A 54,637-nucleotide genomic window follows, 5' to 3' on the forward strand; every position below is an offset into this window, starting at 1 on the left:
CGCGTTGGGAATCGGCTCGCACTGGCCCTTTGACCAGTGGGGACGCTTCCTGCCCGAGCACACCACCGCGGTCAGTCTGCTGGACCGGCTCCTGCACCACAGCATCGTGGTGGTCACCGAAGGTGAGTCCTTCCGGATGAAACAGGCACGAACCAGGACACCAGCACGCTTGATCAAGAAGTAGTCAACTACGAAGAGGTGGGGACTTCTACATGGCCACCAGCGGCGACACGCACTTGGCCGTTGACACACAGGCCCGCGACTTCCTCGAAGCGGTGATGCTGTCAATGTCCCGACGACACGCCCGCGAACTCCGAACTCTGATCAACGCCCTCGACGACCACTATTGATGTCATCCGGGTCGCCGAATCTCGCCCGGATTCTGGCGGCGCCGTACTGCCCTCTCGGGTTGCAGACCGGGCACGCGCACGGCGGCCTTCCGTGGGCGTCAGGCATGTAACGCCAGCCGGTCAACCGGTTCACCCGGCGGATTCGATGAATTTCACCCGCTCCAATGGGACGCGAGATGAAGACCTCGTATCCGCGCGGGTCCGGCTGCGCCGCGATCAGCGCAGCGGCCTCGGCACTGCCCAGTTCGGCGGGGAAGCTGTTGTAGTGCCCGGCCCGCACCGGCTCGTCGTCGGGAACCCTGAAGTACACGGCGATGAGCGCCCGCCGACCACCCCGCCGCAGCTCGCGTACCCACTGATGGGTGATCTGGTACGACGGCAGCACCGGCAGACAATAGACACCCGCTCCGCCGTACCCACCGCTGACCGCCCGAATGCCACCACGCCGTATCGAGCGGACGTTCTTGGCCGCGGTGATGTGCACCAGCATCGTCATCGCGGCGACTCCCATGTGCCACGCGGGGGACGCGCCCAAAGCCACCTCAATCGGTGGGCCATGCGTCCGAAATATGGAAAACCGAGAGGTCCACACCCCAAGCGATCAATGCTGATCTGAAGGAGTCCTCCCACCCTACCGTGAGGAGCCCCCCGTGAAGATCCGTCACTTACCCGCCGCGGCCCTGCTCGCGACCGCCCTGGGCGCCACCGCCCTGGCCGGCGCAGCACCCGCCTCCGCCTCCATCACCCACCAGACCAGCGCCACCTCCGCCCTCGCCCCGCTGCCGCCGGACTGGTACTACTCTGGCCGCTACGAGACCATGGCCGACTGCAGAATAGGCTTCCAGGACGCCGCCGAAAACGGCGAGTTCACCGGCCTCGCCGGCTGCCGCTACTACGCAGGCGACCGCTACCGCCGCGCGGGCTACTACTTCCTGATGTACATCCCCTGACCCTCGGCGAGCGCGGCGTCCACGGCCCAGTCCCTGGACGCCTTCCGCATTCACTTCCACACAGTGCGGGCCGGGCACGCCCCGCCCCAACACGGACGCACCCAAAGCCACCTCATTCGGTGGACCATGCGTCCGAAATATGGAAAACCGGGAGGTCCACACCCCAAGCGATCAGTGCTGATCTGAAGGTGTCCTCCCACCGTACCGTGAGGAGTCCCCATGAAGATCCGTTACTTATCCGCCGCGGCCCTGCTCGCGACCACCCTGGGCACCGCCGCCCTGGCCACCGCCGCACCCGCCTCCGCCACCATCACCCACCAGACCAGCGCCACAACCGCCCTCGCCCCGATACCGCCGAACTATTACTACTCCAGGCGCTACGAAACCCTGGCCGCCTGCTACGCAGGTCTCCGGGACGCCGCCGAAAACGGCGACTTCACCGGCCTCGCCCCCTGCCGCTACTACCCAGGCGACCAATACCGCCAGGCGGGCTGGTACTACCTGATGTACATCCCCTGATCCTCGGCGAGTGTGGCGTCCACGGCCCAGTCCTTGGACGCCTTCCGCACTCCTTCAGCGCCCAGGCACAGCCCGCTCCAACTCCACCAAAGCCAGCAGCGGCCCTTCCCCGAAATCATGATCGTGGGTCCTGCCGGTCTCGGCAAAGCCGTTCTTCGCATAGAACCGGCGCGCTTGAGCAGAGTCCCGAAGCGTCCACAGATGCACTTCGCCGTACCCCGCGTCCCGCGCCCGCTCCAACACGGCCATCAACAGGACCCTCGCAACCCCCTTACCCCAGACGTCCGGGTGCGCAAAGAACGTATGAATCTCCGCCACGCCGGCCCGAGAAGTAGAGCCCCCGAACCGAGCGAACGCCCCCACCCGCCCATTCAGGCACGCCAGCAAGATCCCTTCCCCGCCCTCCGCCACCACCCCATGCCACTTCCCCCGCCGCTCCTCCACCCCGGCCGCAGCCACCCCCGGCGCACAGAACGGCCCATGCGAGACCCCCCACGACACAGCATGGATCTCCCCGAGGACATCCCCATCCCCGGGCCCCGCGGGGCGGACGGTTATCACATCTGGCATGCAACAGACACTAATGAACCACAGCCCACCCCAACGCTGGGTGCAGGTGACTCCGCCGTCGTCAACCGGCGTCTTCGGCTAACGCCACGGCGCGGCACCCGAGGGAGACATCACGATCGACGCCCGCAGGGTCCCGTACGACCCGTACCGAGACCCGGCGATGCGCGAGCTGACCGGCCCGGACTACACGGTGCGGCGGCGCGTCCCGGCTCACGGCCGGCTCTCGGCGAAGGATGCGGAGGCGCTGGCGGAGTAGCTCACCGAATGGGCCCGGCGCGGGCAAGCCTCCCGGCGAGAACGCGGAATGCCCCTGGCGACGTAACCTCGTACCATGATCAACCTCATGAATGCGAAACGCGGCCTCGCCCTCGCAGGGACGGTGCTCGCCCTCGCCGCCGGTCCCGCCCTGCTGGCCTCAACACCCGCCGCCGCAGCCGCGCCGGTCGCCGCCCCGTCGAGCATCGCCGCCGGGCACTGGTCTTACGACGGGTACTACTACGGCGACGCCGCAGGCTACGACGCCTGCCACAGGGACGGCCGCCTGTCCTCCCACCCCTACGAGTGCCGGTACTACCCCAAGGGCTGGGACGGAAAGCCGAAGTACGAGCTGTGGATATGGGTCAACTACTGACCCACACGCGTGTACACCCCTCTGGCCGATACCGGAGGGGTGTTCATGTTTCTCGGCGAGAATGGATCAGTGCCCCTTATGCAGCAGCCACCGGTCGTGCTGTTGCCATGTCCGAACGGCAGGGGGCTGTGGCCGATCCCGAATCGCAGGATCGAGACATCTGAAGAGGCCGAGGAGCCGGCGATGCTACTCGCCGTGTGGGCCCAAGGGCAGCGGGCGCATCGCTGAGAACGAGGACGACCCCGCCCTCCGAGGACGGGGCCGTGCGACATCTGCCAGGCATGGGAGTGGAGCCGCGGCTACCACCCCGGGCCCCACTCCCGGGTCTCAGTAGCTCAACCAAGGAGAGCCTGCCCCGGCGACTATACATGCGGTGACATGCCGTTTCCTCTGGGTGGCAGAAACGAGAACCATTTCTCGGGATCCGACGTTTCCTCAACTTGGCCCTCCATCTCCTCTTTCTCCAGCTAGAGAGCCCCCGTCAGGCACGCTCCATAGGCGGACAACTACCAGACGTCGCAATGCGGGCCGCATGCGGACACGGCTCAACCAACGACAACAAGAAGGAACTGCATGGATCCAAACGGTCTGGTCCTCCGGGTCGGTGTGCGGCTCGGGCGGGGTGGTGCGTCCTGCCAGGGGCTCGGCCATGGTGGCGGGCGCGGATGGTTGTGGCGGGGCGTTTCAGCCATGCGGCGAGGTCGTCACGGTCCATGAGCGAAGTCTCGGTGTCGGCGACGCGATGAGATGAGGGTCAGGCCGTACTCCGTTAACGCCCCTTGGCCGATCACCCAGGATTTCGGTCTCATCGATTATTGTGACACCTGAACATCCATGAACAGTCGATTACCGGTTGTTCTCGCAGGGAACCGAACCGCTGTGCCTTCCGGACAGGCCGATTTATTTATTGGGCCGGATATCGGAAATGCGGATGATGGACCGGCATTGAATGGCGAGGTAAAACGAGGGTGCTCCGGTTCGACACCGGACGGTCTCAGCCCGGCGTGTGTGAGAACAGCACACCCGGCACCCCCCAAGGAGGACCAGTGAAACGCAGCCGATGGGCGGCATGCCTGCTCGCCCTTCTCATGTCGCTGCTGTCAGCACAGGGAGTGCAGGGCACCTCTGCCTCTGCCTCTGCCGAAGGCTTCAGGGACTGCAACCCGATCACCTGGCGGGAGATCGAGCTGGACTGCCTCAAGGCCGCGGTCCTCGTGCACAGTTGGTGCATATGCCCGCCGCCACCGTGCCGGTGCCCATTGGAGTGGGCGGTCAGTTTCCGTACGAGGCCGGTACTACCGGTGAACCTGGAGTTCCAGTACCTCGGAGATGTGTACCGGGGCCTCGCCACGCTGCATGTGGCGGCGAAGTCCAGCGACCCCGCAACTCGCGGCCCGCTTCGCCAAGAAGCGCTGGGGTACTTCAAATCCGCCGCACGGACGCTGGGCAGCAGCGTAATAGCAGTGGATCAGGTCGGGCTGTTCGATCGGGAGAACACCGTCCTCCATCCCCAGCGCGTTCCGTGGCTGTCGGCCGCCGCCGGCGAGGTCGCGGCAGGTATGTACGACCTGCACGTAGGTGGCGGCGGGGGATCGTCCGGACCGAGGGGGCCGGTCGCGGCGATGCGGCATTTCGATGAGGCGTACAAGAGTTTCACCACCGCGACTCTCGCGGGTCGCTGAGCCGCGCGGCGGGCTCCGGTGCCTCGATGCCGCTACGCCGAGCGGGCATCGCGCCGCCGGAGCCCACCGTCATCCAGGCGGTCGAAGGGTGCGGGAACGGCGAGCGGCCACGACGGCTTGGGGAACCCGGGCGCCAGGGTCCGGCTGGCAACGGCGGACGGCGAAAAGGGGGCGCAAGCCGTACGCCGGGCGAAGCCCGGCCCTAGAAAGACAGGCCGAGCGTCAGCGAGGTCCAATGCGCGCGAAGCGCGACGCCCTCGGGCGAAGCCCGTCCTCCTGTGCGCGGTAGCGCGGCGCCGGGAAGTACAGGCCGAGCGGAGCGAGGTCCAATGAGCGCGCGAAGCGCGTCTGCTTGGCAACCGGGCCGAGCGTCAGCGAGGGCGATTGGGCGCTCGGGGCGCGGCTTGCCCTGGGAATGGGGCGAGCGCCAAGAGGGTTGGGTGGGGCGGCTTGGCGCCTTGGGGTTGGAGGATGAGGGTGGAGCCTAGGAGATTCGAACTCCTGACTTCCTGCTTGCAAATCGGTCTGATCTTCGACCACAGGGGGCCTGAGCTGGGTGGCGGGCTCCCCGCGAGTGACCGTGACTGACCGGCGTTGACCGCCCTTAGTGGCCCGCTAATGGCCCGGCGGCCAGGACTCTTAGCTCTCCTTCTCGACAGCTTCGGCGATCGTGCGGAGTCTTCGGATCTCGTCGAAAATCTCCCGGTCGGAGAGGACGGACATGACCGTCAATCCTTGTGGGCCCGGTTCTCTGTGATACTTCCCGAGGGTGTAGCAGAGCGCTGCGCGTAGTTCGCCAAGCTCTCGCTGGAGGGCATCTTGTAGAACCTTGCGCGTCGCAAGCTGGACGCCCGTCGGCGTACGGTCGCCTCCCTCAGCATCCTCACCCGTGGTGACGGTGATGTCTTCAACCCGTACGTACTCATCGCCCGGGCGGACGTCGATGACCACGGGAGTGTCGTCGGGTAGACCTTCGAGGTAGTCGAGGAGCTGCCGCACGGTGAGCATGATCACAGGATTCCCTGGCCGGGTGCACCTGCACAAGCCTTCGCCCGCCTGATCATCCCGTCTGCCGTCGACCCGCCCGAAGGGGGAAGCGAGCCGGGGGCATGGGGCCAAGGTGGAGCGCCCCACCGGACGAACGACCTTGGCCCCATGCCCCCGGTCTGCTCGGCTCGTCCCAGGTTGATGGCGGACGGGACGCCCTGGCCAGGGCATCCCCGTCGATCCGGCCGCCTACGACTACGCCCGCGCGGCCCGCGACGCCCTCCACTTCTCCAAGCCGGTGGACCGGTTCGTGCAGAACCTGCGCCGAGTCGCCGGATACGACGTGCAGTACTTCGCCACCGTCGAACCCCAGAAGAGGTTCGCGCCGCATCTGCACATGGCGATCCGCGGGACCTTGCCGCGTGCGGAGATCAAGCAGATCGCCGCCGCCACCTATCACCAGGTGTGGTGGCCGTCTGTGGATGAAGTCCGATTCGAGGGCGAGCACCTGCCGGTCTGGGCCGAGCGGGATGAGCAGGGCGAGCCGTAGCCGGACGGACAGGCCGACGACTACCGACCCAGCCACGGGGGAACTGCTGCCGCCGGGCGAAGATCAGATAGGGGACGTTTGCGCTGGTGGAGCCTAGGAGATTCGAACTCCTGACTTCCTGCTTGCAAAGCAGGCGCTCTGCCAACTGAGCTAAGGCCCCTTTAGAGGTGGGTGTGACCAACTGTGGTCATCGTGCACCGCGAGCACAGCATATAACGCCGACGCGGGCGGTGGTCGCCGTGTTGGGGGTCAGCAGGGGGTGGGGGCGGGTTCGGTGAGGAGGAGGGTGGGGAGGTCGGTGAGGGAGTCGAGGATGTGGGTGGCGCCGCCGGAGAGGAGGCGTTGTTTGCTGTGGGCGCCGGTGAGGAGGCCGATGGCGGCGGAGGCGCCGGCGCGGCGGGCGGCGAGCATGTCGGACTCGGCGTCGCCGGCCACGGCGACGTGGCGGACGTCTTCGATGCCGAGGCGGAGGACGGCGGTGAGGATCATGTCCGGGTACGGGCGGCCGCGGCCGGCGTCTTCCGGGCTGAGGGCGAGGTCGAGTTTGTCGGACCAGTCGAGGGCGGACAGCACGCGGCCGAGGGTGGCGCGGCTGAAGCCGGTGATGAGGGCGACCTTGATGCCCGCGGCCTGGATCTTGTCGAGGGCCTCGACGGCGCCAGGGACGGGGATGAGGCCGGAGCGTTCGATGGCGCCGGAGTAGGCGCGTTCGAAGGTGAGGTTGGCGGCCTGGGCCTGGGCCTCGTTGTCCGGGAAGATGCCGTGGAAGACGTCGATCTTCGGACGGCCCCGGGACCGGTGTACGTGCACCATGGCGCGAGCGTACGCGCCGGTCCCGGGGACTATGCCCTGGGTCGCGATCGCTTCCGCGAACGCGCGCTCCACCGTCGTGATGTCACCGACGGTGGTGCCCGCCAGGTCCAGGCAGGCCAGCTTTATGGGCGTGGCGATCGACACGCCTGCACCTCCGCTGTGCTCATGGACGTCGGCGGACCCGCATTGCCTGCTGCGGCGGTCAGTTCTCGCTGCCGGTCGCCTCAGTCCACAGATCCAGCTCGGCACGGTCAGCCTGTACCTTGCGCCAGATCAGCAGCCCCCCGAGAGCGACCAGCGCCAGAACGAGCAGCTTCTTCACGGTGTGACCCCACTTCTTGACGGTCTCACCTGCCGGGGTGAGACAACGCCCGGTTCCATCGGTTCTTTGCAGCCTAGCAAGGGATCGGGCCAGAGCCCGGATTGCAGCCCGGTTTGCCACGATACGCCGTTACGACGATTCATGCGCTCGCCCTGTGACACGAGCCGATGAGCGATGGGTACGGTTGGTGGGTGGTAACGGCCTCTCCGGTCACGACGACCGCATCGGTGTCCGCGTCGCACCGCCTCGCCTGGCTGGACTGCCTGCGGGGGGTGGGCGCGCTCGCCGTGGTGGCCGAACACATGTTGCCCTATGTGGCGCCGGCGCTGCGGCCGTATACGTTCAACCTCGGAATGTACGGCGTGCTGGTGTTCTTCCTGGTCAGCGGCTATATCATTCCGGCATCGCTGGAACGTAAAGGCGATATCCGGGCGTTTTGGATAAGCCGGATATTTCGCCTCTATCCCCTCTACTTGCTCACCATCGCCGTCGTTCTCGCGCTGTCGTGGTGGGTCCCGGTCCGGGCGCACGTACCACGCGACCCCTCGTCCGCCGCCGCGCACGCGACCATGCTGCTCGACGTGGTCCACCAGGCGGGCATGGTGGACACGATGTGGACGCTCTCCTACGAGATGGTGTTCTATCTGCTGGTCACGGCGTTGTTCGTGGCCGGTGTGCACCGTGCCAGCGGGCCGATCTCGATCGTGTTCGGGGTGGTGGCCATCGTGGCGGGGCTGCTGCTCAACGCGCCGCTGCTGAAGGGCACCTGGCCCGCGTACGCGTCGTTCGCGCTGTTCGCCGTGGGCATGTTCTGCCTGATCACCGGACATCTCCGTACCATCGCCGCCTACACCCTGGGCGCGGTCGCCGTCGTCCTGCTCATGACCGGCAGCTACGTGCCGTGGCTGGCGGCGGCGATCCTGGCCTCGATGTTCGCGGGCACCGCGATCTACCGCTGGGAGCGCGGCGAGGCGTCGCTGTGGCCGGTACTGGCCACGGGCGTGCTGATCACGTTGAGTCCGTTCTGGTCGATTCACGCGGGCTGGTGGTGGGTGCAGCCGGCCGCCTGGACCATCACGATCCTCCTGGCGACGGGGACGTTCGCGGTGGGGATGGCGTTGCGCCGGCGGCGAATGCCGAAGGTGCTGGCCTGGCTGGGGCTGATCAGCTACTCGCTCTACCTGGTCCATCACCCGCTGCTGAAGTACATGCTCACGATCACCGGCAGCCTGCGCGACTCGGCGTGGCACGTGCAGGCGGCGGGGGCGATCGGGTTCGTGGCGATGCTGCTGGGGGTGAGCTGGCTGACGTACCGGCTGGTGGAGGCCCCGATGCAGCGCCTGGGACGCCGGATCGCCAAGCGTTACGCCTGACCTCTGACGGACCGCAGCCAGGCCCGGGGATGAGAAGCCCCGAACAGCGCGGTGCCGCTGACGATCCAGTCGGCTCTGGCGGCGACCGCGCGTCCGGCCGCTTCACCGGTGACGCCGCCGCCCATACCGACCATCCGGGCCTGGCCCACGACGCCCAGCGCCGAGACATCGAACGCGGCGCCGGCGTGCCCAGGAGTGACGGACATCACAAGGACGTCCAGCTCGGCGGGCGCGTCGAAAGGCGAAGTACCCGGGGAGAGGGCCAGTCCCGGACGCGCGCCCCGGGCCTCGGCGCGGGCCGCGGCCTCCCGCCAGCCGTACGCCTCGGCGTGGGCGACGGCCAGCCCGCAGAAATCGGTCCAGGCGTCCACATGGTCCAGCGGCCGGGTGACCATCAGGTGCGCCTCGGCGGCCAGGCACGGAGTTCCTGCGCGGCCTGGTCGGGCTGGACAGTCCGCCGGAGGTCGATCCGGGCGAGGTGATCGCGATGGGGTCCACGCCGGCGGTGGCGGTCTGGGGGACGCCCTGGCCTACGTGCTGGTGCGGCCGCGTGGTTACGGTTGGGACCGAGTACTGCACAGCCACCCCTCCGGCGCGGTGGGGCGGATCGAGCACGTCCCCGACCCGCTGCCCGCGCTGACGTTCGACGCCACGGAGAAGAAGACCTGAACATGCCGATCGTCGCCGGGATCGACGGCTCCACTCGGTCCTGCACGGTGGAGCTGCGCGACGCCGACACCGGGGCCCTGCTCGGCGGGGGCCGCGGGGGGCGGGGCGCGTTCGGCCGCCTACCGGCAGGTGCCGGCCGACGCCCTGGACCGGCCGATGATCATCCGGGACGCGCCGGAGGCGACCGCGCGGGGCGCGGCGGTGCTGCGCGGCGTGGACGTGCCCGTCGTACGCGACGCCTGGTGCCCGCCGGTCGCCACGGCCACTGACCCGCGGCCCGGCGGCGGTCCGGCCGCGCTGGAACGGTACCTCGCCCTCGCGACCACGACCACGACCTGATCCCCTAACGAAGGAATTCCATGGCCCTTTACGTCGATTCCGCCGACCGTTCCGCCGTCGAGCCGCTGCTGTCCACCGGCCTGTTCGCGGGCATCACCACCAACCCGACCCTGCTCCGCCGCGCCGGGCTGAGCGACGCGGACCTGCCGGCGGTCTACCAGTGGGCGACGGCGGCCGGGGCCGCGAAGGTCTTCATGCAGACGCTCGGCACCACCCCGGAGGAGATTTTGGCCGGCGCGAACAGGATCCGCGACCTGGGGCCCCGGGCCGTGGTGAAGATCCCGGCCACCCGGGCGGGCTTCACGGCGGCCAGGCTGCTGACCGCCCGCCAGGTGCCGGTACTGATCACCGCCGTCTACCACGCGGCGCAGGCGCTGCTGGCGGACGCGGCCGGGGCCCGGTACATCGCCCCCTACGTCGGCCGGATGACCGACCAGGGCAGGAACGGTGTGGAGCAGACCATCGCCATGCAGCGGTCGCTGGCCGGCAAGGGCACGCGGGTGCTGGTGGCGAGCCTGCGCGGCGCGGACGACGTGGCGGCGCTGGCCGCCGCGGGCGTGCCCGACTTCGCGCTCGGCGCGCCGCTGTGCGAGGCGCTGCTCGCCGACGAGCTGACGGTCGCGGCGGCGGCCGAGTTCGAAGCCATATGCACAGACGGGGCGGCGGGTTAGCCGAAGGTGTGCCGCATCTCGCCGATGCCGTCCACCCAGGTCACCAGCTCGTCGCCGGAGGCCAGGAAGCGGGCCGGGGTACGGCTCTGACCGACGCCGGACGGCGTGCCGGTGAAGATCACGTCGCCGGGCAGCAGCGGCAGCACCGCCGAAAGGCGGGCGATCAGCGCCGGGATGCTGAAGATCAGGTCGCTGGTGCGGGCGTCCTGCACCGGCTCGCCGTTCAGCGTGCAGCCGAGCGCGATGTCGTCGCGGTCGTCGAACTCCTCCGGCGTGACCAGCACCGGCCCCATCGGCGCGAAGCCGGGGAAGGACTTGCCCATGCTGAACTGCGGCGGCGGCGCGATGAACTGTGTGAGCCGGTCGGAGATGTCCTGGCCGACGGTGAGCCCGGCCACGTGGTCCCAGCCCTTGGCCTCATCGACCTGGTAGGCGCGCGCGCCGATCACCGCGACCAGCTCGACCTCCCAGTCCACCTTGCCGTCGGGCAGCGCGATGCGCCCGGTCGGGCCGGTGATCGACGAGGCGAACTTGGTGAACACCACCGGGTGCTGCGGGATGTCGAACCCGGACTCGATCGCGTGCTCGCGGTAGTTGAGGCCGATCGCGAAGATCTGCCGGGGCTGCGGGACGGGCGCGCGCAGGACGGCGACGTCGTACGGCTGGGCCTGCGAGACGTCCGCGCCGCGCGCCCACGCGGTGAACTCAGCCCAGCGCTCGAACACCGCCTGCGGGTCGGGCCCGAAGGCCCCGCCGCTGGCCTGCTCGGCGTCCACCGCGCCGCCGTCGGTGATCAGCACCAGCCTGCCGTCGAGATTCGCGATGCGCACGGGAGCCCCCAGAGGTCAATTCATCATTATGAATATGAGGGATTTTCTCCCACAAGCCATGATGTATGTCAAGCTGACCCCATGCCTGCCTCCACCACACGGCATGACCCCCGGTCGCGGCCCGAGATGGCCGCCGACCACATCGCGGCGTTCGCCCGTGCCGCCGAGCCGGGCGCGCGGCTCGGCACCAAGGAGGAGCTGCGGGCCCGCTGCGGGGTCTCGGTCGGCACCTTCAACGAGGCGCTGCGGCTCGTCCAGGCCCGCGGCCTGGTGTCGGTACGCCCCGGCCCCGGCGGCGGCCTGTTCGCGGCCGAGCAGTCGCCGATGGTCCGGCTGGGCAACGCCGTGCTCGCGCTCGCCGACGCCCAGACCTCCGTGGCCGACGCCGTGCGCATCCGCAACGCCCTGGACCCGCTGCTGGTCGAGGACGCCCTGTGGCACGCCTCCCCCGCCGACATCGCCGAGATGCGCGAGGTGCTGGCCGACATGGCGCGGGCCGCGGGCACGCCCGACGCCACCGCGTTCACCCGAGCCAACTGGCGGCTGCACAAGAAGATCGCGGCGGTCAGCCCCAGCCAGGTGCTCCGCTCGATCTACACCGGCCTGCTGGAGGTGATCGAGACGCACACGCTGGCCGTACTGTACGAGGAGCAGGCCCGCACGCTGCCCGACTACCTGGACGAACGCCATCGGCTGCACGCCGCGATCGTGGACGCCATCGCCGATCACGACGCCGAGCGCGCCAAGCGGCTCATGCGGGAGCACAACACCGTCCCGCCCGGCGGGCCGTTAGCGCCGCGGGACGGCGGGTAGCCGCAGCCGGGTGAACGGCGGGCTGCGGCAGAGCGATCCGAACGAACCGGGCATCCTGCGGCGACGCCGAGGGCGCGGTTTCAGCTATCACCTGCCCGGCGGCGAGCCGGTGCGCGACGCCGAGACGCTGGCCAGGATCAGGGCGCTGGCCGTACCGCCCGCGTGGACCGAGGTGTGGATCTGCGCCTCGCCGGACGGGCACCTCCAGGCGATCGGCACCGACGCGGCGGGCCGCAGGCAGTACCGGTACCACGACGTGTGGCGCGAGCAGCAGGACCGGCTGAAGTTCGAGCACGTCCTGGAGGTGGCGGAGAAGCTGCCCGCGTTCCGTGAGACCGTGGCCGGGCACCTGGCCGGGCGCGGCCTCACCCGGCACCGGGTGCTGGCCGCCGCGGCGCGCATCCTGGACACCGGGTTCCTGCGGGTCGGCGGGGCCGAGTACACCGACTCCTTCGGCCTCGCCACCCTGCGCACCGAGCACGTGCGGGCGAGCAACGGCGTGATCGCCTGCCGATATCCCGGCAAGGGCGGCAAACCCCACGAGACCATCCTGACCGACCGGGACGTCTGCAAAGTGATCAGGGCGCTGCTGGCCCGGCCGAACCCGGGCCCCGAACTGCTCCGCTACCGCGACGCCCGCGCCGGCTGGCACGACGTGACCAGCGACGACGTCAACGACTACCTCAAGGAGGTCTTCGGCGGCGAGGTCACCGCCAAGGACTTCCGCACCTGGCACGCCACGGTGCTGGCGGCGGTCGGGCTCGCGGTGTCGGCCAGGGCGTCCAGGCGGCCGGTGGCGCGCAGGCGGGCGGTCGCCCGGGTGGTGGCCGAGGTCGCCGACTACCTGGGCAACACCCCGGCGGTCGCGCGGGCCTCCTACGTCGATCCACGGGTCATCGACAGGTACGAGCAGGGCGAGACGATCGGCCTGGCCGGCCTGACCGGGCTGGCGGACGGCGACTCGGTACTGGCCACCCACGGCGAGCCGGAACAGGCCGTGATCAAGCTGCTGCGCGCCGCGCCCTGGCCCGAGCCGGTCACCTGACCAGCGGGAACACCTTGTCGGCGTAGAACTCGAAGAACTCCTCCTGCTCCGCGCCGATCTGGTTGACGTAGACCTCGTCGAACCCGGCGTCCACGTACTCGCGCAGCGCGGCGGCGTGCACCTCCGGGTCCGGCCCGCACGGCTTGCCCGCCGTGGCGGCCTCCTCGGTGACCATTTCGGCCAGTTGCTCGAAGTGCCGGGGCAGCGGGAGGAGCTGCGACGCCTCGCCCTGGATGCCCTCGTTCGGCCAGATCCGGTGGACGGTCTCGCGGGCCTTGTCCTCGCTGTGCGCGAAGCACGCCTTCAGACCGCCCTGGGCGATCTTGCCCGCGCCGCCGGACTCGCGGAACATCGTCACCAGTTCGGCGGACGGGGACGTGCAGATGTAGCCGTCGCCGATCCGCCCGGCCAGTTCCACCGCCCGGGGGCCGAAGCCCGAGACGAAGACCGGCGGCGGATCCGTCGGCAGGGTGTAGAGGCGGGCGGTGTCCACCTCGTAGTGCTCGCCGCGGTGGGTGACCAGCTTGCCCGTCCACAGGTCGCGCATCAGGCCGACGGCCTCCTCCAGCATGTCCAGCCGTTCGGCGAGCGGCGGCCAGCGGGAGTCCACGATGTGCTCGTTCAGCGCCTCCCCGGTGCCGACGCCGAGCCGGAACCGGCCCTCCGACAGCACCGCGGCGGTGGCCGCGGCCTGGGCGATGATCGCCGGGTGGATGCGCACGGTCGGGCAGGTCACCGCCGTGGTGATGGGCAGCGAGCTGACCTGGGTGATCGCGCCGATCACGGACCAGACGAACGAACTCTGGCCCTGCTCGCCGACCCACGGATGGTAGTGGTCGGAGATCCACAGGGCCTCGAAGCCGGCGCGTTCTGCGCGTTTGGCCTGCCGTACGAGGTCCTTCGGCCCGTGCTCCTCGCTGGAGAGGAAGTATCCGAACTTCGTCATTGCCGGTTCCCCATCCTCCGTCTGATCACGACCAGGTCGATGGCGGCGGTGACGGCCACGGCCGCCGAGATGACGGCCTCCACCGTCCAGACGGACTCGCCCGTGGCGACCGCCCGGTACACGAAGAAGATCGTGGCCGCCAGGGCAAGCGGCAGAGCCACAGCCGCGAGACCGGCGCGGACGCGCAGCGGGCTCTTGGCGTTCTTCGGCTCGGTGCCGCTCCGGTTTCCCCACATGGGGACCCCCTGCCCTGCCGTCCCCGGCGAAACCTGTTATCAGGTTGACAAGGTTTCGGCAATGCCCATGTAATGGGTGCGTGTCGTAACGCCGAGCCGATCATCGGTGGCGGCGAGCGGCACCCGATCCGCAGGGGATGATGTCGTGAGCTTCTACGCCACCGGCGGCGACTGACCCGCACGCCTTTCGCGCGCCCGCTCGCGCACGGCGGTCACGAGCATTTCGTCAACCCTTCTGACGCCCTTCATCGGCGTGTGCTCCAGCCTGCGCGCGTTCAGTCATCACGTTTTCGGTCATCACGTTTCAGTCATCTGATCCCCCATGCCAGGAGCACTACGCAGTATGCCCATTGACTTCAATCAGCAGATCATCGACGAGTTCCGCGCCAACGGCGGCAGGGTCGGCGGCCCCTTCGAGGGCGCCCGCCTGCTGCTGCTGACCACCACCGGGGCCAGGTCCGGCGCCCGGCGCACCACCCCCGTCGGCTATCTCCCCGACGGTGACCGGATGCTGATCATCGGCTCGGCCGGGGGTTCGCCCCGGCACCCGGCCTGGTACCACAACCTGGTCGCCGATCCGGTGGTCACCGTCGAGACCGGGGCCTTCACCTTCCAGGCGCGGGCCGCCGTCCTTTCGGGCGCGGAGCGCGACGCCATGTTCGCCCGCGCGGTCGAGGCCGATCCCGGCTGGGGGGAGTACCAGGCCAAGACCACCCGCGTGATCCCGGTCGTCGCGCTGACCCCGATCGACGACGGGCCTGGTGAAGAGGGTCCGGGTGGTCCCGTCTCGCTCGGTGAGATGCTGCGGAAGGTCCATGACTCGTTCCGCACCGAGCTGGTGATCATCCGCAAGGAGATCGCCGCGTCCGGGCCGACGCTGGGCGCGCAGCTCCGCGTCAACTGCCTGACGGTGTGCCAGAGCCTCAGCATCCACCATGGACATGAGGACAACGGGATGTTCCCGGCCCTGGACCGGAGCAACCCCGAACTGGCCCCCGCGCTCGCCCGGCTGCGCGAGGAGCACGAGGTGATCGCCCGGCTGCTCGACGACCTGAAGGCGGTGCTGGCGGCGGACGCGCCCGAACCGGCCGTGCTCGCCGGCGAGGTCGAACGCCTCACCACCGAACTCCTCGCCCACCTGGACTACGAGGAGGAACAACTCATCCCGGCACTCGACGCGTTCACCTTCTGAGTGCCCCGCGCCTTGGCGGCCGGGGGATCGCCCCCGGCCGTCAGGCCAGGTTGAGCTGCCAGGAGACGCCGAAGCGGTCGTTGGTCCAGCCGAACCGCTTGCTGAAGCCGTACTCGCCCAGCGGCATCAGCGGCGTGCGGTCCTCGGCGAGGGCCGCCCACAGCCGTTCCAGCTCGGCCTCGGACTCGCACTGGACGTAGAGGGAGGTCGCCGGCGTGAAGGTGAACTCGTGCGACACGTAACTGTCGATGGCCATGTACTCCTGGCCGGCCAGTTTGAAGGTGGCGTGGATGACGCTGCCCTCCTTCCCCGGGCCCTCGGGTCCGTACCGGGTGATGGCCAGGATCTCGGAGTCGTCGAAGAGCGAGACGTAGAAGTTCATCGCCTCCTCGGCCGCGCCTTCGAACATCAGGAATGTCGTGACCTTCTGTGTCATGCGGGCAACTATTTCAGTTGCCGATTATATAAGTCAAGGGCGATCTAGTGCCCGCAAAGGCCGTCTGATAGGAAGATCCGACATCGGGCAGGGGTGGTGCGTCGGGTGCTGGGAAACTGTTGAAGGAGGCGTGCCCCGGAGGTGGGGGCCTTCTGACCGGGAGGCGAAACGCGGTGCGGAGGACGGCAGAGATGACTCGGACGGCGGTGGGCGTGTGAGGATCGCGATTTCCGTGCCCGGCGAGATCTCCATCAACGACGACGCCGAGTTGCGGCTGGCCAGCGCCGGCAAGCTGCTCGTGCTGGCCTGCGCGGCCAGGGGCCTGGCGGCCGGCACGCTGGACCCCGACGAGGTGGTCGAGGTGCGCGACGCCGACTACGTCAACGGTTCCGGGCTGCTCGGCGTGCTCTCCGAGCGCCGCTGGACGATCGGCGACCTCGCCGTACTGGTCGCCTCGGTGAGCGACAACACCGCGACCAACGCGCTGCTGCGCCACCTCGGCCTGGACCGGATCACCGACGAGTCCGCCCGGCTCGGCCTGATCCGCACCCGCGTCCTGGACCGCGTGCGCGAACCACGCCTGCCGTCCGATCCGCCGCACTTCGCGGTCGGTACGGCGGGCGAGCTGGCCCGTTTCGCCGCGCTGCTGGACGGCGAGGAGGAGTGGACCCGCACGATGCTCGGCTGGATGGCGCACAACACCGACCGCTGCCTGGTCCCGGCCCTGGTGCCGCACGATCCCGAGTCCCGGAAGATCCCGGACAAGACCGCGCCGGGCACGATCTGGGTGGCCAACAAGACCGGCATCGACGACGGTGTCCGCACCGATGTGGGGGTGCTGGTCGGCGTGCGCAGGATCGGGTACGCGGTGCTGGCCAACGGCCCGACGGTCGGCGGCGATGACCACGAGCTGGTCCGGCGGGTGCGCGAGGCGGGCGTCGAGATCGCCGCCCTGGCGGGCGTACCCCGGCCGCACGTCGCCTAGGCGATCAGGCGGCGACCGGCTGGTCCCAGTCGATGTGGTGACGGTACATCCAGGCCAGGCCCTCCGCGCCGGCCGAACGGCGTAGGAAGACCGGCATCATCAGGTCGCGGAAGACGCGGGCCACCGGCCCGGCGGCCTTGCTGTTGCTGATCGTGCGCGAGTAGGCGACCACCCGCTCGGCCCGCGCCCGGCGCTGCTTCTCGAACGCGGCGAACGCGGCCGAATGGCCGCCCAGGTCGCGCAGGCACTTGGCGAGGATCAGCCCGTCCTCCACGGCCAGCGACGCGCCCTGCCCTGAACTGGGCGAGGTGGCGTGCGCGGCGTCGCCGGTGAGGACCACGCGCCCGCGGTGCCAGACCGGCACCGGCGGCAGGTCACTGATCGCGAACGCCGCGCCCACGTCGGCGGACGCGCGGATCACGTCGGCGGAGAAGTTGGCGTCGCCGGAGAAGGCGTCGATCAGGATCGGCTTCCAGTCGGTGCGGTCGAGCTCGTCCCTGGTGGGCTCCTCGGCCATCGGCAGGTTCGCGAACCACCAGGTCTCGCCGGAGGCGGCCACGGTGTAGCCGAAGAACGCCCGCCTGCCGAAGATCATGTTGTAGACGCCGGGCTCGCCGGTGAACGCCGGGTCCTTGACGATGCCGCCGAAGCTGACCAGGCCCGCGTACCGGGGGCCGGGCGCGGCGGAGTCGAGGATGGCGCGGGTGCGGGAGCGGATGCCGTCCGCGCCGATCAGCAGGTCGCCGACGGCCTCGGTGCCGTCGTCGAACCGGGCGACGACCTTGCGCGGGTCGCTCTGGTCGATGTCGATCAGGCGCTTGCCGTACCGGACCGGTACGCCCCGGGCGGCGGCCTGGTCGCGGACGATCCGGTAGAGGTCGGAACGCTGGACGGTGTGGCTCACCGTGCCGTCCGCGAGGCGCAGTCCGTTGGCCACCCGGCCCAGCCGCTTGCCGGTGCCGCTCCACATCTCCATGTGCGGGGTGGGGATGCCCGCCGCCAGTACGTCGCGGTGGGCGTCGAGGACGCCGAGCGCGTCGAGGCCGTTGGAGGCGATGTTGAGGAACGAGCCCCTGTTGTCGGCGGTCACCGTGTACGCCTCGAAGATCTCGGCGTCGATTCCCGCGCGGCGCAGGGCCATCGCGGTGGCCGGTCCGCCGATGCCACAGCCGATGATCAGGGCCTTCATCGTGGTACTCTCCTCGTTGTCGAAGCTATTTCGTTCGGTCGAACGAAATACTTGCACCGGAGGAGGGGCGTGTCAACCGAAATTTCGGCACACCGAAGGAAACTCCTTGAGGATCTGGCGGTGGCGGGCCGGGAGAACAGCAACGCGGCGGTGATGTTCCACAGCGCCACCGCCACCGCGATGGGTCTCGGGCTGACCGAGGAGAAGGCCGTTGACCTGCTGGAACGCCACGGCCCGCTGACCGCGGGGGAGATCGTCAAGCTGACCGGCCTGGCCCCCGCCTCGGTCAGCGGCCTGATCGACCGCCTGGCGGCCAAGGGTTTCGTCCGCCGGGTCAAGGACGCGGCCGACCGCCGCCGGGTCATCGTCGAGATCGACTACGCGTACGTCGCGAAGTACGCCCCGCTGTTCGACGGCATCGCGCGGGGCCTGATGGAGCTGTACGAGCGCTACACGGACGACGAGCTGTCCGTGATCCTGGACTTCCTGCGCCGGGCCACCGAGGTACAGACCGCGGCGACCGCGGCACTCGCGGGCGGGGAGGCGGTCAGTTCGGACACCTCGTGAACACGTCCTGGCACCACTGGCGGAACGTGGTGGGCGTACTGGACCGGGCGGTGCGCGGCACGGCGGCGTCGAGCCCGGCGGCCTTGGCCTGCCACATGTCCAGGGCGGCCCGGGCCATGGCCGGGGAGGCGCCGAACCGGATCAGCCGGGCCGTGAAATCCGCGCCGGATTCCTGCTCGAAGCGGATCGGGCGCTGGAGCACGTCGGACATGATCTGCGCCATCTCGTCGTAGGACAGGTCCTCGGGCCCCAGCAGGGGGACCTCTTCGACGCCGCTCCAGGTGTCGTCCAGCAGGAGGTCCGCGGCCACCGCGGCGATGTCGGCGGTGGCACAGGCCGGCGCCTTGTGGTCGCCGGGGATGGGCAGCCGGAACACGCCATGGTGCCGGATCAGGTTCGCCTGGCGGAGCAGGTTGTCCATGAACGAGGGCAGCGCGAGCGCGCGGTAGCCCACCCCGGTGGCGGCCAGCAGGTCGTCCATGGCGAGCGACGCGGTGATGTACCCGGCGCGGCCCGCCACGGACGTACCGCGGCCCAGGGCCGAGACGCCGACGACCCGCTTGACGCCCTGCTCCTTCAGGGCGACGGCCGCCGGGCGGGTGAAGCCGGAGTAGACGGTGTCCAGGTCGGGGGCGGACGGGTCGGGCGGGACCAGCCAGAAGACGGCGTCCGCCCCGGCGAAGGCCGCGGTGACCACGCCGGAGTCGCCGTGCGAGCCCTCGATGACCTCGACCCGGTCGCGTACGTCGGGGCCGAGGCGGGCGGCGTCACGGACGATCACCCGGACCTTCGCCCCGGTCCCGGCGGCCAGCACGCGGTCAAGGGTCTGCCGGCCGATCTGGCCGGTGGGGGTGGTGATGACGATCATGTCCTCAGTGAACCGGGGGCGGCGGTGGAACTGAAGGACCGATCGGGTCGCGACTGATACCGTGGCGGTATGAGTGAGCTGGAGGTGCGGCAGCTTCGATATTTCGTGGCCGTGGCCGAAGAGCTGCACTTCGGGCGGGCCGCCGAACGGCTGGGCATGGCCCAGCCCCCGCTGTCCCGGGCCATCCGGGAGCTGGAACGCCGGCTCGGCGTGACGCTGATGGAACGCACGACGCGCCGGGTCACCCTGACCCCCGCCGGTGAGACACTGCTGCGCGACGCCCGTACGGCGCTCAACGCGGTCACCGCCGCCGCCCGCCGGGCCCGGCTGGCCGGGCAGGGCGAGCCCCGGCTGCGGCTGGCGATGAAGGCCGACTACGACGGCGGGCTGCTGCCGCAGATCCTCGCCGCCTACCGGCGCGAGGCCGCCGCCCTGCCGGTCGAGCTGGTGCTCGGCGGGCGCGACGGCCAGGAACCCGCGCTGCGCGACGGCCGCGCGGACCTCGCGCTGCTGCCCTCGCCGTTCGACGATCACGGCCTCGACGTCGAGCCGCTGCTGACCGAGCCGCGCCTGCTCGCCGTCGCGGCGACCGACCCGCTGGCGGCGCGTACCGGCCTGCGCCTGGCCGACCTCGCGGGCCGCGTCCTTCCCGACGGTGTGCCCGCCGACCAGAGCGGCATCCGGGGTGGCCTCCGCCACGCCATTGAGCCCGTGGTCGCGGCACCGCCCCGGCCGCGGGACCTGGCGCAGATCTTCAGCCTGGTCGAGCTGGGGACGATCGTCTGGTTTCCGCCGGTGTCGATCGTGCGGCGGCATCCGCGGCCGGATGTCGCCTATCTGCCGGTCGCCGACCTCGCCCCGCTGGAGCTGGTGCTGGCCTGGCCCGCGGAGTCCCGTTCCCCTGCCGTGGCCGCCTTCGTCCGCACCGCCACCGCCATCGCCGCCACCATCGCCGCGACGGCCTGATCACATGGAACTCGACGGCGCACCCGTCCAGCCCGCCGCCCTCCAGGCCCTGGGCCTGGTCAACTACGGGCACTTCACGTCGATGCGGGTCGAAGCCGGGGGCCGGGTGCGTGGCCTCACGTGGCATCTCGACCGGCTCGTACGCGACTGCCGTACCGTCTTCGCCGCCGACCTCGACCGCGAGCGGGTCCGCGACCATGTGCGGCACGCGCTGCGCGAGGCGTCCGGCCCGCTCATCGTCCGGGTGAGCGTGTTCGACCCGGCCCTCGACCTGGGCCACCCGGGCGCCGACGCCCGTCCCCGCGTCCTGGTCACCACCCGCCCGGCCGTCGCCCTGCCGCCGTCCCCGATGCGCGTGCGCACCGCCCGCTACCAGCGCGACCTGCCGCAGGTGAAGCACGTCGGCCTGTTCGGCGCCCTGCACGAACGCCGCCGCGCGCAACTCGCCGGCTTCGACGACGCGCTGTTCGTGAGCGACGCGGCGTTCGTCACCGAGGGTCCGACCTGGAACATCGGCTTCTACGACGGCGAACGCGTCGTCTGGCCGGACGGCGGCGGCGCCATCCTGCCCGGCATCACCATGCGGCTGCTCCGGCAGGCCCACGACGCGACCATCACCGCCCCGGTCGGCCCGCACGACCTCCCCGGCATGCGGGCCGCGTTCGCGACCAACACCGCGATCGGCGTACGTCCCATCACGGCCATCGACGACCACGCCTTCCCGGCCGACCACCCGATCATCGACCTGCTCCGCGACCGCTACGAGGCGATCCCGCAGGAGCAGGTCTAGTCCTGGCCCAATCCCCGTGGATGGTAGAAGGGCCTCTCGAAGGGCCAGTCCGCGCGCAGCCAGGCTGTCACGCCTTCGTACAGGGGCACGTCCAGCTCGGCTCGATCGGCCCTGACCCAGGAGCTCACATCGGCGTCGTGGTCGTCGCTGTCAGAGGGATAGATGTAGACGCATCCGATCACCTCGCCGCTCGCCGGTTCGAGAACGGTGTAGGTGAATCCACGGCGCTCGGTGAAGTGGTCCGCGTGGCGCCGCAGGTCGGCGAGGTTGGCCTCCAGGGTCATGCCGTCCACAGGAGGCCATCGTCCGTCCGGGAAGCCCGGGGTCGCGCGGATATGCTCGATGCTGCTGGTCCAGGCGGCGTGGTCGGCGGCGTTGTGCTCAGCGCCCAGGGGCTCCAGACGGAACCGCGGGGTGACCAGGGAGCGGGGGACGGCGAAGTCACCCGGGACGAAAGCATGATCGCTCATACGCCCGAGGCTATGCGGCCCGGCTGCCGCATGGCTCACGGGACGTCATTGCTCGTCGATCGGTCGTCGCAGAGCCGGTAGAGCGTGGGCAGATGGCTGGTCAGCACGCGGGCGTACGCGGCCAGCCGGTAGGGCAGCTCGTCGCCCTGTTTCCAGGCCGCATTCGCCTGGTCCTCCAGTTGGCGTACCTTGTCCGCCACGCCCTCGCTCCGGTCGTCGGCCAGCTCGTCCATCCGCTTCTGCAGCTCGTCCGCGTGGACCTTGGCCTCGACGGTATTGTCCACGCCCACCGCCACCTCCCTGATCGCGGCGATCACGGCGGCCGGGGCATCCACCTCCGCGAGGTGCCGGATGAGCAGGCCGGTGTCCGGAAGTACCGGCGCCCGGTGCTCCAGCCACTGCGGCCCCCACAACCGCCGCCGCCGCGCCTCCGGCCACCCACCCGCCACCACGGTCACCCTGCCGTCGGGCAGCGAGCGCACCCGCAGCCCGGCCCGCTCGGCGTACTCCCGCCCGCCCACCGGCAACAGCCCCGGCCCGAGATCGTGCCCGCTCAGGAACGGCTCGTCCAGCAGGACGGCCAGCTCGGCGTACTTCTGCACGTGCTCGGGAACGGCGGGCAGCAGTGCCAGCTCGTCATCCTCCATGTTCGCGGCCGGATCCGCCGCCCGCACCCGCACCACGGTCACCGACAGCCCGGTCAGCGCCGCCGCCACCGCGCACACGGCCACATCCGCCCACCACGCGCTGAACGCGTACGCCGCGTCCTCCAGCCGATCTTCCGACTCCTCGGCCAGGAGCGTCCGGTGATTGATCAACGACCCCACCGGGTCGATGCTCACCTCGGGCGTCGTCCGCTTCCCGACCTCGGGATGCCGGACCTCCTCGGCGTCGTACAACTCCTGCCGACTGCGCGCGGCGGCGGTGAAGTCGGCCAGCACACTGTCGGTGACCTCCCCGAGAGTGTGCAGGATCCGCAGAATCACCTCCCGGTCCAGCACCTCCCCGGGCACGGCGTTGATCAGCGGTTCGCCATCGATGTTCATGCGCGGGGGGCTCCCTCGGCTGGGGTTCGAGCGTTCGTCTGTGTACCGCGATTCACGTACGGATGCGGAGTGCGTTCGCATGACTACGCTCAGATTACCGGCCCACCCCGACCCCGCCACCGAAATCCGCTTGTTGGGTCTCGGAGGCGAACCCGATCTACGCAGGAGGCACCTTGTCTGAACTCGACCTTCTCGATCACGCGTGGTGGGAGATCACGGGGCGATGCCAGCTCACCTGTCGCCACTGCTACGCCGCGTCCGGACCTGACAGGAGCCACGGAACGATGACCGTCTCGGACTGGTACCGCGTCATCACGCAGACCCGTGCGTCCGGTGCGACGATGGGCCAGTTCATCGGGGGCGAGCCGACCCTGCACCCGGCATTGCCGGAGCTCGTGCGGCATGCTCTGGACATGGGGATGGAAGTCGAGATCTATACGAATCTCGTCCATGTCACCCCGGTGATGTGGGAGACCTTCCGCTTGCCCGGGGTTCGGCTGGCGACCTCCTACTACTCCGATCAGGCCGACGAGCACCGAACCATCACCAGGCGGCCTTCGCTCCGTGCCACGACCAAGAACATCGCTCGCGCGAGGGAGTTCGGCATCCCGCTTCGTGCTGGTGTGATCAACGTCCTCCATCGGCAGCGCGTCGGGCAGGCCGCCGCCGTTCTCGAACTGCTGGGCGTCTCCGACATCGGATATGACGACCTGCGGGAGGTCGGACGCGGCATCCGGGAGAGCGGACCAGGCATCGGTCAGCTCTGTGGCAACTGCGGAGACCGGCAAGTCGCCATCTCCCCCACCGGGGAGGTCTGGCCGTGCGTGTTCGCTCGTTGGCTGCCCGCAGGCGACGTCCATCGATCGTCGCTACCGGCTATCCTCGTCAGCGAGACGTTCGGCCAGATCATGAGCGATCTGCGCAGGGAATTCGGGGAGCGTCCGGCGTGCAGTCCCAAGAAGCCATGCCGACCCGACCCGTGCAGCCCGGACTGTAGTCCCTCGTGCCGGCCTCAGCGCAACTGCCGTCCAACCGATAACTGCGCGCCGAACTATGCCTGTGGACCCTGCGCCCCCAAAGACCAGAACTGTAATCCCGTAAGGAACTGCAATCCCAACAAGTGCCACCCCACGGACAAGCAAGGATCGACATGACCAGCCGACACCACACGCCCGAGTCGGGGCAGCGTGCCTTTCTGCGTCGCATTCTCACCGAAGGCGCCGCCCGCCTTGGTGTGGCTCTCGCCGGGGACGCGGTGTTCGGCTGGCATGACCGCACGATCGGCTCGGCATGCCTCAGGGGAGAGGACCGGCTGTGGTTGCGCGCCACCGGTGAGCACCATGATTGGGCGCAGGGCGAAACATGGACCGGCAATCAGGACGCCGCCGCGATCGCCGGGGTGCCCAAGCCTGTGCTGATCTCCCGTACGGAATGGGATGAGGCGCCGGTATCGATATACGCCGAACTGCTGACCTACGTGCCAGACCAGCCGTGCTCCGCCACCCCGGAACTGACAATGCCGCTGACATTGCCCGATTCTTGGTGGGCCGATCTGCGCACGGCCGTCGATGCGCTTGCCGGGCACTCGACCCTGCGAGGAGGTCACGACCCGTCCGCACTGCCACGCAATGTCGAAGCCTTCTACAGCAGAACGCTCGACCTCCCCGAAACGCCGAGCATGCGCACCGAGCACACCGACCTTCATTGGGCCAACCTCACCCAGCCTCGCCTGTGGCTACTGGATTGGGAATATTGGGGCCGAGCCCCCACCGGGTACGGCGCGGCCGTCCTCTACCTGCACAGTCTGCTGGTCCCGGCGACGGCCGCCCAGGTCTACGGGGTGTTCGCCGATGTTCTTGAAACCCCCACCGGCCGTCTGGCACAACTGTCGGCCGCCGCGCACATCCTCGACCGCGCAGAGCGGAGCGACGACTATCCGGCGTTGGCCGGCCCGGTGCGCGCCCTCGCCGATCGACTCGTATCGCATGCTGGAAGCCGTTAGCCGTGCTGCTCACCCGCCTGACGGCCCGTAGTGTTCCGCCGGGGTGGCCCGCCGCTTTGGCTCCCGTGGTTCAGCTCGCCCAGGATGGTCTCACACTGACCGATCCGGTCGCCTTCCTCGTGGGTGAGAACGGATCGGGGAAGTCCACCATCCTGGAGGCGATCGCCGATGTGTGCGGCATCAATTCCGCGGGCGGTAAGGCCGGTACGCGATACGCCAGTAGTGGCGGGTCTCCAACACCCCTGGGAGAAACACTTGATGCCGAACTCACCGCGCTGGGACTGCGGCTCCTGCACGGTCCCCGCCTGAAGCGGCGCGCCTTCTTCTTTCGCGCCGAAACGCTTTTCAACCTTGGGCAGAACGTCTCCGGCCGACGCGGCTTCTGGGAGGACGACCTTACCGGGCAATCCCACGGCGAGGGGTTCTTCACGGTGCTGGAACGTATGGTGTCCGGCCCGGGACTGTTCCTGATGGACGAGCCCGAAGCCGCCTTGTCCTTTCATTCGTGCGTCCGCTTGGTCGGCCTCATCGATCGGGTCGCGCGGGCGGGCGGTCAGATCATCTGTGCAACCCATTCGCCGATCCTCACCAGGCTTCCAGGCGCACAGATCATCGAACTGGGCGGCCATGGCATCCGCACCAGCGCGTGGGAGAGCCTTCGTATGGTCGATGACTGGCGGCGTTTCCTTGCCAAGCCGGATTTCTATCTCCAGTACGTACTGGGGACGGAGTGAGGAGGTAGGGGCCGGCTCCATGGGGGAATCGCGGGCTCCGTCGCGGTCGCCAGGCGTATAAGGGGGGGGTGGGGCGGGCTTCGTGAGTACGGCAGGGCGCCAGCGTCGGGCGAAGCCCGACACGGGAACAGCGTCCGAGCGGCAGCGAGGGCGATTGGGCGCGCGGTAGCGCGGCTTCCTGCCGGAGGTGGGCGGGGTGTGGGGACCGAAACCAGTGGGGTTCGAAGGATCTCAGCAGGTAAAACGTCTGGTTTCTGAGGTTTCGGTTGGACCGGAACCGTTGACACCCGATACATGCCCTTCCTAGGGTGCTTCCCAATGAATGCAACCCCGCTTCCACTCAGTGGGAATGAGTCGCGTACCAGCTACCTCGCCCGGCTGCTGGACGTGATGGACGTGGCCGTCACCCACGAACGCGTCCCGCTGCAACTCGGTGAGATCGCCACCGCCGCCGGTGTGCCGATGTCCACCGCGTCACGACTGTTGTCCCTGCTGGTCGAGCGGGGCATGCTGATCCAGCTCGGCAAGAGCGGCTACGCCCCCGGCCCCCGCCTGCTGCACATGGCGGTGCGTACGCTCGACCAGGTCCACGGTACCGACCGGCTGAAGGACGCCGTCGAGACGTTGTCGGAGGCGACCGGCGAGAGTGTCAGCGCCGGGGTGCTGGTCGGCGACCAGATCGTCCTGGTGGCCAGGAAGGAACCGGACCATTCGCTGCGCGCGGTGGCCCGGATCGGCGACATCATCACCCCGCACACCTCCGCGATGGGCAAGGCGGTGCTGTCCCGGCTGCCCGCCGAACGGCGGCTCGCGCTGGTGGCGGCGGCGGTGGGCGACGGTGCGGCGGAGAGCACGCTCGCCGTCCTGCACGCCGAGCTGGCCACGGCCACGGCCGACGGCTTCGCGATCGACGAGGAGAGTTACGCCGTGGGGTTGCGCTGCCGCGCGACCGCGCTGCTCGACCGGGCCGGGCACGCCGTCGGCGCGATCTCGATCGCCGGGCCCGCCGCCCGTTTCACCAGGGAGAACGCCACGGCGTGCGTCCCGGCGCTGCTCGCGGAGGCGGCCCGGCTGTCCCTCGACATCCCCCAAGCACCATGACCCGGCCCACAGCAGAACAGGAGAACCCACCCGTGATCAGCTCGCGTGCGCTCTACCAGCGAGCCACCAGGCACGTCCCCGGCGGAGTGCACTCCAACACCCGCTTCCAGGCGCCGCACCCCACCTACTTCGCCCGCGCCGAGGGTGCCCACCTGTGGGACGTGGAGGGCAACCGCTACCTGGACTGCACCATGGGCAACGGATCGGTGCTGCTCGGCCATGCGCACCCGCAGGTGGACGACGCCGTGTGCGCCGCCGTGCGCAGCGGCCTGACCACCGGCGTGGAGACCGAGGCCGCCGTGGTCGCGGCCGAGCTGATGGCGCAGATCATCCCGGACTTCGGCAAGGTCAGGTTCGCCAACACCGGCACCGAGGCGCTGATGCACGCGCTCGCCGTCGCCCGGCACCGGACCGGCCGGGAGCGGGTCGCCAAGGCCGAAGGGTCCTACCACGGGTGGTTCGACCCGCTCTGGGTCTCGACCTGGGCGACCGCCGAGCAGGTCGGGCCGGCCGAACGCCCTGCGGCCCCGCCCAGTTCGGCCGGGCTGTCGAAGGTCGCGGCCGACACCGTGGTCCTGCCCTACAACGACCTCGATGCCACCGAACGCCTGCTCCGCGAGCACGCCGCCGAGCTGGCCGCCGTCGTGGTGGAGCCGGTGCTGATCGACATCGGCTTCATCCCGGCCACCGCCGAGTACCTGGCCATGCTCCGCGCGCTCACCACCGAGCTGGGCATCGTGCTGATCTTCGACGAGCTGCTGACCGGCTTCCGCCTCGCGCCGGGCGGGGCGCGTCAGGTGTACGGGATCGTGCCGGACCTGACCACGTACGGCAAGGCGCTCGCCAACGGCTACCCGATCGCCGCCGTGGAGGGTTCCGCCGAGCTGATGGCGACCACCGACCCCAGCGCGGGCGGCCCGGTCGGCTGGGTCGGCACCTACAACGGGCACGGCACCGCCGTCGCCGCCACCGCCGCCGCGCTGCCGCTGCTGGCCGACGGCACCGCCCAGGGCTACCTGGACAAGCTGGGCGAACGGCTGCGCGACGGGTTCGACGAGCTGGCCAGGCGGCACGGCATCCCGGTGGTGCTCGCGGGGGCGGGCGGCCACTTCCAGCCGTACTTCCTGCCCGCCCCGGCCACCGGCTACCGGTCCGCGATGGCCACCGACGCCCGCCGCTACACGATCCTGCACAAGACCGCACGCGAGCACGGCGTACTGCTGCCCGCCAAGCCGCTGCTGCACGCGGCCCTGTCCACCGCGCACACCGAGGACGACGTGGACCTGCTGCTCGGCGCCGCCGCTGAGGCGTTCGCCACGATGGAGCGTGAAACGTGACCCCCCAGGCCCCCGACGCCGAGTTGCGCGAGATCCGCAAGGTCTACGACAACGGGGCGCGCGGTGTCGAACAGGTCGATTTCACCGTGGCCAAGGGCGAGTTCTTCGCCCTGCTGGGCCCGTCCGGCTGCGGCAAGAGCACCACGCTGCGCATCCTGGCCGGGCTTGAGGAGCCGACGTCCGGCGAGGTCTACATCCGGGGCGAGGCGATGCGCGGCCGGCCGTCGCACCGGCGGCCGACCAACATGGTGTTCCAGAAGCTGGCGCTGTTCCCGCACCTGTCCGTGGCCGACAACATCGCGTTCGGGCCGCGGCTGCGGCGGCGTCCGGCCAAGGAGGTGTCGGCCAAGGTCGCCGAGATGATCGAGCTGGTCGGCCTCGCCGGGTACGGCGACCGCCACCCGGCCCAGTTGTCCGGCGGCCAGCAGCAGCGGGTGGCCATCGCCCGCGCGCTGGCCAACGAGCCCGCCGTACTGCTGCTCGACGAACCGCTCGGCGCGCTGGACCTGAAGCTGCGGGTGCAGATGCAACAGGCGCTCAAGCGCATCCAGCACGACTCCGGCACGACGTTCGTGTACGTCACCCACGACCAGGTCGAGGCGCTGACGATGGCCGACCGGATGGCGGTGATGAACGAGGGCAGAATCGAGCAGCTCGGGCCGCCCGCCGCGCTGTACCGGCGGCCGGAGACGGTGTTCACCGCGACCTTCCTGGGCGACACGAACCTGTTCCGCGGCACGCCGCGCGGCGACACGCTGGAGGCCGAGGGGATCATCATCAAGGTCCCGCAGCCGGGGACGGCCGTGTCGGTGCGCCCCGAGCACGTCGCGGTCGGCGGCACGCTCGGTGACCGGTACGGCAACCGGTACCAGGGCCGCCTGGAGGACGTGATCTTCCAGGGCGCGAGCACCCGGTACCACGTCCGCCTGCCGTCCGGCGTGCTGCTGATCGCCGAACAGCGCGAAGAGGCGGACCTGGGCATTTCCATCGGCGACGACATCGAGGCCGGGTGGAACGTCACCTCGGCCGTCGTCCTGGACCACTGACCACACAACCCGGACTCTCAGAAGGCTATGGAGGCAGTTATGCCGGAACGTTCCATTTCACGTCGGCGGCTGCTCACCGGCGCGGCCGGCGCCGCGGGACTCGCGCTCGCCACCGCGGCGTGCGGCGGCGTACGGCCGGAACCGTCCACCGGATCGACCGGCGCGGGCGGCAAGGTCAAGGTGACGATGTTCGCCTTCCTGGGCGGCGACCTGGGCAAGATGCCCAAGGAGTTCGCCAAGGAGTATGAGCAGAAGCACCCGAACGTCCAGGTCGAGATCTACGAGCAGTCCAACTCGGTCGGGTACACCCGGATGCTCGCCCAGCAGAAGGCGTCGCCGGACCAGCCGCTGGTCAACTTCGGCTTCTTCAACGCGCAGACCTCGGTGCAGGGCATCGACGACAAGATGTGGGCCAAGCTGGACTACTCCGCGATGTCCAACTCCGCCGACATCGATCCGCGGTTCCAGCGCGAGGACGGGTTCGGCATCGGCATCGGCGTGGACCAGTTCGGCCTGGTCTACAACAAGGACAAGGTCGGCAAGGCGCCCACCTCGTGGGCCGCCCTGTGGGACCACGCGTACCAGGGCAAGGTGTCGTTCTTCGGGTTCCCGTGGTACGCGGTGTACATGGCCGCCAAGCTCAACGGGGGCGGGCTTGACAACATGGAACCCGGCTGGGACCTGTGGGAACGCGAGGCCAAGCAGATCCGGCTGCTGGTGGAGTCCAACCCGCAGTACCTCAACGTGCTGAGCAACGGCACCGCCCCGATGACCGCGTACTTCGCGGGCACCGGGCAGCAGTGGATCAACTCGGGGGCCCCGCTGACGTACGTCGTGCCGTCGGAGGGCGCGATCCCGCTGCCCATCTACATGCAGGCCGTGCAGGGCTCGACGCCGCAACAGCTCGAAGTCGTGCACGACATGATCAACGAGATGATCTCCCCCAAGTGGTGCTCCCGCTGGGCTGAGGTCAGCGTCGAGGCCCCGGCCAACGTCAAGGCGCCGCTGCCGGCCAAGCTCAAGGATCTGCCGGCGTTCCAGAAGTCGACCACGGACGGGTTCCAGGACATCGACTACGCGATCGTGGGGCGCAACAACGCCCAGTGGCAGAAGCGCTGGGAAACCGACATCGCCTCCCGCATCTGACCCCACCCACATCTTTCGCATCTAGGGAGAATCCGCCGATGCTACGCCGGCACCGCTCGGCATACCTCCTCGCCGCCCCCAGCCTGGTCGTGCTGGCCGCCGTCTTCGTCGGGGCGATGCTGACCCTGCTGGAGTACAGCTTCCACGAGTACGTCCCCGGCGGCGCGGACATCCCCGGCACGCTCGCGACCTGGGCGGAGTTCCTGACCAGCGGTTACCACTGGGGTGTGGTGGCCGAGACGGTCCGGCTCGGGCTGTTCAGCACGGTCGTGGCCGCGCTGGTCGGCTACCCCACCGCGCTCGCGCTGCACCGCATCCGCCGCCCCGGGTGGCGCTACGCCGGGCTTTTCGTGATCTTCGCGCCGCTGCTGACCAGCGTGGTCGCCCGCACGTACGGCTGGGAACTGGTGCTCGGTGACAGCGGTCTGCTGAACGGCGTGCTCGGCGGGCTCGGGCTCGGCCCGGTGGAACTGCTCTACCAGCGCAGCGCGGTCGTGATCGCGCTGGTCCACATCCTGCTGCCGTTCATGGTCTTCCCGATCCTGAGTTCGCTCGGCCAGCTCGACCCGGCGCTGGACGAGGCGGCGGGCGACCTCGGCGCGGGGGCGCTGCGGCGGTTCGTCAAGGTGACGCTGCCGCTCACCGCGCCGGGCCTGCTGGCGGGGGCGCAACTGGTGTTCGCGCTGTCGATCAGCTCGTTCGCCACGCCCAGCCTGCTCGGCGGCGGCCGGGTCAACGTCCTGGCCACCGACATCTACGACAACGTCAACAACGTGGACTGGCCGCTGGCCGCCGTGTCGTCGTACGCGCTGCTGATCCTCGCCGTGGTCGCGCTGGCGATCTTCGGCTGGTTGCAGCGCCGCACCGCGCGGGCCGAGCAGGGCGGCGTGACCGCGGCGGGCGCGGCCTCGCGCGGGGTGCGCGGCTGGGGCGTGTGGCTGGCGCTGGTGTACGCGTTCGTACTGCTCCCGCTGGCGATCATCGTGGTGAACTCGTTCTCCTCGGTGTCGTTCGGCACCTGGCCGCCGCCGGGCTTCTCCACCAAGTGGTACGCGAACCTGTTCGAGCAGGACGGCCTCGGCGAGGCCGCGATGCTCAGCCTCCAGGTCGCGCTGATCGCCACGGTCATCACGGTCGCCATCGGCACCGCGGTGGCCACGGCGCTGGTCCGGTACCGGATGCCGGGCCGGTCCGTCATCCAGTCGCTGGTGCTGTCGCCGACCGTCGTCCCCAAGGTCGCGTTCGGCTTCGCCGGGTTCATCTTCCTGCACCGGCTCGGCCTGTTCGGCGGTACGGCGGGCCTGGTCGCCACGCACGTCGTGATCATGCTGCCGTTCGTGGTGATCGTGCTGACCGCCGCGCTGATGCGGGCCGACGCCACCCTGGAGGCCGCCGCCAAGGACCTCGGGGCCGCGCCGTTCCGGGCGTTCCGGCTGGCCACGCTGCCGCAGGTACGTCCCGCGCTGATCGCGGCGGCGCTGTTCGCCTTCGTGGTCAGCTTCGACGAGGTGGACATGACCGTGTTCCTGCTCGCGCCGGACCAGAACACGCTCCCCGTCTGGATGTTCGTCTACATGCAGAAGTACCAGGACCCGACGCTCGCGGCGCTCTCGACGCTGCTCATCGGGGCCGCACTGATCGTCGCCGGGCTCGTGGCGCTGCTGCTGCTCCGCTCCGGCATCCTCGCAACCAAGAAGGGAAACAACGAATGACCACCGCACACACCGTGGAGCAGGTCCCCGTCACGACGCTCGCCAACGGCCACCGCCTGGAACTCACCGTGCACACCCTGCGCGGCGCGTCGGAAGGGCCGCGCATGGTGATGTTCGGCGGCGTCCACGGCGACGAGCCGATGGGCGCGGAGACCGTACGCCGGCTGGTCGCCGCCATCGACCCGGCCGCGGTGCGCGGCACGGTCGTCCTGGTGCCGGTCGCCAACCCGTACGCCCTCGCGGCGCTCAACCGCAACACGCCGCTGGACGGCATGAACCTCAACCGGACCTTCCCCGGCGACCGCGGCGGCAGCGTGACCGAGCAGCTCGCGGCGGTGCTGTGCGAGATCCTGACCGGGGCCGACTACTTCATCGACTACCACTCGGGCGGCAACCTCGCCAGCGTGGACTACGCCTACATCCACGACGAGGGCGCGGAGATGTCCAAGGCGTACGGGTGCCGGGTGCTGTACGCGGGCACGCCGTACCCGGGGTCGGCGACCGGCTGGGCGCTCACCCACGGCATCGCCTGCATGGTCAGCGAGCTGGGCGGCGGCGGGCAGCGCATCGACGAGTACCTGGCCAGGGGCCTGGACGGCACGCTCAACGTGCTGCGCACGCTGAAGATGCTGCCCGGCGAGCCGGTCGCGCCGCCCGCCGACCAGGTGATCGTCGGCACGCTGAGCACGCTGCGGCCGACCGTGGGCGGGACCATGCTGTGCGAGTACGGTGTGGACCGGATCGGCGAGCGCGTCGCCAAGGGCACCGTGCTCGCCCGGATCGTCCACCCGGCGACCTCCGAGGAGCTGGAGGTCCTGACCGCGCCGTACGAGCCGAGCATCCTGGTGCTGGGCCGCGAGTCGATGACCAGCGTGGCCCCGGGGGACTACGGCCTGATGGTCGCCGACGGCTCGACCGCGACGCCCGCCGCCTGAGCCGGGTGTCCGGGCCTTCCGGGGTATAGGGCGGCAGGGCCGCCAGCGGGTATGACAACCGGCATGGTCATCGGATTCATCGGCAGCGGGCACATCGGCGCCACGCTCGCGCGCCTTTCCGTGAACGCCGGACACTCGGTGGTGCTGAGCAACTCACGCGGCCCCGAGACACTGTCCGCCCTGGTGGCGGGGATGGGCCCACACGCCACGGCGGCGGCCTCGGCCGAGGCCGCCGCCCAGGGCGACATCGTCGTGGTCTCCATCCCCTTCGGCCACTACCGTGACGTACCCGCCGAGCCGACGGCGGGCAAGATCGTCATCGACGTCGGCAACTACTACGCGAAGCGCGACGGGGCGTACGCACAGATCGACAGCGGCGCCACCACCAGCAGCGAACTCGTCGCCGCCCACCTGCCGGACGCGCGGGTGGTCAAGGCGTTCAACGTCATCCACTTCCGGGATCTCGCCGATGAGGGCCTCCCCGCGGGTCATCCGGAACGCCGCGCGCTGCCCATCGCGGGCGACGACGCCGACGCCAAGAAGACCGTCACCGAACTCATCGACTCCTTCGGGTTCGACGTGGTGGACACCGGCCCGCTGGCCGAGGGCCGCCGCTTCCAGCCCGATACGCCCGCCTACCTCACCCGGCTCACCGCCGCCCAGCTCCGCGAGGCCCTGAGCTGAAGTTGCAAAGATACTTTGCAACCATGGTTTGCAACTGTAGGGTGGGCGCATGCCCGATCGCCCGGAGCCGCAGGAGATCACCGACGTCGCGGCGCTGAAGCTGCTCGCCCACCCCATGCGGCAGCGGATCGAACGCCTGCTCAGAGACGGTCCCGCCAACGCGACGACCCTGGCCCGCGCACTGGGCCAGAGCACCGGCGTCACCAGCTACCACCTGCGGCAGATGGCCGAACACGGGTTCGTCGAGGAGGTGCCCGAGCTGGCCAAGGGGCGGGAACGCTGGTGGCGGCACGTCCCGGCCGACCGCCGGATTCCGCCGTACAGCGCGCAAAGCCCGGAGATGCGCACGGCGGTCGAGGAGATGAACCGCCTCGACCTCGCCGATGACCTGGAGCAGTTCGCCCGCTTCCAGGTCGCCCGCGCCGAACTGGGGGAATGGGCCGACGCGCTGGCCTGGTCCCGCTCGGCGATGCGGCTCACCGTGGCGGAGCTGGCGGAGTTTCTGGAGGAGTACGTGAAGCTGCTCTACCGCTACAAACGGCCTGAGGAGGACACGCCACCAGAGGCCCGGACCGTCGTCGCCCGGCTGCTGGCCTTCCCCACGACCGACGACGATCAGTGATCGGGCCGCCGAGCTGGCACTCGGCGGCCCGATGCGCAGGAATCACGCACCACCACGCCCGAGGGCGTGTCTCGACGTGTGCGAAACCCCACCAGGAAAGGAGAGCAGTTCATGCTGCTCCCATGCAAACCGGCGCTCGTGGTCGCCTTACTCGCGTCCCTGCTGACCGCGCCACCCGCCGGTGCCGCCACAACGGAGGTCTCCTTCACCGGGGGCGGCGGCGTCACGTTACACGGCACGATCGTGGCCCCGGCTCGGGAGCGCGGTCGCGCCCCCGGCATCGTCATGGTCCACGGCGCGGGGCCGGTCACCCGCGCGGAGTACCGGGACGAGGCCGAGGCGTACGCCAGGCGCGGCATCGCCACCCTCATCTACGACAAGCGCACCAGCGGCTACTCCACCGTGGACCGCGACTATGACACGCTGGCCGACGACGCCCTGGCCGCCGTACACGCCCTGCGGGGCCGCCCCGAGGTGAACCCCGAGAAGGTCGGGATCTGGGGCCTTTCCGAGGGCGCGTGGGTGGCCCCGCTCGCGGCCGTCCGCTCACCGGAGGTGGCCTTCCTGGTCGTGGCGGGCGCGATCGGCACGACCCCGGCCAGGCAGCAGTCCTGGGCGTATGGTCAGCGGCTGGCGCACGCCGGGGTCCAGGGGTCGCTGGTCACCACGATGCGGCACCGGCTCATCCGGTTCGCCCAGGCCGCCGGGCTGTTCGCCGAGGCCGCCCATGATCCCGTGGCGAGCTGGGAGCGGGTCCGCCAGCCGGTGCTGGCGGTGTGGGGGGCGTTGGACCGGGAGGCGATGCCCGCCGAGAGCGCGCGGATCATCCGCCGGGCCCTGGAACGCGGGGGCAACGACCATCACACGATCCGCTCCATTCCGGGTGTACGGCACAACCTCAACGGCACCCACGACAACGGCTTCGACCGCCCGGACCTGCTCCCCGCCACGTACGCGGAGCTTGAGGCCACCTGGATCAAAAGCTTGCCCGCCCGGCAGCGGCCGGACACTCCACCCCACCGGCCCGCGACCGGCGCCCCGCCGAGCGAACCCACCACCTGGCACAAGCCCCCGGGCCCACCGGACCAGGCCGCGACCGGCGCCCCGCCGAGCGAGCCCATCGCCTGGTACGAGGCCCCGGGCCTGCAGATCGCCGCCCTTTTGATCTTCCTGGTCGCCCTGCTCGGGCACCTCGCCGTGGCGGTCGGCCGCGGCCTGCGCGGCCGTCGCGGCGCGGCCCCGGGGACCCGCCCGGCCCGCTGGTTCCTGATCGGCCTGCTGACCACGGTGCTCGGTTTCCTTTCCTACCTCGGCGTCCAAGTCGTCACCGGCGCTTACCTCATCGGCCCCGTCATCCTCGGCCGCCCCCTCCCCTGGCTGGCACTCCAGCTCACCGCCGTCGCCACCGTGGCCGCCGCCGTGCGCACGGCCCTCGCCACCTGGCCCGCCCGCCCTGCCGACCGGGCCCGGCGGGCCCTCACCCTCACCGCCGCGGCGGCCTTCGTGCCCTGGACGCTTTACTGGGGTCTAATCATACCCTGAGTCATTCAGTGCTCACGAAGAGTGATTTACGGGTATGCCATCGCGGGACGATGCCTTGTCGATGCGAAGGAGCGACCCGGAGTTGACGGAGTTGACCGGTACCCACCTGACCCCCCGCCGGCGGGTCCGGCCGCGCGTCCGCAAGTTCCTGCTGGTGCTGCACGTCTGCGTCAGCGTGGGCTGGTTCGGCGGCGGCTACGCCATGCTCGTGCTCGGCGTGGCCGCCCTGACCGGCGCCGGTTCCCCGCTGCGCCCGGCGGCGTACGAGCTGATGCACCTCGGCGACCGGGCCATCATGATCCCCGGCAGCCTCGGCGCGCTGGGCACGGGCCTGACGCTCGCCCTGTCCACGCAGTGGGGCCTGCTCCGCCACTGGTGGGTGCTCGCCAAACTGACGCTCACGGTCGGGACCATGGCCTTCGCGTACGCCTTCATCTCCCAGAACGTCAAGGCCGCCCTCACCGGCCACGACCTGGGCGCCCTGCCGCGGTACGTGGTCGCGGGCTGCGGGACGGTGCTGCTCATGCTGGCCACCGCCGTCGCCGTGTCCGTCTTCAAGCCCTGGGGACGCGTCCGCCGGTCCCGCTGATGGCCAGCGCGAGACCGTAGTGGCCGGCCGTGGCCGCCAGGGCCTCCGCCATGCGTTCGCGCAGCCGCCGGGGGGCGATGACCTCGGCGTCCGGCCCGAGCCGCAGCAGGTCGCCGACCGCCTGCTCGTCGGACTCGATCGGCAGGCTGACGCGCGTCCAGCCGTCCGGCTCGGGCGTCGCGGTCTCGGCCGCGGCCTGGACGGTGGCCGCCTCGGCCAGGTGCGGCAGCCGCTCCAGGCCCGCAGGGGACAGCCGTACGACCGCCTTGCCCTGGTATCTCCTGGCGTCGAAGTCGGCGAGATAGGCCCGCCAGTGCGCGACGAGGTCGAAGCCCTCCTCGCGTTCGAAGACGTCGTCCAGCACCGTCAGGTCGAGGATCCGTGACACCCGGTAGGTACGGAAGCCCTCGCTTCCGCGCGCCACGACGTACCAGTGCCCGCCCTTCAGGACCAGCCCGTACGGCTCCGCGGTGCGCTCGACCTCGTGCGGCCGCTCCCAGCGCAGGTAGCGGAACCGGACCCGGCGCTGGTGCCACACCGCCCGCGCCACCGCGGTGAGGTGCGGCGTGGGATCGCCCTCGTGGTACCAGGGCGGCGTGTCCAGGTGGAAACGTTCGCGCAGCCGCCCACTGCGCCCGCGCATCGTCTCCGGCAGCGCGGCCATCAGCTTCAGCTCCGCCGCCGCGGCCGCCTCTCCCAGCCCCAGGTCACCCGCCGCGGCGGGCAGCCCGGTGAGGAACAGCGCCTCGGCCTCCTGGCCGGTCAGCCCGGTCAGCCGGGTGCGGAAGCCGGCCACCAGGCGAAAGCCGCCCTGGTGCCCGGCCTCCCCGTACACCGGGACGCCCGCCGCGCTCAGCGAATCGATGTCGCGGTAGATCGTCCGCTCGGACACCTCCAGCCGCTCGGCCAGCTCCCGTGCGGTCAACCGGTCGTGCGTCTGGAGCAACAGCAGGATGGAGACGAGCCGGCTCGCGCGCATGACCTGAACTCTACTGACACAAGATGTCAGTGAACCGCCTCTAACGTCCTGCCCCATGGACTACGAAGCCTTCGCCGAACGCTACGTCGCCGTCTGGAACGAGACCGACCCCGCGACCCGTCGCACGATGATCGCCGCGCTCTGGGCCCCGGACGGGGTGGAATACACCGACATTTCCGAGTACCGCGGCCACCAGGCCCTGGAGGCCCGCATCACCGAGGCCCACCATCAGTTCGTACGCGACGGCGGGTACGTCTTCCGCGCGGCGGGCGACACCGCCGGCCACCACGGCGGCGTCCGCCTCACCACCTACATGGTCCCGGCGGCCGGTGGGGACATCGCCTGGACCGGGGCGATCTTCGCCCGGCTCGGCGACGACGGTCGCATCGTGGCCGACCACCAGTTCGGCGACCCGCCCCCGCCCGCGACGAAGGCCGTCGTGGACGACTTCCTGCGCCGTCCTCGTCCCGAGCTGTACGCCGAGCGCGTCGACTGGCGGGTGAGCTGGCCGATGGCCGAGCACCCGCGTGTGCCGTGGATCCGGCCGCGCGCCACCCGGGCCGAGGTCGCCGACCACTACGCCACGTTCGCGGCGCACTGCGTCGGCGAGGTGAGCATCGACCGGATCTTCGTCGACGGCCAGGACGCCGTCATCACCGGAACCAGTACACAACAGGTCACATCGACGGGCAGGCGGTTCTCGATGACCTTCGCCCTGCACCTGACCGTCCAGGACGGCCGGATCACGCGCCACCACATGTACGAGGACAGCCTCGCGGTCGCCGAGGCGTTCTGCTGAAGCCACGACTTTCGTCGGGGGTCTGCCTGCGAAAGGGAGACCCTTTGGCGGTCCTCCGCCGGAGAGGACTTCTCTAACGTCGGGCAGCGGGAAAGGAGAACGTCTCACCTTGAACGCACTGCGACGAAACTGGAAGCCGATCCTGCTGCTCATGCTGCTGTCGCCGCTGCTGGCGGAGGTCTTCAGCGGTTCCATGCCGGCTTCCGACTATTTCCAGCCCGGCATCTTCCTGCCGTTCACCATTTTCGTGTACGGCCTGCCGATCCTGGTGCTGCGCGAACTGGCCGTCCACAGAAGGGTGGGGCTGCTCGGGCTGTGGGCTCTGGGCATCATTTACGGCCTTTTCAATGAGGGCCTGATCTCGGAAACCCTCTACCATCCACTCGATCCGGCCAACCCCGCCTACGATTCCTACGGGCTGGTGGCCGGGGTGCGCATCCCTTGGGCGCTTTTCATCCTGCCCTGGCACGGGGTCTTCTCCCTGGTGACCCCGGTCGTCTTGATCGACCTGTTGTTCCCGCGCCAGGCGGGCGTACCGTGGCTGCCGAAGAAGGCGACCTGGGCGCTCGGAATCATCACGGGCGGGCTGGCCGTGGCCCGTTTCGTTTTCTGGGGCGAGAACCGGACCGTCCAGGAAGGCGGTGTCTTCGCACTCCAGGCGGCGATCGTGCTCGGCGTCGGAGTACTGGCCTACCTGCTGGCCGACCGGCTCCCACGCCCGTTGTACATCACCTCGGACCGGCGGCCTGTTTTGTGGAAGCCCTTTGCCGCGGGAGCGGCCCTTTACGCGGCTTGGTTCATCGGGACCGAACTCCTGGTGTCGATCGTCCTGCCCCCCTGGCCGATCACCGCTGTTTACACGGTGGCCGCGGTGTCGGCGGGCCTGTGGCTGATATCCCGCCGCCGGGAAATCCGCCCCGTCACCGCGGCGGCCTTCGTCCTCGGCACCGGCACCGCCCAGGCCGCGGTGACCGTACTTCTGAACGGCCTCCTGGTCGCCGACACCTTCAGAGCCGTCTGCGGCGTCATCTTCATCACGGCCTACCTCATCACGTTGCGCGAAGTAGGCGCGCGACACCGAACCGCCGATCACTTCGGGTAGCGAACCATCACTGCGTGTCCGAACATGGCCATTCCCGCCCGCGCCCACCTGATCTCCAAGAAGTCCGGCCTGGCGATCGACATCGAGGGCGCGAACCCCGCCGACGGTACCCGCGCCGTGCAGTGGAACCTCACCGGAAACGCCGTGAAGGACGCCTCCACCACTCCGGGCGCGCCGCTGGTACAGACGGATCTCGGCAAGCTCGACCACCAGCTTTGGCAGCTCAAGGCCGTTTCCTAGCGTCGGCCTTCGCGCGGCCGGGGAGCATGGCGAGGGCCTGGGAGCGCTGGGCGACCAGGTCGTCGTACGTACCGTCGCGCTCGGCCCAGCGGTGCATGAGCACGCCCTTCACGAGGATCTCGCGCGGGGTGGGATCCGCCGACAGCAGCCGCATGACCTCGGTGGCGAAGTCGCCGAGCGGCAGCGCGTTCGGGTTCACCCTTTCCTGGCCCGCGGTGGCGACGGCCGGAGGGACCAGCTCGACGACGCCGACACCGGTGCCGTCGAGCTGTGCGCGCAGCGCCTCGGAGTAGGCGTGCACCGCGGCCTTCGACGCGGCGTAGCTGGGCATGGGCGGGAACGGCAGGAACGCGATGCCGGAGGTGACGGTGATGAAGGTGCCGGCGCCCCGCCCGACCAGGTGCGGGGTGAAGGCGTCGATGACGCGGATGGTGCCGACCAGGTTGGTGTCGATCGTCGTCCGTGCCGCGTCGAAGTGCGCCGGGTCGCGCAGATCCTCAAGGAGCATGACGCCTGACATCGTCACCACGGTGTCCAGTTCGGGGTAGCGGGCGAGTACGGCGTCACGAGCAGACGCGACGGACGAACCGTCGGTGACGTCGATGCCGAACGTACCGAAACCTTCCTCGGCGAGTTCCGCGAGCGCCTTCGGGCTGCGCCCGCCGACGGCCACGGTGCTGCCCGCCGCGGCGAACCGCCGGGCCAGCTCCCGCCCGATACCCGAGGTCCCGCCGACGACGAGAACCGTGCGGTTGGAGAGTTCCACGAGATCTTCCCTTCGACTCAGGGCTGTGATGTTCTCTGTCACATTGAGCAGTGCCACCTCATTGAGCAGTGCCACCTCATTGAGCAGTGCCACCTCATTGAGCAGTGCCACCGAAGTCTCGACGGCATCCGACGGGTACGGCAGAGCCCCCGTCTTCCCTGGTCCTGACAGGACCCCCTACGGGAAACGCGCACCGCATTACGGTGTCGGTATGAAGGACGACGATTCCGGCAACCGGCTCGGCGGCTACCTTCGTGCCCGGCGTGAGCTGGTCTCCCCGGCACAGGCGGGGATCCAGCCCGGCGGCAACCGCCGCGTCCCCGGCCTGCGCCGTGAGGAAGTCGCCCTGCTCGCTGGAATCAGTCCCGACTACTACCTACGTCTGGAACGGGGACGGGACAAGAACCCCTCACCGCAGGTCCTCAGATCCCTCGCCCGAGTCCTCCAACTCGATGACGTCGAACAGGTGTACCTGCTCGGTCTCGCGGCGGACCGCCCCAGGGCACCGCGCCGCAGGCGGCCCGAACACGTACCGGCGCGGGTGCACGAACTGCTCGCCCACCTGCGGATCCCCGCGTTCGTCGAAGGGCGCGCGTTCGATGTCCTGGCCTCCAACCCCATGGCGGTCGCGCTCTCCCCCCGCCTGCGGCCCGGCCAGAACCGGCTGCGTTCACTCCTCCTTGATCCCGAGGAACGCGCCTTCCACCAGGACTGGGCGAAGGCCACCGCCGATTTCATCGCCACCCTTCGCACCACGATCGGGGATGACACCGACAATCCCCGATTCGTCGAGCTGGTCGGCGAACTGGCACTGTCCAGCCAGCGGTTTCGCACCCTGTGGGCACGCCACGACGTCCGCCGCCTCGATGGGGGCACGACCACGGTTCACCACCCCGCCGTCGGTGAACTACGTCTTCACCGCGACAAGCTCCCCATCGAGGACGTCATCCTCGTCGTCTACTACCCGGACAAGAACAGCGACAGCGACGAGAAGCTGCGGCTCCTCGCCTCACTCGCACACACCGAGTCCTCCGGCACGTCGTAAGACACCTTGATGAGCACCCGCGGGAGCTCACGCACCGAGAGGAAATCGCGCGGCCTGATCGAAGCGCACCCGGAACTCTTCGGCATCGGCCTGCTCGGCGGCGGCCCTGACCGGCCGCAACTCGTTGAGTGTGCGGCGCGGGACGGGGCTTCCCGAACTCAGGATGGAAGCACCCTCCTTGATGGCCTGCGTCCGATCTCCGCTTCCTAGCAACGCACCGGCGAGATAGGCCCGGAAGTGGGTGCGGTCGCGCGGGGAGCGCCGGGTGTCGCCCACGACCTCCGAGTAGAGATCGATGGCCCGGGCCGGAGAGCCCAGATGCACGAATCCAATGGCCTCGCACCCGTTGATCTCTGATGCCGTGACGTACCGGGTCCATGGTGCGTCATCGGGGTGACCGCCTCGCTGGAGTTCGTCCTTGGCCTGGCCCAAACTCCGACGGAAGGCCGGTCCATCACCGAGGCGGACGTGCGCGAGCGCCTGCCGTATCCGAATGAGCGCGTGCAGGCGCGGGGACCTCTCATGCCGGGCCAAGTGGGCGGCGCGATCGGCAAAACGCAGCGCTTCCCTCGCCATCCCGGTAGTACCGCTCGCTCTGGCGAGATACGAACTCTGCTGGGACATGTTCAGGTAGACGTGAATCGCGGCCTGGGCGTCATCGGCACCGCCCGCCAGCAGACCGGCCTCTCCGTATAGTTCTCGGGCCGCCTTCTGATCCCCGTTCTCATAGGCCAGCCACCCGCACAGCGTCCCAAGGTCCGCGCCGACCATAAGGAGTTCGCGGCCGACGCCGTCCGTGTAGTCGCTTTCGTCAATGATCCGCCGGGCGCGGGCGAACAGCCGTAGCGCCTGTGGCAGGGCCACATCCCCACCCAGCTTTTCGTCCTGCTCCCACAGGCTCACCAGACCGGCCCGCAGGTATCTGACATGCGCCGCGTCGGCACGGTCGGGGACCTGGACCAGATCCAGGCCGCCGGCCGTGACCAGGCCGAGCAGCGAGCCGGTGAAACTACGCCGATCCACGCCTGCCAACCCCTCGCTCGCCTCGAAAGCATTGGATGAGGACAAATCCAGGGTGCCACTTTCGACGCCGAGCACAACAGGCACGAGTACCTTACGGGGAATGTCACAGGCATCGGCGAATCGAACCAACTCGCGAATGTCGTACAACGTGTCCCGCTGGCCACTTTCGATCAAACTGATCGTACTTTGCGAGAGGCCGAGAATGTTTCCCAGGTCAAGCTGACTCAATCCGGTCGCGGCCCGCAAGATCGTCACGAACGTGCCCAGCTCATGATCGGCAAGCGCACGCCGCATCGGAAGCGAGTCCCACAGCCATTCGGGCGCGTTGACGGTACCCGGCTTCACGGCCCTGGTACACGGCGCACACAGCGGATCATTGTTGTAGCGGTTCAGCAGTGTCGACTTGCACGCCGGACACAGCCGATCACCTCGGGGCATCCGTCCCCCTTCCCGCACGCATCACTCCTACCGATGGTCTCGCCGCACGCTAGCGCACCCACTGTAGCCATTCTATGACCATCTGTGATTACCGGCCTGTATGTCACATCGGGGCCGCCTTTGTCCATCTGGTCGCAGGGGCCGGAAACGATCTGGCCATCGCCTACGGAAAGGGCTGGAAGCAAAGTGCGCAAACGCTCGTTGATCATGGTCGCGGTGACCTCGGCAGCCTTGGCCGTATCGTCCGTCGATGCCCAGGCCATCGCAGGCGAACGCGGGTCCGTCGCCCTCCGGAGCGGGCCGTCCATCGCCGCCGCGGCCGCCGAGCACCAGAACGCGACCCCGGCGAAGAACGCCCTGAGGGACATCGTCATGGATGAATCCGTTCGCTGCACGAAGCCCAAGTCGAAGTTCATCAACCTCTCGTGGGGCATCGGCGAGAACCACAAGTCCACGACGGTCTACTTCAACAACCACTGCTCGGTGCGGACGGAGGTGAAGCTGTACTTCAGGACCAAGCGCCGGTTCCAGGGGCCGAAGCGCTGGACCAGGTGCCTCACCACCAACGGCGGAACCAAGGGCAGGAAGAAGTACCACCACGCGACGCGGACCCGCCTGCTCTCCATCATGCAGGGCTGCTAGCCCCCGGCCACCCGCTTCGTCCTGGCCCGGTTCACCCCCACCACCTGCCGAGAGGGCGGTGGGGGTGACGGGCGGGCGGCAGGAGAGGGTCGTTCCAGGTGGTGCCGAAACGGCGAGGCACCACCGATCCAGCCGGGGAATCCGCTTGACGCTGCGCGCCGGCTCAGGGCCGCGTCGCCGCATGGTCGTGGCGACTCCCCAGGCCAGGGCGAGGCCGGGGGGAGTTCGCACGCCGGGCCGTCTTCCATCGTCATCATTTTGCGCCAGGCGCTATCGCGCAAACTGTTCGTGGCTTACACTAATTCTGCGAGCGGCGGAAAGAGGACAAATCCGCCCAGGTGGCGGCGTTGTCCAGGTTCCAGAGGCGCGCGAAGCACATACGCACGTACACGCGAGGCAATGGGCCGACCGGCACGGGACCCATGGGACCACCGCCGTACAGAACCACCCACGGCCGGGCGTTCCCGCACGCCCGGCCGCGTCCCGACGAGCGACAACGAAGGGAGAACAGCCATGAAATTAGCCGAAGTGGCGAGCCGGCTGAGCATCGTAACGGCCACCGCCATCGCCGTCGCGGCCACCTTCGCCGGTCCCCTGACAGGGACCGCGACGGCTGCGACAGGCACCTCGACCGCCGCCACCAAGACCCAGACGATGGGCTGGCCCACCGGCTGCCACTGGGAAATCCTGAGCTGGCAGTACACCGGCGCCATATGCGCGGAGAATAACGGCGGGTGGTACCAGGCCATCGCCATATGTAAGAACCACGAAACAGACAAACTCTTCGACCGCTACGGCCCCTGGCGCCAGACCGGCCCTTCCTTCGCCTACTGCCAGGCAGCCGAAAAGGTGGAATCAGCGGGCTACGCCACGCAGCCCTAACAGGCGGAACATACCGCCGAAAGCGCGCTGCCGACCAAGTATCACCATTCCGAGAGGAATCACGCATTCATGAAGAAGCTGCTATCGCACTTCCTCGCCGCCGGGGCCATGGCCGCGTTCACCGTCCTGACCACCCAGGGAACCGCCGCCGCCGCCCCCTGGCCGCAGGACTGCTCGGACTGGCAGAGCGGGAACAGTTGGTACGCCCTTTGCTCCGCGGGCACCGGACACTACAAGGCGACGGTATTATGCGCACCCCTGCACGGTGGTGACCTGGTTTACCGCGAACCGCTGGTCTGGGCCAGCATCTACAAAACGTCCGGCGTTTCCTGCCCTTCGCACACCTGGCCGACCAGCGGGGGAATCCTCTCCAAGGACGACTGAAATCCCACAAGAAACCCCTCAGAGAAAGGTGTGTAAATTGAGAACGATGGCAAGGATTTCAGCGCTGGCGGCGGCAGCGGCCTGCCTGGTACTGATCGGCACACCGGCCGACGCCGCCACCGGAACGCTGATCTTCTCTTCCGGCATCGGACAGACGACGTTCATCGACCCCGCGGCGGGCTGCTACGCCACCACATCCCCCTTCACCACCGTCACCAACCACACGAACGTCCCTGTCACCGTCTACGAGAGCGGCGGCTGCTTCGGCCCATCCCAGACGGTCCCGGCCGGATCGAACCCCACACCGGTCGGACCCCGCCGCAGCGTCTCCATCCCTTCCTGACCGAGTCGAACGAACCCACCGGTCAACACTGAAGCGTTCACGGCACGACCTCGCATGAACAGGCCCCCTTCTGCGACGACGCCGTGAGCCCGCCCGGCCCCCGGCCTGAGTACGGCCGAACAGGTGTCCAGGTCGGGGGCCGCGACGGAAGCACTGCGCGACATTTCACGGTCTTCGCCTCGGGTGATGGCAGGAACTCCAGGTAGGGACCGACCCCCTTGGCAGAGCGCAGCGCCACATGATCGTCGGTCACCTCGTGCGGGGTCCAGTCCATCGCCTCGCCCCAGAACCGGGCCATGGCCCGGGGGTCCGCGCAGTCGACCACCACCACGGCGATCGGCCCGGTGTCCCGGTAGATCGCCCGAGGCTCCAGCACACAGAACTCGTTGCCCTCCGGATCGGCGAGCACCGTCCACGGCACGTCTCCCTGTCCCACGTCGGCGGGCGTCGCACCGAGATCCCGCAGGCGCGCGATGAGATCCGCCTGATGGGCCGCGGAGGTGGTGGCGAGGTCGATGCGCACGCGGTTCTTCACCGTCTTGGGTTCCGGGACGGGAAGGATGTCGATGCAGATGGCGGCAGGGTCGGGATAGGCGACACCCTCCGGCTCGACGTTGGTCTCATCGGGCCGGTCACCGGTGACCTTCCAGCCGAGTGCGGGTCCGGGGCCGGGATGGAAGCCGGGTTGGACGAGCTGTACGCGATCGTCTACTGCCGCCCGAGGCGGTGACGACGGGAGAGGGCCACTCGAACCCCGCGGAAACCCTGTCCAGCTTCTCGGAGCACCTAGGAGGAGGAGAGGGAGTGAATGAGTGACGGCGGGAGAGGACCAGACGGCGAGGCGGCGGGTTAGCTGGTGCTGGAACGGCGAGGTACCTCAGATCATGCGAAATGCCGAGCACCAGGGCGTCACTCAATACGGTGGGCGGCGAGAGGGGGCCTGCCGCACCGGGCGAAGCCCGGACCTGGGAAAACAGGCCGAGCGCCAGCGAGGACCACTTCCCGCCAGAGGCGGGACCCCTGGCGCGGTAGCGCGTCTTGGCCGCCGGAGCCGAGGTGATTGCATGGAGCGCGCTGGAGGCCAGGAGGGTTCCTGGAGGGGGTTGGGTTACGGCGGGAAAGGATCAGACAGCGAGACGGCGGGGGTAGCCGGTGCTCGAACGGCGAGGTACCACAGCTCACGGAAATGCCGGGCACCAAGGCGTCACTGACGACGGCGGGCGGCGAGAGAGGGCCTGCCGTACCTCTGGGCAAAGGCTCGGCCTGGGAAAACAGGGCGAGCGCCAGCGAGGTCCGCGCCCCGCCAGAGGCGGGGCCCAGCGCGCGACAGCGCATCCTGCCCGACGAACGTGCGGCCCTTGGCGCGGTAGTGCGTTCTGTCCACCGGAGGAGGGGCCCTTGGTATGCGGGGGCGTCGGCGCGCGTTGGAGGCCGAGACACAGATGTAAGGGGCTGGGTTACGGCGAGAAAGGATCAGACGGCGAGGCGGCGGGTCACTTGGTGCTGGAACGGCGAGGCGCCACAGCGCTGGGAAGTGCCGGGCACCAGACCGTTACTAGGAACGGCGGGCGGCGAGAGGGGGCCTGCCGTACCGGGCGAAGCCCGGACCTGGGAAAACAGGCCGAGCGCCAGCGAGGACCACTTCCCGCCGAAGGCGGGGGCCTCGCGCGAAGCGCGGCGGCTTCCGCCGGAGGCGGGACCCCTGGCGCGACAGCGCCTCCTTCCCGCCGAAGGCGGGGCCCCTGGCGCGGTAGCGCATCCTGCCCGCCGGAGGCGGGGCCTCTGGCGCAACAGCGCGGCCTACTCCGCCGGAGGCGGACCATTGCGCGAAGCGCGTACTACCCGCCGGAGGCGGGGCGCGAGCGGAGCGAGGCGCTTTTGCTTTGCCCGGGCGCGGCCGTGGTCTGGACTGACGAGCGAAGGAGTGAGGGAGCGAGGAACGAGCGAGTGAACGGATGAGCGAGGAGGGAAGACCGCGGCCTCGAAAGCGCCCGGGCCTCAGCGCGAGCGAAGCGAGCGCAATCTAACAGGGAAGGCGGAGGGCGATGGCGGCGATGTCGTCTTTGCCGGTGGTGGGGAGGCCCGTGACCAGTTCTTCGCAGAAGGCGTCCACCGGTTCCATGGCCAGGGCGGTGGCGTGGTCGCACAGCCGGGCGAGGCCTTCGTCGAGGTGTTCGCCGGGGCGTTCGATCAGCCCGTCGGTGTACATCAGCAGCGTGTCCCCGGGTTCGAGCTGTGTGAAGGCGCTCGGCCGCTGTTCGTCCAGGCCGATGCCCAGCAGCGCGCTGTGCGCGTCCTCCAGGTAGCGCCCCGTGCCGGAGGCCGTGACCAGGAGCGGCGGTGGGTGGCCGGCGGCGGAGTAGTTGAGCCGCCAGCCGTCCGGCACCTGTTCGACGCGGGCCAGGACGCAGCTCGCCGTGCCCACGGTGTGCAGGTTCTCCATGGTGGTGTCCAGGCGGCGCAGGATGTCGCCCGGCGGTTCCTTGCGGTCCACCACGAGGCCGCGCAGCATGTTGCGGAGCTGGCTCATGGTGACGGCGGCGGGGAGGTCGTGCCCGGCGACGTCGCCGATGGTGAGGACGATGGCCCCGTCTGGGAGTACGAACGAGTCGTACCAGTCGCCCCCGACCTCGGCCGCCGCCGGGCTGGCCCGGTATCGGGCGGCGATCTCCAGGCCGGGTACCTGGGGCGGGTCGGCGAGCAGGCTGCGTTGCAGGGCGAGCGCCATGCGCTGGGTGCGCTGGAAGCGGATGACGTTGCTGAGCGGGCCGTGCGCGTGGTCGAGGATCTGGGTGATGAGTTTGGCGTCGCTCATCTCCAGCGCGGGACGGGGGGTGCAGACGCCGACGGTGACCACGGCGGCCACGACGCCGTCCACGACCAGGGGCAGCATGACGACGTCGTGCATGCCGGTCGAGGCGACCCATTTCTCGGTGGCGGTGCGGAGGATGCCGGAGGGGATGCCGGGCGGGTTGGGGACGCGTACGGGCGATGCCTCGCGTACGGTACGCGCGAACGGCCCGTTGGGGCCGAAGACCTCGTGGCCGCCTTTGGGCGGTATGGGCAGCCCGTCCCGTACGGCGGCGGCGACCCGTTCCGCCACGACCGGCGCGTTGGCGGGGCGCTCGACCGAGTCGACCAGCAGGTAGAAGGAGCAGGTGTCGGCGAGTTCGGGGACGATGACGCGCGCGAGCCCGGTCACCACGTCCTCCAGTCCGGACACGCCGCCCGCCACCGCGCCCGCGCGTTCGAGGAGTTCTCGGCGCCGGTTCTCCTGCCAGCGTTCCTCGACGTTGGAGACGGTACCGACCCATTCGACCACTTTGCCGTTCTCGCGTACGGGTACCGACCGCGCGTGGAAGTGCTCGTAGTCGCCCGAGGGCGTGCGCATCCGGAAGGTGGCCTCCCACAGCGGATGTACTTCGGCGAGCGCCCGCAGCCAGGAGGCGACCGCGGCGGGCTCGTCCTCGGGGTGCATCACCGGCGACCAGTTGCCGCGTTTGAGGATCTCCGCGGACCTGCCGATCACGCGTTCCCAGCCGGGGCTCATGTCCACCACCCGGCCGTCGGCGGTGGCCACCCACACGACCTCGACGCCGACGTTGACCAGGCTGCGGTAGCGGCGCAGCACGCGCAGCCGTTCCTCGGAGAGTTCGTGGATGCGCCGTTTGGCGACGACCTGCGCGGTGGTCTCCATGCCCACGGTCAGTACGCCGCGCTCCCCGTCCTGCAGCGTGATGGGCGAGAGGCTGAAGGTGAAGTATCGTTCCCTGATGTCAAGGTCGGGGTGGTCGGCCGGTACGGGCAGGTCGGTGGCGAGGGCCGGTTCGCCGGTGGCGAGCACCTTGTCGAACAGGTGGATCGCGCCGAGGTCGGGCAGGTCGCGGAACACCTCGGACATCGGCGCGCCGATCTGGCGGTCGCCGAAGTACTCGCGGTAGGCCGCGTTGGTGTAGACGAGCCGGTGCGTGGGTCCGGCCGTCACGAGTACGCCCACCGGCGCGGGATCGAAGACTTCGAGCCCCAGCCCCAGCCCGCGAACTCTTCCCATCAAGCTTCCCCTCTTGCGCATGTCCGGGACGTCCCCCAACACCCGAAAACGCGCATGCTCCCCAGGTCGGCATACTATGTGGGAAATAGTCAGACATATCCCACCGCTGGGTAAAGCACCGAGAGGGTCTCCCGGGCGAGTTGCAACTCTTCCCGGGGCTCGATCACCAATACCGCCGTTTCCGCGTCCGGCGCACTGACGACGCGGTCGATCTGAGGGTCGCCGATCTCCGGACGCCCGATTCCGAGCAGGCCGAGCCGGTCGCACACGGCCTCGCGCACCTCCGGCTGGTCCCAGCCGATCTCGCCGGTGAAGACCAGGGCGTCCAGCCGGGACAGGCTGGTGGCCTCGGCCGCGATCTCCCTGGCCACCCGGTGCGCGAAGACCGTGAGGGCGAGTTCGGAGGTCGGGTCGCCGGCCTTGACGAGATCGCGGGTGTCCCCTGACCTGCCGTCGGACAGGCCGAGCAGGCCCGAACGGTGTTCCAGGCCCTCGCGCAGCTCGCTGACCGAGAGCCGGTTGCCGGTGAGCAGCCACAGCAGCATGCCGGGATCGACGCTGCCGGACCGCTTGCTCATCGGAACGCCCTCAAGCGGGGTGAAGCCCATCGAGGTGTCCACGCTGCGGCCCTCGCGGACCGCGCACACGGAGCACCCGCCGCCGAGGTGGGTCAGCACCAGCTGCGACTCCGTCACCGGCCGGTCCAGGAGTTCGGCGGCCCGGCGCAGCGCCCAGGCGTAGGACAGGCCGTGGAAGCCGTACCGGCGCAGGCCGTACCGGCGGCGCCACTCCTCGGGCAGCGGGTACCTCGTCGCGGACTCCGGCAGCCCCGCGTGGAAGGCGGTGTCCGGGCACAGTACGTGCGGTACGTCGGGCAGGCACCGCCGTACCGCCTCCACCAGCGCGAGCGCGGGCGGGATGTGCAGCGGCGCGAGGTCTTCGCGGGCGGCGACCTGGGCCACGATCTCGTCGTCCACCACCATCGGGGCCGGTACGGCGACACCTCCGTGCACCAGCCGGTGCCCGACCGCCGCGACGTCGAGATCCCCGATCTCCCCGAGGAAGTCCGCGACGGTCTCCTGCGCCGCGTCCGGGTCAAGACTCTGCTCGGTGTGCCGTTCGGCCAGCACCTCATCGCCGCGGACCAGGTTGAGCCGCAGGCTGGAGGACCCCGCGTTGACCGTGAGCACGACCGGATCGGAGCTTGCCATGGTTGGTCGCGTGCCCGAGACCGTCCACCCCAAACGGCCCGCCCGGGTTTGAAAACCTGACTGGAGGAACTGTCCGGTAATGGACGTACTCGAATCCGTGGACGCGTACTGGCGGGCCGCCAACTACCTGTCGGTGGGACAGATCTACCTGCTTGACAACCCGTTGCTGACCAGGCCGCTGCGCGCCGAGGACGTCAAACCCCGGCTGCTCGGCCACTGGGGCACCACCCCCGGCCTGAACTTCTGCTTCGCGCACCTCAACCGCGTCATCAGGGAACGCGACGAGAACATGATCTACATCGTCGGCCCCGGCCACGGCGGGCCTGCGGCGGTGGCGCACGCCTGGCTGGAAGGCAGCTATACCGATAAATATCCGGATGTCACCCAGGACGAGCCGGGCATGCGCGCCCTCTTCCGGCAGTTCTCCTTCCCCGGCGGCATCCCCAGCCACGTCGCGCCGGAGGTGCCCGGTTCCATCCACGAGGGCGGTGAGCTGGGGTATTCGCTGGCCCACGCGTACGGCGCGGCGTTCGACAACCCGGGCCTGGTGGTGGCGTGCGTGATCGGCGACGGGGAGGCCGAGACCGGCCCGCTGGCGGCGAGCTGGCACGCGAACAAGTTCCTCACCCCCGGCCGGGACGGCGTCGTGCTGCCGATCCTGCACCTGAACGGGTACAAGATCGCCAACCCCACGATCCTCGCCCGCATCCCCGAACAGGAGCTGACCGCCCTCCTGGAGGGCTACGGCTACCGCCCCCACCTGGTCGCGGGCGAGGAGCCACCGGCCGTCCACCGCCGGATGGCGGAGGTACTGGACACGGTGTTCGACCAGCTCAGGGACGATCCCACCGGCCGCCCGCCGATGATCGTGCTGCGCACGCCAAAGGGCTGGACCGGCCCGCACGAGGTGGACGGCCTGCCGGTGGAGGGCACCTGGCGGGCCCATCAGGTGCCGCTGACCGAGGTGCGCACCCGCCCGGAGCGGCGGGCGGCGCTCGCCGCCTGGATGCACTCCTACCGCCCGCGCGAACTGTTCGAGGCCGACGGATGCCCGGCCGAGGTCGTACGCGCCGCCGTGCCCGAGCAGCGGCGCAGGATGAGCGCGAACCCGCACGCCAACGGCGGCGAACTGCTCCGCCCGCTGCGCCTGCCCGACTACCGCGGCTACGCGGTCGAGGTCGACAGCCCCGCCGCCCGCACGAGTTCGCCCACGGGGGTGCTCGGCGGCTTCCTGCGCGACGTGCTCGAACGCAACCCGGGCGCGTTCCGGCTGATGGGCCCGGACGAGACCGCCTCCAACCGCCTGTCGGCCGTGTACGAGACCACCGCCAAGGCGTGGGACGCCGCCACCCTGCCCACCGACGAGCACCTGTCCCCGGACGGCCGGGTCATGGAGGTGCTGAGCGAGCACCTGTGCCAGGGCTGGCTGGAGGGCTACCTGCTGACCGGCCGGCACGGCCTGTTCAACTGCTACGAGGCGTTCATCCACATCGTCGACTCGATGTTCAACCAGCACGCCAAATGGCTGGAGTCGTCCAGGAAGATCCCCTGGCGGCGGCCGATCTCCTCGCTGAACTACCTGCTGTCCTCGCACGTCTGGCGGCAGGACCACAACGGCTTCAGCCACCAGGACCCCGGCTTCCTGGACGTGGTGATGAACAAGAAGGCCGAGGTCGTACGCGTGTACCTGCCCCCGGACGCCAACACGCTGCTGTCGGTGGCCGACCACTGCCTGCGCTCGCGCGACTACGTCAACGTCGTCGTGGCGGGCAAGCACCAGGTGCACGACCTGATGCCGATGGACGACGCCGTCGCGCACTGCGCCCGCGGGCTCGGCATCCTGCCGTGGGCCTCCACGGACGCGGGCGAGCACCCTGACGTGGTACTGGCCTGCGCGGGCGACACCCCGACCCTGGAGACGCTGGCCGCCGCCGCGCTGCTGCGCGAGCACCTGCCCGAGCTGAAGGTCCGGGTCGTCAACGTGGTGGATTTGATGCGGCTGCTGCCGCCGTCCATGCATCCGCACGGGATGGCGGACGCGGAGTTCGACACGCTGTTCACCGCCGACCGGCCGATCATCTTCAACTTCCACGGGTACCCGTGGTCGATCCACCGCCTCACCTACCGCAGGACCGGCCACGCCGACTTCCACGTGCGCGGGTACCGCGAGGAGGGCACCACGACCACCCCGTTCGACATGGCCATGTTGAACGGGATCGACCGCTACCACCTCGTCATGGACGTGATCGACCGCGTACCCGGCATCGGGTCCACGGCCGGCCACCTGCGCCAGCGGATGGTGGACGCCCGGCTGCGCGCCCGCGCGTACACCCGCGAGCACGGCGAGGACCCACCCGAGATCAGTCAGTGGACATGGAGAAGGGAGCAGTGATGAAGGCCGTCACCTGGCACGGTAAGCGCGACGTCCGCGTCGAGGAGGTCACCGATCCGGCCATCAAGGAGCCCACCGACGCGGTGATCAAGGTCACCTCCACCGGCATCTGCGGCTCCGACCTGCATCTTTACGAGGTGCTCGGCCCGTTCATGGGCGAGGGCGACATCCTCGGCCACGAGGCCATGGGCATCGTGGAGGAGGTCGGCGCGGAGGTCCGCCACATCAGACCGGGCGATCGTGTGGTGGTGCCGTTCAACATCTCCTGCGGCCACTGCTACATGTGCGACCGCAGGCTGTACGCCCAGTGCGAGACCACCCAGAACCGGGAGTACAACACGGGCGCGGCGCTGTTCGGCTACACCAAGCTGTACGGCGAGGTGCCCGGCGGGCAGGCGGAGTACCTGCGGGTGCCGCAGGCGCAGTTCGGGCCGGTCAAGGTCCCGCAGGGGCCGCCGGACGAGCGGTTCGTCTACCTGTCCGACGTACTGCCCACCGCCTGGCAGGCCGTGGAGTTCGCGGACGTCCCCGAGGGCGGCGAAATCACCGTGCTCGGTCTCGGCCCGATCGGCCAGATGTGCTGCCGGGTGGCCCGGCACCGCGGGCTGCGGGTGATCGGCGTGGACGGCGTACCGGAACGGCTGGCGATGGCCCAGCGGCACGGCGTCGAGATCGTCGACGCCTCGGCGGTGGACGACGTGCCCGACGCGGTCAGGGACCTCACCCAGGGCCGCGGCACGGCGAGCGTGATCGACGCGGTCGGCATGGAGGCGCACGGCTCCCCGATGGCGCACCTCGCGCACACGCTGACCGCCCTGCTGCCCGGCCGGGTGGCCGCGCCGATGATGACCACGGCGGGCGTGGACCGGCTGGCCGCGCTGACCCAGGCCATCGACATCGTGCGGCGCGGCGGCACGATCTCGGTGAGCGGCGTGTACGGCGGCATGGCCGACCCGATGCCCATGCTGCGGATGTTCGACAAGGGCGTCACGCTGCGGATGGGCCAGGCCCACGTACGGCGCTGGATCGACGACCTGCTGCCCCTGGTGCTGGACGACTCCGACCCGCTCGGCACCGAGGACCTGGCCACCCACATCCTGCCGCTGGACCACGCCCCGCACGGCTACAAGATCTTCCAGAAGAAGCGGGACCGGGCGATCAAGGTGCTGCTGACGCCTTAGCCTCCTCGGGCCGCGGGGACAGCGGCGGAGTGTCCATGCCGCGCGGGTCGCGCAGCCCGGCCGCGAAGTCGCGCAGCGCGTCCAGGGCGGTGTGCCGGGGCCGCCAGCCGAGTTCGTCGCGGGCCCGGCCGGCGTCCATCAGCGGCAGCCGCAGGACCAGGTCCACCAGGCCGGGCGAGGCGGGCACCAGGTGCAGCTTCCAGGCCGCGGCGACCGCGCTGGTCAGCAGCGGGCCGGGCACCTTGACCGGCCGCGCGCCGAGCAGCGCGGCCAGCGTGGCGGGCTCGATGACGGGGTCGGCGGCGAGGTTGAACGGCCCGGACACGTCCTTGGTGACCGCCAGCCGGTACGCCTCGCCGACGTCCTCGCCGTGTACCGCCTGGAAGGCCAGGCCGGGCGTGTCCGGCACGAACGGGACGAGTTCCGGCCGGGCCAGCCGGGTGACCCGGTTCGGCAGGAACGGCCCGGCGAACAGCCGGCGCTGCTCGACCGCCGACTCCCGCTTGAAGATGAACGACGGCCGCATCCGCACCACGCGGATGCGGGGGTGCTCCAGCTCGTAGGCGTCCAGCACCCGTTCCAGGTACGCCTTCTCCCTGGCGTACGCGGCGCCCGGCCACCCGTGGGTGGGCCAGTCCTCGCCGACCCGGCGGTCCTTCGGGCCCGGCGAGTACGTGCCCACCGAGGAGGCGTGGACCAGCACCGGCACCCCGGCGCCGGCCACCGCGCGGAACACCCGGATGCCGCCCAGCACGTTGTTGCGCCAGGTCACGCCCGGGTCGCGGGTGGGCTGGAACAGCCACGCCAGGTTCACCACCGCCTCCGCCCCGGCGAAGAGCGGGCGCAGGTCGTCCTTGCCGATGTCGGCCTCGTGCCACTCGACCTTCTCCGGCCGCCAGAGCGG

The 54,637-nt window shown here is 69.8% G+C and carries 60 protein-coding genes, 1 tRNA gene and 1 pseudogene (1 of these 62 cut by a window edge); 40 read left to right on the forward strand and 22 right to left on the reverse strand.

The window, feature by feature from the left end:
- Positions 1-184, forward strand: a 184-nt coding sequence (locus DP939_RS21200) for an ATP-binding protein (RefSeq protein ID WP_158578634.1), incomplete at its 5' end; no start/stop codon positions are given.
- A gap of 140 nt (positions 185-324) precedes the next feature.
- On the opposite strand, the gene DP939_RS45480 is transcribed toward DP939_RS21200, so the two are convergent.
- Positions 325-846 (reverse strand): hypothetical protein, encoded by a 522-nt coding sequence (locus tag DP939_RS45480; protein WP_147268064.1) that lies wholly within the window; start codon positions 844-846, stop codon positions 325-327.
- 154 nt (positions 847-1,000) lie between these two features.
- Here DP939_RS45480 and DP939_RS46240 point away from each other — a divergent pair, with 154 nt between their 5' ends.
- Positions 1,001-1,300 (forward strand): hypothetical protein, encoded by a 300-nt coding sequence (locus DP939_RS46240; RefSeq protein WP_158578635.1) that lies wholly within the window; start codon positions 1,001-1,003, stop codon positions 1,298-1,300.
- A gap of 219 nt (positions 1,301-1,519) precedes the next feature.
- Positions 1,520-1,819, forward strand: a complete 300-nt coding sequence (locus DP939_RS46245) for a hypothetical protein (RefSeq protein ID WP_158578636.1) — start codon at positions 1,520-1,522, stop codon at positions 1,817-1,819.
- 54 nt (positions 1,820-1,873) lie between these two features.
- On the opposite strand, the gene DP939_RS21215 is transcribed toward DP939_RS46245, so the two are convergent.
- A complete protein-coding gene (locus DP939_RS21215; RefSeq protein ID WP_199565321.1) occupies positions 1,874-2,389 on the reverse strand; it encodes a GNAT family N-acetyltransferase in 516 nt (171 codons plus the stop codon).
- Positions 2,390-2,720: 331 nt separating this feature from the next.
- Here DP939_RS21215 and DP939_RS21220 point away from each other — a divergent pair, with 331 nt between their 5' ends.
- Together DP939_RS21220 and DP939_RS21225 are read left to right on the forward strand one after the other, a co-directional pair.
- Positions 2,721-3,020, forward strand: coding sequence for a hypothetical protein (locus DP939_RS21220; protein ID WP_113982506.1), 300 nt, complete (start codon positions 2,721-2,723; stop codon positions 3,018-3,020).
- A gap of 1,046 nt (positions 3,021-4,066) precedes the next feature.
- Positions 4,067-4,702 carry a hypothetical protein gene (locus tag DP939_RS21225; protein WP_147268065.1) on the forward strand — a complete coding sequence of 212 codons (636 nt, stop codon included), beginning with the start codon at positions 4,067-4,069 and terminating at the stop codon, positions 4,700-4,702.
- 639 nt (positions 4,703-5,341) lie between these two features.
- Here DP939_RS21225 and DP939_RS21230 read toward each other — a convergent pair.
- Positions 5,342-5,710 carry a hypothetical protein gene (locus DP939_RS21230; RefSeq protein ID WP_147268066.1) on the reverse strand — a complete coding sequence of 123 codons (369 nt, stop codon included), beginning with the start codon at positions 5,708-5,710 and terminating at the stop codon, positions 5,342-5,344.
- Between the two features lie 208 nt (positions 5,711-5,918).
- On the opposite strand from DP939_RS21230, the gene DP939_RS21235 reads away from it, so the two are divergent.
- The gene (locus tag DP939_RS21235) at positions 5,919-6,239 is read left to right on the forward strand and encodes a replication initiator (RefSeq protein ID WP_450097542.1); all 321 of its coding nucleotides are present in this window, start codon (positions 5,919-5,921) and stop codon (positions 6,237-6,239) included.
- Between the two features lie 84 nt (positions 6,240-6,323).
- On the opposite strand, the gene DP939_RS21240 is transcribed toward DP939_RS21235, so the two are convergent.
- The 3 genes from DP939_RS21240 to DP939_RS47935 form a co-directional block, all read right to left on the reverse strand.
- Positions 6,324-6,399, reverse strand: a tRNA-Ala gene (locus DP939_RS21240).
- An 89-nt stretch (positions 6,400-6,488) separates the two neighbouring features.
- Positions 6,489-7,196 (reverse strand): HAD-IA family hydrolase, encoded by a 708-nt coding sequence (locus DP939_RS21245; protein WP_113982509.1) that lies wholly within the window; start codon positions 7,194-7,196, stop codon positions 6,489-6,491.
- Positions 7,197-7,254: 58 nt separating this feature from the next.
- A complete protein-coding gene (locus DP939_RS47935; RefSeq protein WP_013130296.1) occupies positions 7,255-7,374 on the reverse strand; it encodes a DLW-39 family protein in 120 nt (39 codons plus the stop codon).
- Positions 7,375-7,601: 227 nt separating this feature from the next.
- On the opposite strand from DP939_RS47935, the gene DP939_RS21250 reads away from it, so the two are divergent.
- On the forward strand, positions 7,602-8,747 hold the full coding sequence (locus DP939_RS21250; protein ID WP_225878406.1) for an acyltransferase family protein: 1,146 nt from the start codon (positions 7,602-7,604) through the stop codon (positions 8,745-8,747).
- On the opposite strand, the gene DP939_RS21255 is transcribed toward DP939_RS21250, so the two are convergent.
- Positions 8,738-9,142 (reverse strand): beta/alpha barrel domain-containing protein, encoded by a 405-nt coding sequence (locus DP939_RS21255; protein ID WP_113982511.1) that lies wholly within the window; start codon positions 9,140-9,142, stop codon positions 8,738-8,740. The two genes, DP939_RS21250 and DP939_RS21255, sit on opposite strands and share 10 nt — an antisense overlap.
- A gap of 139 nt (positions 9,143-9,281) precedes the next feature.
- On the opposite strand from DP939_RS21255, the gene DP939_RS48760 reads away from it, so the two are divergent.
- The 3 genes from DP939_RS48760 to DP939_RS21265 all read left to right on the forward strand — a co-directional run bounded on the left by DP939_RS48760 (position 9,282) and on the right by DP939_RS21265 (position 10,426).
- The gene (locus tag DP939_RS48760; protein WP_263972335.1) at positions 9,282-9,416 is read left to right on the forward strand and encodes a hypothetical protein; all 135 of its coding nucleotides are present in this window, start codon (positions 9,282-9,284) and stop codon (positions 9,414-9,416) included.
- A 129-nt stretch (positions 9,417-9,545) separates the two neighbouring features.
- Positions 9,546-9,755, forward strand: coding sequence for a hypothetical protein (locus DP939_RS21260; protein WP_113982512.1), 210 nt, complete (start codon positions 9,546-9,548; stop codon positions 9,753-9,755).
- A 20-nt stretch (positions 9,756-9,775) separates the two neighbouring features.
- Positions 9,776-10,426, forward strand: coding sequence for a transaldolase family protein (locus DP939_RS21265; RefSeq protein WP_113982513.1), 651 nt, complete (start codon positions 9,776-9,778; stop codon positions 10,424-10,426).
- Here the strand turns inward: DP939_RS21265 and DP939_RS21270 are convergent.
- Positions 10,423-11,256 carry a fumarylacetoacetate hydrolase family protein gene (locus DP939_RS21270; RefSeq protein WP_113982514.1) on the reverse strand — a complete coding sequence of 278 codons (834 nt, stop codon included), beginning with the start codon at positions 11,254-11,256 and terminating at the stop codon, positions 10,423-10,425. The genes DP939_RS21265 and DP939_RS21270 overlap by 4 nt on opposite strands.
- An 81-nt stretch (positions 11,257-11,337) precedes the next feature.
- Between DP939_RS21270 and DP939_RS21275 the strand changes: the two genes are divergently transcribed.
- Both DP939_RS21275 and DP939_RS21280 read left to right on the forward strand, forming a co-directional pair.
- Positions 11,338-12,069 carry a FadR/GntR family transcriptional regulator gene (locus tag DP939_RS21275; protein ID WP_113982515.1) on the forward strand — a complete coding sequence of 244 codons (732 nt, stop codon included), beginning with the start codon at positions 11,338-11,340 and terminating at the stop codon, positions 12,067-12,069.
- A 10-nt stretch (positions 12,070-12,079) separates the two neighbouring features.
- Positions 12,080-13,114 (forward strand): DNA topoisomerase IB, encoded by a 1,035-nt coding sequence (locus DP939_RS21280; RefSeq protein WP_225878407.1) that lies wholly within the window; start codon positions 12,080-12,082, stop codon positions 13,112-13,114.
- Here the strand turns inward: DP939_RS21280 and DP939_RS21285 are convergent.
- Positions 13,107-14,060, reverse strand: coding sequence for a TIGR03557 family F420-dependent LLM class oxidoreductase (locus DP939_RS21285; protein ID WP_113982516.1), 954 nt, complete (start codon positions 14,058-14,060; stop codon positions 13,107-13,109). The genes DP939_RS21280 and DP939_RS21285 overlap by 8 nt on opposite strands.
- On the reverse strand, positions 14,057-14,296 hold the full coding sequence (locus DP939_RS21290; RefSeq protein WP_113982517.1) for a DUF6343 family protein: 240 nt from the start codon (positions 14,294-14,296) through the stop codon (positions 14,057-14,059). Before DP939_RS21290 ends, DP939_RS21285 begins: the two co-directional genes overlap by 4 nt.
- Before the next feature lie 343 nt (positions 14,297-14,639).
- Between DP939_RS21290 and DP939_RS21295 the strand changes: the two genes are divergently transcribed.
- Positions 14,640-15,488, forward strand: a complete 849-nt coding sequence (locus tag DP939_RS21295; RefSeq protein ID WP_113982518.1) for a nitroreductase/quinone reductase family protein — start codon at positions 14,640-14,642, stop codon at positions 15,486-15,488.
- 40 nt (positions 15,489-15,528) lie between these two features.
- Here DP939_RS21295 and DP939_RS21300 read toward each other — a convergent pair whose 3' ends face one another.
- On the reverse strand, positions 15,529-15,924 hold the full coding sequence (locus DP939_RS21300) for a VOC family protein (protein WP_113982519.1): 396 nt from the start codon (positions 15,922-15,924) through the stop codon (positions 15,529-15,531).
- Positions 15,925-16,138: 214 nt separating this feature from the next.
- On the opposite strand from DP939_RS21300, the gene DP939_RS21305 reads away from it, so the two are divergent.
- Positions 16,139-16,909, forward strand: a complete 771-nt coding sequence (locus DP939_RS21305; RefSeq protein WP_225878408.1) for a serine hydrolase — start codon at positions 16,139-16,141, stop codon at positions 16,907-16,909.
- Between the two features lie 4 nt (positions 16,910-16,913).
- On the opposite strand, the gene DP939_RS21310 is transcribed toward DP939_RS21305, so the two are convergent.
- Entirely contained in the window at positions 16,914-18,098 is a 1,185-nt protein-coding gene (locus DP939_RS21310) for an FAD-dependent monooxygenase (RefSeq protein WP_113982521.1), read from the reverse strand.
- A gap of 69 nt (positions 18,099-18,167) precedes the next feature.
- Here DP939_RS21310 and DP939_RS21315 point away from each other — a divergent pair, with 69 nt between their 5' ends.
- Complete coding sequence (locus DP939_RS21315) at positions 18,168-18,665, forward strand: MarR family winged helix-turn-helix transcriptional regulator (protein WP_225878409.1); 498 nt, start codon at positions 18,168-18,170, stop codon at positions 18,663-18,665.
- Here the strand turns inward: DP939_RS21315 and DP939_RS21320 are convergent.
- On the reverse strand, positions 18,646-19,533 hold the full coding sequence (locus tag DP939_RS21320; protein WP_113982522.1) for an NAD(P)H-binding protein: 888 nt from the start codon (positions 19,531-19,533) through the stop codon (positions 18,646-18,648). The two genes, DP939_RS21315 and DP939_RS21320, sit on opposite strands and share 20 nt — an antisense overlap.
- Before the next feature lie 69 nt (positions 19,534-19,602).
- On the opposite strand from DP939_RS21320, the gene DP939_RS21325 reads away from it, so the two are divergent.
- Positions 19,603-20,499: a LysR family transcriptional regulator gene (locus DP939_RS21325; protein WP_113982523.1), complete on the forward strand. Its 897-nt coding sequence runs from the start codon at positions 19,603-19,605 to the stop codon at positions 20,497-20,499.
- Positions 20,500-20,503: 4 nt separating this feature from the next.
- Positions 20,504-21,289, forward strand: a complete 786-nt coding sequence (locus DP939_RS21330) for an aminotransferase class IV family protein (RefSeq protein WP_113982524.1) — start codon at positions 20,504-20,506, stop codon at positions 21,287-21,289.
- Here the strand turns inward: DP939_RS21330 and DP939_RS21335 are convergent.
- On the reverse strand, positions 21,286-21,759 hold the full coding sequence (locus DP939_RS21335; RefSeq protein ID WP_113982525.1) for a GNAT family N-acetyltransferase: 474 nt from the start codon (positions 21,757-21,759) through the stop codon (positions 21,286-21,288). The two genes, DP939_RS21330 and DP939_RS21335, sit on opposite strands and share 4 nt — an antisense overlap.
- Before the next feature lie 35 nt (positions 21,760-21,794).
- Positions 21,795-22,805 (reverse strand): hypothetical protein, encoded by a 1,011-nt coding sequence (locus DP939_RS21340; RefSeq protein WP_113982526.1) that lies wholly within the window; start codon positions 22,803-22,805, stop codon positions 21,795-21,797.
- A 173-nt stretch (positions 22,806-22,978) separates the two neighbouring features.
- Between DP939_RS21340 and DP939_RS21345 the strand changes: the two genes are divergently transcribed.
- The 13 genes from DP939_RS21345 (at position 22,979) to DP939_RS21405 (ending at position 36,255) form a co-directional block, all read left to right on the forward strand.
- Complete coding sequence (locus DP939_RS21345; RefSeq protein ID WP_113982527.1) at positions 22,979-23,959, forward strand: radical SAM/SPASM domain-containing protein; 981 nt, start codon at positions 22,979-22,981, stop codon at positions 23,957-23,959.
- Entirely contained in the window at positions 23,956-24,807 is an 852-nt protein-coding gene (locus tag DP939_RS21350; RefSeq protein WP_113982528.1) for an aminoglycoside phosphotransferase, read from the forward strand. Before DP939_RS21345 ends, DP939_RS21350 begins: the two co-directional genes overlap by 4 nt.
- 2 nt (positions 24,808-24,809) lie before the next feature.
- Positions 24,810-25,541 carry an AAA family ATPase gene (locus DP939_RS21355; RefSeq protein ID WP_113982529.1) on the forward strand — a complete coding sequence of 244 codons (732 nt, stop codon included), beginning with the start codon at positions 24,810-24,812 and terminating at the stop codon, positions 25,539-25,541.
- A 318-nt stretch (positions 25,542-25,859) separates the two neighbouring features.
- Positions 25,860-26,642, forward strand: coding sequence for an IclR family transcriptional regulator (locus tag DP939_RS21360; RefSeq protein WP_158578637.1), 783 nt, complete (start codon positions 25,860-25,862; stop codon positions 26,640-26,642).
- Positions 26,643-26,674: 32 nt separating this feature from the next.
- Entirely contained in the window at positions 26,675-27,979 is a 1,305-nt protein-coding gene (locus DP939_RS21365; RefSeq protein ID WP_158578638.1) for an aspartate aminotransferase family protein, read from the forward strand.
- A complete protein-coding gene (locus DP939_RS21370) occupies positions 27,976-29,025 on the forward strand; it encodes an ABC transporter ATP-binding protein (protein WP_158578639.1) in 1,050 nt (349 codons plus the stop codon). Before DP939_RS21365 ends, DP939_RS21370 begins: the two co-directional genes overlap by 4 nt.
- A gap of 39 nt (positions 29,026-29,064) precedes the next feature.
- The gene (locus DP939_RS21375) at positions 29,065-30,171 is read left to right on the forward strand and encodes an ABC transporter substrate-binding protein (protein WP_158578640.1); all 1,107 of its coding nucleotides are present in this window, start codon (positions 29,065-29,067) and stop codon (positions 30,169-30,171) included.
- 38 nt (positions 30,172-30,209) lie between these two features.
- On the forward strand, positions 30,210-31,883 hold the full coding sequence (locus tag DP939_RS21380; protein ID WP_113982533.1) for an ABC transporter permease: 1,674 nt from the start codon (positions 30,210-30,212) through the stop codon (positions 31,881-31,883).
- Positions 31,880-32,818 carry a succinylglutamate desuccinylase/aspartoacylase family protein gene (locus DP939_RS21385; RefSeq protein WP_113982534.1) on the forward strand — a complete coding sequence of 313 codons (939 nt, stop codon included), beginning with the start codon at positions 31,880-31,882 and terminating at the stop codon, positions 32,816-32,818. Before DP939_RS21380 ends, DP939_RS21385 begins: the two co-directional genes overlap by 4 nt.
- Before the next feature lie 63 nt (positions 32,819-32,881).
- Positions 32,882-33,502: an NADPH-dependent F420 reductase gene (locus DP939_RS21390; protein WP_113982535.1), complete on the forward strand. Its 621-nt coding sequence runs from the start codon at positions 32,882-32,884 to the stop codon at positions 33,500-33,502.
- Between the two features lie 49 nt (positions 33,503-33,551).
- Positions 33,552-34,124 (forward strand): helix-turn-helix domain-containing protein, encoded by a 573-nt coding sequence (locus DP939_RS21395; RefSeq protein WP_113982536.1) that lies wholly within the window; start codon positions 33,552-33,554, stop codon positions 34,122-34,124.
- Between the two features lie 111 nt (positions 34,125-34,235).
- Positions 34,236-35,666, forward strand: a complete 1,431-nt coding sequence (locus tag DP939_RS21400) for an alpha/beta hydrolase family protein (protein WP_113982537.1) — start codon at positions 34,236-34,238, stop codon at positions 35,664-35,666.
- Positions 35,667-35,748: 82 nt separating this feature from the next.
- Positions 35,749-36,255 carry a hypothetical protein gene (locus DP939_RS21405; protein WP_147268067.1) on the forward strand — a complete coding sequence of 169 codons (507 nt, stop codon included), beginning with the start codon at positions 35,749-35,751 and terminating at the stop codon, positions 36,253-36,255.
- Here DP939_RS21405 and DP939_RS21410 read toward each other — a convergent pair.
- The gene (locus DP939_RS21410; RefSeq protein ID WP_113982539.1) at positions 36,221-37,234 is read right to left on the reverse strand and encodes a helix-turn-helix transcriptional regulator; all 1,014 of its coding nucleotides are present in this window, start codon (positions 37,232-37,234) and stop codon (positions 36,221-36,223) included. The two genes, DP939_RS21405 and DP939_RS21410, sit on opposite strands and share 35 nt — an antisense overlap.
- 55 nt (positions 37,235-37,289) lie before the next feature.
- Here DP939_RS21410 and DP939_RS21415 point away from each other — a divergent pair, with 55 nt between their 5' ends.
- The 3 genes from DP939_RS21415 to DP939_RS21425 all read left to right on the forward strand — a co-directional run bounded on the left by DP939_RS21415 (position 37,290) and on the right by DP939_RS21425 (position 39,375).
- A complete protein-coding gene (locus tag DP939_RS21415) occupies positions 37,290-38,033 on the forward strand; it encodes a nuclear transport factor 2 family protein (RefSeq protein ID WP_113982540.1) in 744 nt (247 codons plus the stop codon).
- Positions 38,034-38,142: 109 nt separating this feature from the next.
- The gene (locus tag DP939_RS21420) at positions 38,143-39,135 is read left to right on the forward strand and encodes a hypothetical protein (protein ID WP_113982541.1); all 993 of its coding nucleotides are present in this window, start codon (positions 38,143-38,145) and stop codon (positions 39,133-39,135) included.
- A 24-nt stretch (positions 39,136-39,159) separates the two neighbouring features.
- Complete coding sequence (locus tag DP939_RS21425; protein ID WP_113982542.1) at positions 39,160-39,375, forward strand: RICIN domain-containing protein; 216 nt, start codon at positions 39,160-39,162, stop codon at positions 39,373-39,375.
- On the opposite strand, the gene DP939_RS21430 is transcribed toward DP939_RS21425, so the two are convergent.
- Positions 39,359-40,141: an SDR family oxidoreductase gene (locus DP939_RS21430; RefSeq protein ID WP_113982731.1), complete on the reverse strand. Its 783-nt coding sequence runs from the start codon at positions 40,139-40,141 to the stop codon at positions 39,359-39,361. The genes DP939_RS21425 and DP939_RS21430 overlap by 17 nt on opposite strands.
- 211 nt (positions 40,142-40,352) lie before the next feature.
- Between DP939_RS21430 and DP939_RS21435 the strand changes: the two genes are divergently transcribed.
- A complete protein-coding gene (locus DP939_RS21435; protein WP_113982543.1) occupies positions 40,353-41,186 on the forward strand; it encodes a helix-turn-helix transcriptional regulator in 834 nt (277 codons plus the stop codon).
- A gap of 27 nt (positions 41,187-41,213) precedes the next feature.
- Here DP939_RS21435 and DP939_RS21440 read toward each other — a convergent pair whose 3' ends face one another.
- Positions 41,214-42,647 carry a helix-turn-helix domain-containing protein gene (locus DP939_RS21440; protein WP_113982544.1) on the reverse strand — a complete coding sequence of 478 codons (1,434 nt, stop codon included), beginning with the start codon at positions 42,645-42,647 and terminating at the stop codon, positions 41,214-41,216.
- 216 nt (positions 42,648-42,863) lie between these two features.
- Between DP939_RS21440 and DP939_RS21445 the strand changes: the two genes are divergently transcribed.
- The 4 genes from DP939_RS21445 (at position 42,864) to DP939_RS21460 (ending at position 44,898) form a co-directional block, all read left to right on the forward strand.
- On the forward strand, positions 42,864-43,289 hold the full coding sequence (locus DP939_RS21445; protein ID WP_147268068.1) for a hypothetical protein: 426 nt from the start codon (positions 42,864-42,866) through the stop codon (positions 43,287-43,289).
- 513 nt (positions 43,290-43,802) lie between these two features.
- The gene (locus tag DP939_RS21450) at positions 43,803-44,171 is read left to right on the forward strand and encodes a hypothetical protein (protein ID WP_113982546.1); all 369 of its coding nucleotides are present in this window, start codon (positions 43,803-43,805) and stop codon (positions 44,169-44,171) included.
- A gap of 69 nt (positions 44,172-44,240) precedes the next feature.
- Complete coding sequence (locus DP939_RS21455; protein WP_113982547.1) at positions 44,241-44,555, forward strand: hypothetical protein; 315 nt, start codon at positions 44,241-44,243, stop codon at positions 44,553-44,555.
- A 46-nt stretch (positions 44,556-44,601) separates the two neighbouring features.
- Positions 44,602-44,898: a hypothetical protein gene (locus tag DP939_RS21460; protein ID WP_113982548.1), complete on the forward strand. Its 297-nt coding sequence runs from the start codon at positions 44,602-44,604 to the stop codon at positions 44,896-44,898.
- 136 nt (positions 44,899-45,034) lie between these two features.
- Here DP939_RS21460 and DP939_RS21465 read toward each other — a convergent pair.
- The 3 genes and pseudogenes from DP939_RS21465 to DP939_RS21475 all read right to left on the reverse strand — a co-directional run.
- A pseudogene (locus tag DP939_RS21465) lies at positions 45,035-45,556 on the reverse strand (VOC family protein); the annotation flags it as partial.
- 1,365 nt (positions 45,557-46,921) lie between these two features.
- The gene (locus DP939_RS21470) at positions 46,922-48,949 is read right to left on the reverse strand and encodes a SpoIIE family protein phosphatase (protein ID WP_113982549.1); all 2,028 of its coding nucleotides are present in this window, start codon (positions 48,947-48,949) and stop codon (positions 46,922-46,924) included.
- Between the two features lie 89 nt (positions 48,950-49,038).
- Entirely contained in the window at positions 49,039-50,160 is a 1,122-nt protein-coding gene (locus tag DP939_RS21475; RefSeq protein WP_113982550.1) for an acetate/propionate family kinase, read from the reverse strand.
- A 79-nt stretch (positions 50,161-50,239) separates the two neighbouring features.
- Between DP939_RS21475 and DP939_RS21480 the strand changes: the two genes are divergently transcribed.
- Both DP939_RS21480 and DP939_RS21485 read left to right on the forward strand, forming a co-directional pair.
- Positions 50,240-52,552, forward strand: coding sequence for a phosphoketolase family protein (locus DP939_RS21480; RefSeq protein ID WP_113982551.1), 2,313 nt, complete (start codon positions 50,240-50,242; stop codon positions 52,550-52,552).
- Positions 52,552-53,733, forward strand: a complete 1,182-nt coding sequence (locus tag DP939_RS21485) for a zinc-dependent alcohol dehydrogenase (RefSeq protein WP_113982552.1) — start codon at positions 52,552-52,554, stop codon at positions 53,731-53,733. Before DP939_RS21480 ends, DP939_RS21485 begins: the two co-directional genes overlap by 1 nt.
- Here DP939_RS21485 and DP939_RS21490 read toward each other — a convergent pair.
- Positions 53,711-54,637, reverse strand: partial view of an NAD-dependent epimerase/dehydratase family protein gene (locus DP939_RS21490; RefSeq protein WP_113982553.1) — the 3' portion only. The gene runs 108 nt beyond the window's last position; the window shows 927 of its 1,035 coding nt (coding positions 109-1,035); the start codon falls outside the window, past its right edge; its stop codon occupies positions 53,711-53,713. The genes DP939_RS21485 and DP939_RS21490 overlap by 23 nt on opposite strands.

The sequence above is a fragment of the Spongiactinospora rosea genome, from assembly GCF_003315795.1.
GTDB classification, from domain to species: domain Bacteria; phylum Actinomycetota; class Actinomycetes; order Streptosporangiales; family Streptosporangiaceae; genus Spongiactinospora; species Spongiactinospora rosea.

What these genes read in the sequence shown, in the direction of transcription:
- DP939_RS21485 (WP_113982552.1), top strand. Translation starts at nt 52,552, where the DNA reads ATGAAGGCCGTCACCTGGCACGGTAAGCGCGACGTCCGCGTCGAGGAG.
- DP939_RS21295 (WP_113982518.1), top strand. Translation starts at nt 14,640, where the DNA reads ATGCCCATTGACTTCAATCAGCAGATCATCGACGAGTTCCGCGCCAAC.
- DP939_RS21480 (WP_113982551.1), top strand. Translation starts at nt 50,240, where the DNA reads ATGGACGTACTCGAATCCGTGGACGCGTACTGGCGGGCCGCCAACTAC.
- DP939_RS21230 (WP_147268066.1), bottom strand. Translation starts at nt 5,710, where the DNA reads ATGCTCACCGTGCGGCAGCTCCTCGACTACCTCGAAGGTCTACCCGAC.
- DP939_RS21455 (WP_113982547.1), top strand. Translation starts at nt 44,241, where the DNA reads ATGAAGAAGCTGCTATCGCACTTCCTCGCCGCCGGGGCCATGGCCGCG.
- DP939_RS21290 (WP_113982517.1), bottom strand. Translation starts at nt 14,296, where the DNA reads ATGTGGGGAAACCGGAGCGGCACCGAGCCGAAGAACGCCAAGAGCCCG.
- DP939_RS21300 (WP_113982519.1), bottom strand. Translation starts at nt 15,924, where the DNA reads ATGACACAGAAGGTCACGACATTCCTGATGTTCGAAGGCGCGGCCGAG.
- DP939_RS21400 (WP_113982537.1), top strand. Translation starts at nt 34,236, where the DNA reads ATGCTGCTCCCATGCAAACCGGCGCTCGTGGTCGCCTTACTCGCGTCC.
- DP939_RS21275 (WP_113982515.1), top strand. Translation starts at nt 11,338, where the DNA reads ATGCCTGCCTCCACCACACGGCATGACCCCCGGTCGCGGCCCGAGATG.
- DP939_RS21380 (WP_113982533.1), top strand. Translation starts at nt 30,210, where the DNA reads ATGCTACGCCGGCACCGCTCGGCATACCTCCTCGCCGCCCCCAGCCTG.
- DP939_RS21415 (WP_113982540.1), top strand. Translation starts at nt 37,290, where the DNA reads ATGGACTACGAAGCCTTCGCCGAACGCTACGTCGCCGTCTGGAACGAG.
- DP939_RS21475 (WP_113982550.1), bottom strand. Translation starts at nt 50,160, where the DNA reads ATGGCAAGCTCCGATCCGGTCGTGCTCACGGTCAACGCGGGGTCCTCC.
- DP939_RS21450 (WP_113982546.1), top strand. Translation starts at nt 43,803, where the DNA reads ATGAAATTAGCCGAAGTGGCGAGCCGGCTGAGCATCGTAACGGCCACC.
- DP939_RS46245 (WP_158578636.1), top strand. Translation starts at nt 1,520, where the DNA reads ATGAAGATCCGTTACTTATCCGCCGCGGCCCTGCTCGCGACCACCCTG.
- DP939_RS21220 (WP_113982506.1), top strand. Translation starts at nt 2,721, where the DNA reads ATGATCAACCTCATGAATGCGAAACGCGGCCTCGCCCTCGCAGGGACG.
- DP939_RS21265 (WP_113982513.1), top strand. Translation starts at nt 9,776, where the DNA reads ATGGCCCTTTACGTCGATTCCGCCGACCGTTCCGCCGTCGAGCCGCTG.
- DP939_RS21425 (WP_113982542.1), top strand. Translation starts at nt 39,160, where the DNA reads ATGGCCATTCCCGCCCGCGCCCACCTGATCTCCAAGAAGTCCGGCCTG.
- DP939_RS21255 (WP_113982511.1), bottom strand. Translation starts at nt 9,142, where the DNA reads ATGGTCACCCGGCCGCTGGACCATGTGGACGCCTGGACCGATTTCTGC.
- DP939_RS21385 (WP_113982534.1), top strand. Translation starts at nt 31,880, where the DNA reads ATGACCACCGCACACACCGTGGAGCAGGTCCCCGTCACGACGCTCGCC.
- DP939_RS21215 (WP_199565321.1), bottom strand. Translation starts at nt 2,389, where the DNA reads ATGCCAGATGTGATAACCGTCCGCCCCGCGGGGCCCGGGGATGGGGAT.
- DP939_RS21440 (WP_113982544.1), bottom strand. Translation starts at nt 42,647, where the DNA reads ATGCCCCGAGGTGATCGGCTGTGTCCGGCGTGCAAGTCGACACTGCTG.
- DP939_RS21435 (WP_113982543.1), top strand. Translation starts at nt 40,353, where the DNA reads ATGAAGGACGACGATTCCGGCAACCGGCTCGGCGGCTACCTTCGTGCC.
- DP939_RS21320 (WP_113982522.1), bottom strand. Translation starts at nt 19,533, where the DNA reads ATGATCGTCATCACCACCCCCACCGGCCAGATCGGCCGGCAGACCCTT.
- DP939_RS21390 (WP_113982535.1), top strand. Translation starts at nt 32,882, where the DNA reads ATGGTCATCGGATTCATCGGCAGCGGGCACATCGGCGCCACGCTCGCG.
- DP939_RS21340 (WP_113982526.1), bottom strand. Translation starts at nt 22,805, where the DNA reads ATGAACATCGATGGCGAACCGCTGATCAACGCCGTGCCCGGGGAGGTG.
- DP939_RS21330 (WP_113982524.1), top strand. Translation starts at nt 20,504, where the DNA reads ATGGAACTCGACGGCGCACCCGTCCAGCCCGCCGCCCTCCAGGCCCTG.
- DP939_RS21410 (WP_113982539.1), bottom strand. Translation starts at nt 37,234, where the DNA reads ATGCGCGCGAGCCGGCTCGTCTCCATCCTGCTGTTGCTCCAGACGCAC.
- DP939_RS21470 (WP_113982549.1), bottom strand. Translation starts at nt 48,949, where the DNA reads ATGGGAAGAGTTCGCGGGCTGGGGCTGGGGCTCGAAGTCTTCGATCCC.
- DP939_RS21460 (WP_113982548.1), top strand. Translation starts at nt 44,602, where the DNA reads ATGGCAAGGATTTCAGCGCTGGCGGCGGCAGCGGCCTGCCTGGTACTG.
- DP939_RS21395 (WP_113982536.1), top strand. Translation starts at nt 33,552, where the DNA reads ATGCCCGATCGCCCGGAGCCGCAGGAGATCACCGACGTCGCGGCGCTG.
- DP939_RS21375 (WP_158578640.1), top strand. Translation starts at nt 29,065, where the DNA reads ATGCCGGAACGTTCCATTTCACGTCGGCGGCTGCTCACCGGCGCGGCC.
- DP939_RS21285 (WP_113982516.1), bottom strand. Translation starts at nt 14,060, where the DNA reads ATGACGAAGTTCGGATACTTCCTCTCCAGCGAGGAGCACGGGCCGAAG.
- DP939_RS21360 (WP_158578637.1), top strand. Translation starts at nt 25,860, where the DNA reads ATGAATGCAACCCCGCTTCCACTCAGTGGGAATGAGTCGCGTACCAGC.
- DP939_RS21310 (WP_113982521.1), bottom strand. Translation starts at nt 18,098, where the DNA reads ATGAAGGCCCTGATCATCGGCTGTGGCATCGGCGGACCGGCCACCGCG.
- DP939_RS21325 (WP_113982523.1), top strand. Translation starts at nt 19,603, where the DNA reads ATGAGTGAGCTGGAGGTGCGGCAGCTTCGATATTTCGTGGCCGTGGCC.
- DP939_RS45480 (WP_147268064.1), bottom strand. Translation starts at nt 846, where the DNA reads ATGACGATGCTGGTGCACATCACCGCGGCCAAGAACGTCCGCTCGATA.
- DP939_RS21335 (WP_113982525.1), bottom strand. Translation starts at nt 21,759, where the DNA reads ATGAGCGATCATGCTTTCGTCCCGGGTGACTTCGCCGTCCCCCGCTCC.
- DP939_RS21350 (WP_113982528.1), top strand. Translation starts at nt 23,956, where the DNA reads ATGACCAGCCGACACCACACGCCCGAGTCGGGGCAGCGTGCCTTTCTG.